Below are 57671 nucleotides of genomic sequence, written 5' to 3' on the forward strand. Positions count from 1 at the left end.
TTTATTTAAATTTTTTTGATTATTAACAAAATCGGCAAAATAATCCACAGCGTTGTGTAAATTCATAATTTGTGGACAAATTATCAACAGCGTTTTTCCGAGATTATCCCCAGATTCACACCTGTTGATAAAGTTATCCACAAGCAGTCTTTTAGGTGTTGATAACTCTCTAGTTTACTGCTGTGTCAATATCATATATCAACACAATTCTGTGGATAACTGGTAACTAAATCTCTTTTTCCCCATTTTTCACAAGAATATTATTAATTTACACACAGTGTTGTGTAAACTTTTTTATTATTATCCACTTGGTTGTGGAAAACTTCTCCATGTAATGATAAAATACCGTTTGTAATTTAATACTTTAGGAGGAAATTATTTTGACTGAGCTCGATTCTCTGTGGGAAGCGATCCAAAATTCATTTCGTCAGGATACCACTCCGGTTACCTTTGACACTTTGATTGCTCCGGCAAAAGCAATTTCTCTCTCTCAAAATCAACTGGAAATCGAGGTGCCCACTCCGGTGCACCGCGATTTTTGGCGCAAAAATTTAAATACGCAGCTTAAAGAATTCGCTCAACGGGAATTGGGACGAAATATTGAGCCGCATTATGTTTTAGAGGGAGAATTTACCTATACAAATAAAAAAACAGAAGATGATCCAACTCCTTCTTTTGAGATGGATACTCCTCTAAATCCTCATTACAATTTTGGAACATTCGTTGTTGGCGAGGGAAACAAGATGGCACACGCTGCAGCATTTGCCGTTGCCGAAAGCCCCGGCAGCCTTTACAACCCACTATTTATTTATGGGGGGGTTGGTTTAGGAAAGACCCACTTAATGGAAGCGATCGGTAACCATATGCTTCAAGTTAATCCAAATTCGCGTGTCAAATATGTGACGAGTGAGGATTTTACCAATGATTATATCAATGCTATTCGTAATAACACGACTGAACAACTAAGAGAAGAATACCGTAACCTCGATCTCCTATTAATTGATGATATTCAATTTTTAGCTAACAAAGAGGGGACGCAACTAGAATTTTTCAATACTTTTAATGCCCTTCATGATCGCAAAAAACAAATCGTTATGACCTCTGATCGAATTCCAAATGAGATTCCTGAACTGCAAGATCGGCTTGTATCACGTTTCAGGTGGGGACTTACTGTCGAAATTACTCCGCCTGACTTAGAAACGCGAATTGCAATTTTACGGAGCAAAGTTGAGGAAGATCATATTGATATTGGAAACGACACCCTTAACTATATTGCCGGGCAAATTGATACAAACATTCGTGAGCTAGAAGGAGCCTTAACAAAGGTTCAAGCATTTGCTAATTTAAGCGGTGAGCGAATTACGCCAAGCTTAGCATCCCAAGCATTAAAAGGGCTTCACCGCGTAGCCAAAAACGAAATATCAATCGCTACAATTCAAAAACAAGTTGCTGATTTTTATAATATAACTCAAGGAGATATCCTTGGTAAAAAGCGAGTTAAACAAATTGTTATGCCTCGCCAAATAGCTATGTATCTTTCTCGAGAACTCACCGATTCCTCTTTGCCAAAAATCGGCAACGAATTCGGCGGCAAAGACCATACCACCGTTTTACATGCTATCGATAAAATCGAGACAGAACTAAAAAAGGATACTGACTTACAAAACGATATTACAAAATTAAAAGCTAAACTACGATCATAACTTGTGGATAAGTATAATAATTATCCTCAAACTTATCCACAAGTTATCAACAGGTGGATAACTCGCAATAACAGGTGTTTAAATAGTTTTCCACAGTATTAACAGGCTCTACTACTACGACTATATTTTAAACTATTAAATATATTTATATACTTACACAAAAGGACTGAAACATATGAATTTTACAATTAACCGATCTGCATTCATTAGTCAATTAAATAATGTCTTACGTGCTATTTCATCTAAAACCACGATTCCAATTCTTACTGGATTAAAAATGGTAGTAAACGAAGACAATATTGTGTTAACTGGTAGTAATTCTGACATCACCATCGAAAGTGTTATTAATGCTAATGACGCTGATAACGATTTAACAATTGAAGAAACTGGCGCTATTGTATTACCAGCCCGCTTCTTCAGTGACATTGTTAAAAAGCTACCAGATAAGAAAGTAACTATTGAAGTTACAAGTGGTTTTCAAGCAGATATTACATCTGGTTCAGCTAAATTCCAAATTAATGGTCAAGATGCTGAAAACTTTCCCCATTTACCAGAAATTGAAACTAATAAATCAGTAACTCTTCCTAACGACATCCTTAAAGAAGTGATTCGTCAAACCGTTATTGCGGTATCTAAGCAAGAAAGTCGCCCAATCCTTGCCGGGGTGCATATGATGTTAAAAGATGGCGTTCTAACAGCTGTTGCAACAGATAGTCATCGACTTGCACAACGGAAAGTGGTCCTCGAAAATATTGATAACGGCATAGATTTTGATGTGATTATTCCCGGAAAGAGCATGGAAGAGCTTTCTGGAATGATTAGCGATGTCCATGAAGATGTACAAATGCAAGTAACCGAAAATCAAGTATTGTTTATCTTTGGTAATACTCATTTCTATTCTCGATTACTAGAAGGAAATTACCCTGAAACTAGTCAGTTAATTCCACAAACTGCTGATACAACAGTTGAACTAGAAGCTGGGACATTTTTATCATCAATTGAGCGTGCTTCGCTTTTATCTCATGAAAGCCGTAACGATGTGGTTAAGTTAAGTCTAAAGCCATCAGAAAATCTTGTCCGAATTAGTGGTGATTCTCCAGATATCGGTACGGTTGAAGAAGAGGTAGTAACGTCTGCTCTTGATGGTAATGATCTTGAAATCTCATTTAATCCTAACTACATGAAAGATGCTTTACGTTCTTTTGGTCAGGCAACGATCAAGATTTCATTTACTTCACCATTGCGACCATTTACCTTGGTGCCAACAGAAGATCAAGAAAATTTTGTCCACTTAATTACGCCAGTACGGACATTTTAGAAAGGATCTTAATAAGTTTTATAAAAAGAGGCTACAGAATGTTTTGTTTTGTAACCTCTTTTCTATTTGGCATAGATTAAATTTAATAAGTATTGCTAGTTTATATTCAGATTTTTGACCATAGAGCAAATTTAACCGAATTTTGATAAAAAAGGCTAAATTAAGTTAATGCGCTCAGAAAGGCTAATAACGCAAAATTAGGCCGAATAATGTGGTATAATAGAATTACAAAAGTAGGTGAAAAAAATGGAAGAAAAGTCAGTGTTGATTGATAGTCCATTTATTACGCTCGGTCAGTTACTCAAAGAAGAGGGGATTATTCCTACTGGCGGAGCAGCTAAATGGTTTCTAAAAGAAAATACTGTATTAGTAAATGATGAGCCAGATGATCGGCGGGGACGCAAATTGTATCCCGAAGATAAGATTCAAATTCCTGACCACCAATTACTTGTTATTAAGAGTAAGTAGGGATAAGCATGATTCTGACGGAATTGCATTTACATCACTTTCGAAATTATCAGGATCTAACCGTTCACTTCAACCCTGGAGTGAACGTTTTAATTGGTCATAATGCACAGGGTAAAACGAATATGCTAGAGGCAATCTATGTTCTTTCCCTGACCAAGAGTCATCGAACAAGTAATGACCATGAACTTATTAATTGGCAAGAAAAATCAGCTCTAATAAGTGGCACGGTAGAAAAAAGTATTGGCAAGATTCCACTTGAATTACAATTCTCAAGTAAAGGAAAAAAGGCAAAGGTAAATCATTTAGAACAGGCGCGATTATCACAGTATGTTGGTCAACTAAATGCAATATTATTTGCCCCTGAGGACTTGTCGTTGGTAAAAGGGTCCCCAGCTTTACGCCGCCACTTTATGGATCGAGAGTTTAGCCAGATGAGTAGCAAATACCTCTACAATGCAGGCCAATATCGCACACTCTTACGACAAAAAAACAAATATTTAAAGCAACTAAAATATAGGCAACAAACTGATCGCGTCCTTTTAGGAGTCCTATCTGATCAGCTTGCTGCTTTTGGTGCGGAAGTAATTATTGCCCGTCAACATTTTTTAAAGCACCTTGAAGGATGGGCAGCTGATTTGCATCAAGAAATTTCACTAAATAAGGAATCATTACGGCTTGAGTACGTTAATCAATTAAAGGTTAGTGATGATACTACTGTTGAAGAGGCTTATCAGGCACTATTTAAGTTATATCAGGATAATGAACAGCGTGAAATCGAGCAGGGAACAACAATTTATGGTCCTCATCGGGATGATATCCGTTTTCTGGTAAATGATAAAAATGTGCAGGCTTTTGGATCGCAAGGACAACAGCGAACAACAGCACTATCAGTAAAACTAGCAGAGATTGATTTGATGAAAGAGCAAACAGGCGAGTATCCATTATTATTATTAGACGATGTGTTATCGGAACTAGATACGATTCGACAAACACACCTGTTAACAGCCATTCAGAATAAAGTTCAAACATTTTTGACGACCACTAGTCTGAGTGATGTTGCTCGCCAGTTAATTAATGAACCCACGATTTTTGAAATTGAGCACGGCACTTTGAATAAGGAGGAAGTAAAGTGAGCAACGAACAACAAAAAGAAACCAAGATGGAATTGGCTAGCGAGTATGATGCTAGTCAAATTCAGGTTTTAAAGGGATTGGATGCAGTTCGAAAGCGTCCCGGAATGTACATTGGTTCCACTTCAGCCCAGGGACTTCATCACCTTGTTTGGGAAATTGTCGATAACGGAATTGACGAAGCCTTAGCAGGATTCTGTGATGAAATTAATGTTGTAGTTAATCCAGATAACAGTATTACTGTTAAGGATAATGGTCGGGGAATTCCAGTTGATACACAAAAAGAAACCGGAAAGTCAGCCTTAGAAACGGTCTTTACTGTTCTGCACGCCGGAGGAAAATTTGGTGGCGGCGGATATAAGGTTTCTGGAGGTCTTCACGGGGTAGGAGCTTCTGTTGTAAATGCCTTATCCACTGAATTGGATGTTAAAGTTGCTCGTCAAGGTAAACGTTACTACATGGATTTTGATCATGGTCATGTTAAGTCTGCAATGAAGGTAATTGAAGAGGGACTTCCAGAAACTGAGCATGGTACAACCGTTCACTTTAAGCCGGATCCAGAAATTTTCCGTGAAACGACAACTTATAATATTAAAACTTTAACTGATCGTTTAAGAGAATTAGCCTTCTTAAATAAGGGACTTAAAATTACGATCGAAGACTTACGACAAGCAGACCATGAACGGAAAGAATTCCATTATGAAGGTGGGATTCGTCATTATGTTGAATACCTTAATGAAGATCAAAATGTTTTATTTGACCCACCGATTTACGTGGAAGGTAAAGAAAACGATATTACTGTTGAAGTTTCCTTACAATATACAGATTCATACCGCAGTAACTTGCTAACTTTCACTAACAATATTCATACTTACGAAGGTGGGACCCATGAGACCGGATTTAAGATGGCCCTTACACGTGTTATCAATGATTACGGCCACAAAGCAGGTATCTTAAAGTCAAATGAGACCTTATCAGGGGATGACGTACGGGAAGGTTTAACTGCGGTTGTCTCCATTAAGCACCCTGATCCGCAATTCGAGGGACAGACTAAGACTAAGTTAGGAAACTCAGATGCACGAACAGCGACTGACCATGTCTTTGCGGCAACATTTAACCGGTTCTTATTAGAACACCCAGACGAAGCGCGGCAAATTATTGAAAAAGGTCAACTCGCTTCCAAAGCCCGGGTGGCTGCTAAACGTGCCCGGGAAGTTACCCGTAAAAAGAGTGGTCTTGAAATTAGTAATTTACCAGGTAAATTAGCAGATAACACAAGTAAGGATCCGGAAATTTCAGAATTATTTATTGTCGAGGGTGATTCTGCCGGTGGTTCAGCAAAGCAAGGACGTTCGCGGCTCACCCAGGCAATTCTTCCAATTCGCGGAAAGATCTTGAATGTTGAAAAAGCAACTCTTGATCGAGTTCTAGCTAATGACGAAATTCGTTCTTTATTTACCGCTCTTGGAACAGGATTTGGTGATGACTTTGATATTACAAAGGCTAATTACCATAAATTAATTATCATGACTGATGCGGATGTCGATGGTGCTCATATTCGGACATTACTGTTAACCTTGTTCTACCGCTTTATGAAACCAATGATTACGCATGGGTATGTTTATATTGCTCAGCCGCCGCTATATCAAGTTCGGCAAGGTAAATTTGTAAAATACATTGACTCTGATGAAGAACTAGAACAGGTTGTAAGCTCACTACAACCAAGTCCTAAGCCAGTTATTCAGCGTTACAAAGGGTTAGGTGAAATGGATGCTGAGCAATTATGGGAAACAACAATGGATCCAGAGAATCGGCACCTATTACGAGTAAAACTAGACGACGCAGAACAGGCTGATAAGATTTTCCCAATGCTAATGGGAACCAAGGTCGGACCACGGCGCGACTTTATTGAACAAAATGCTAAGTTCGTTGAGAATCTTGACCTGTAATTAACTGTTGTTTACTGCTAACGCAAAAAAGGAGGAACGACATTGGCTGAACAAGATATGCCTAATCGAATCACGGATGTAAATCTTACGAGTCAGATGAAAAACTCATTCTTGGATTATGCAATGAGTGTTATTGTTTCACGTGCGCTTCCAGACGTCCGTGATGGGTTAAAACCGGTACAACGCCGGATTCTATATGGAATGAATGAATTAGGGGTTACTCCTGATAAGCCTTACAAGAAGTCAGCCCGGATTGTCGGGGATGTAATGGGTAAATTCCACCCTCATGGTGACTCTTCAATTTATGAAGGACTTGTGCGAATGGCTCAAGACTTTAGTTATCGTTACATGCTTGTTGATGGTCACGGTAACTTCGGGTCGGTTGATGGTGATGGAGCGGCCGCCATGCGTTATACCGAAGCAAAGATGAGTAAAATTGCGGTTGAAATGCTTCGGGATATCAATAAAGATACCGTTGATTTCCATGATAACTATGATGGTACTGAAAAAGAACCGGATGTATTACCAGCTCGTTTTCCTAACTTATTAGTTAACGGTGCCTCAGGGATTGCCGTGGGGATGGCTACTAATATTCCAACTCATAATTTAGGTGAGGTTATTAATGGCCTTCATATGTTAATGAATGACCCTGATATTACAACTGAAGGCCTAATGAAGGCTATTCCTGGCCCTGACTTTCCAACTGGTGGAGTAGTAATGGGAAAGTCTGGTATTCGTAAAGCATATGAAACTGGCCGAGGAACTATTATTGTTCGAGCAAAAGTTGATATTGAAGAACAAAAAAATGGTAAGCAACGGATCATTGTTCACGAAATTCCATACATGGTTAATAAGGCAAAGTTAATTGAACGAATTGCTGAATTAGCTCGAAATAAAGATATCGATGGAATTACTGATGTTAATGACGAAACTGACCGTGACGGAATGCGAATCGTAATTGATGTTCGTCGTGATGCGAGTGCGGAAGTTATCTTGAATAACCTTTACAAGATGACTTTGATGCAAACAACTTTTAACTTCAATATGCTAGCAATTGTTAATGGTGCTCCAAAGATTTTAAGCTTAAAACAAATTTTGCAATATTATCTGGAACACCAAGAATCAGTTGTACGGCGACGGACAGAATTTGAATTAAAGAAAGCACAAAATCGTGCGCACATTGTTGCCGGATTGCGGATCGCTTTAGACCATATTGATGAGATAATTAATATTATTCGTAATTCACAAACAAGTGAAGTAGCGAAAAATGAGTTGATGAATAATTATGGTTTATCAGATCGGCAGGCACAAGCTATTCTTGATATGCGGTTAGTTCGGTTGACTGGCCTAGAACGGGAAAAGATAGAGGATGAATACCAAAAATTAATGGCAGCAATTGCCGATTACAAGGATATTCTTGCTCATCGCGAACGGATTAATCAAATCATTTATGACGAATTGATGGAAATTCAAAAACGTTTTGGGGATGAACGCCGGACTGAACTTCAAGTTGGTGATATTACCAATATTGAAGATGAAGACCTAATTGAAGAAGAAGATATTATCGTTGCCTTGACTCACAATGGATACATTAAACGTCTTCCAGTTGATGAATTTAAGTCTCAGCATCGTGGCGGTCGTGGTGTTAAGGGAATGGGAGTTCATAAAGATGATTTTATTGAACAACTAATTTCTAGCTCAACTCATGATATGTTGCTCTTCTTCACTAATTCAGGAAAAGTATACTCAATGAAGGGGTATGAAGTTCCTGAATATGGTCGGGCTGCTCAAGGAATTCCAATTATTAATCTTCTTGGAATTAATAATAAAGAAAAGATTAGTGCTGTTATCAATGTTTCACATGAAACTAATGATGATGATAAATACCTTTTCTTTACTACCAAGCTAGGAACTGTTAAACGAACAGCAGTAACAGAATTTAAGAATATTCGAAGCAATGGATTGAAGGCGCTCAACCTCCATGAAAACGATGAATTGATCGATGTAGAAGTTATTAGTGAAGATCAGCCAATGATTATTGGTACTCATAATGGATATGCTCTTAGCTTTAAATCATCAGTTGTTCGGTCAATGGGACGAAGCGCGGCTGGAGTTCGTGGGATTCGCTTACGGGATGAAGACTACGTAATTGGCGCTGCCCCTCTTAATTCTGATAGCAAGGTTCTTGTAATTAGTGAAAATGGTTTTGGAAAGCAAACTTCTGCTTCTGAATATCCAATCAAAGGACGGGGTGGACTAGGAGTTAAGACAGTTAATGTTACTGCAAAGAATGGTCCGTTGGTTGGTTTAACGACCGTCAATGGTGATGAAGATATCATGTTAGTTACTGACCAGGGAGTAATTATTCGTTTTGGTATTGAAAGTGTATCGCAAACTGGACGATCTGCTGTTGGTGTTCACTTAATTAAGATGGATAATGGTGCCCGTGTTGCTACGATTGCAAAGGTGGATAAAGAAGTCGATGAGGAGACTGAAGAAGCTACTAACAATTCCTCACAAGAAGAAAGTCAACCAACAGAAAATTAAAAAAATAAAGTGAGAAAGTAGATATTTTACGTATATATAGTTATAGTGACCGCAACATTTAGGATTTCTTGTTAGATGTTCCTTGTTTTAAATAGAATTTTATGCTATATTTTATGTCTGTGAGTATACGTAATGACGTCTACTTTCCTTGTTCTTCTCAAATAGCGAGAAGAGCCAGAGTCCATAAGGAGGTGTAACATTCATGGAAACACGCAAATATGAAATTACTTACATCATTCGTCCTGATATCGAAGAATCTGCAAAGAGCGAATTGGTAGACCGATTCGACAAGATCTTGGCGGACAATGGTGCAACTATCGCTGATTCAAAGGATTGGTCAACTCGTCGTTTTGCTTACCCAATCGCTAAGTACACTGAAGGTACTTACCACGTGGTAAACTTAACTACTGATTCCGATCAAGCTTTAAACGAATTTGATCGTTTAGCTAAGTTCAGTGATGATATCCTACGTCACATGATTGTTAAGCTTGATGCTTAATTAATTTGTCAGTAAAGTAAAGAGAGGAGAAAGATCTATGCTTAATCGTGCAGTCTTAACTGGGCGTTTAACAAGAGATCCCGAGTTGCGGTACACAACCAGCGGGACAGCAGTTGTTTCATTTACGTTAGCTGTTGATCGGCAATTCCGAAACCAAAATGGTGATCGTGATGCTGATTTTATCAATTGCGTTATTTGGCGTAAATCCGCTGAAAACTTTAGTAACTTTACGCATAAGGGTTCACTTGTTGGAATTGAAGGGCGTATTCAAACCCGGAATTATGAAAACCAACAGGGTAACCGTGTGTATGTTACCGAAGTTGTTGTAGATAATTTTGCATTGTTAGAACCTCGTCAAAATGGTGGCATGAACCAATCAGGGGTTCAACAACCATTTAACAGCAACCAACAATCATTTGGTGCTCAGGCTCCACAATATGGTAGTCAACCACAACCTGGAAATAATGCTCCTCAAAGTAATCCGTCACCAAGTATGGATAATGGTTTCGATCCCAATCAAAATGCTGGCAACCAGTTCCCTGGAAGCAGTGATGATGGTGGTCAATCCATTGATTTAGCTGATGACGAATTACCATTCTAAATAAATTTTTACTCAGAATAGGAGGGTAATTTCATGGCACAACAACGTCGGGGCGGACGTCGTCGTCGTAAGGTCGACTTCATCGCCGCAAACCACATCGAATACATCGATTACAAAGACACTGATTTATTACGTCGGTTCATTTCTGAACGTGGTAAGATCTTACCACGTCGGGTTACTGGTACTAGTGCTAAGAACCAACGTAAGTTAACTATCGCTATCAAGCGTGCACGGATCATGGGTCTTTTGCCATTCGTTGCAGAAGACTAGTTTCCGCAAGAATAAAAAATAATAAAGAGGCCGAGGTTTACTCAGCCTCTTTATTATTTTAAATTACTGTTATCTTTTCTAGAATTTTTCGACTGCTATATTAATATTCTTATGTATTAATAATCATTAGATGATATAATCTATTGACTAAGTACTTGATGTGATATGATAGATTTATCCAATTAATAATTTAAAGCTATTTTTAGGAGGACTAGCATGCGAAAAATTTTCAGTCGTGAGAACTGGGAGTTTTATTTTGAACACCCAGCCGTCCGCTGGAATGTCTGCTATATAGTGCTTTTAACAATCATTGGGCTTATTTTAGGGTTTATGGATAACTGGATTATTGGACTAATTGTTTTAGTAATCGCAGTTATTGGTGGAGCTATTAGTATTCGGCGGTTAAGAAAATTAGTAGTCGATGCTCATGAATATTTAAATGAATTAACGTATAAAGTCCAACGTGGGCAACAAGAAGCATTGCTGGAAATGCCCATGGGAATGATTATGTTAAATAAGCGTCATGAGGTTGAATGGATTAATCCATATATGGCGCGTTATTTTAATCTTGAAATTGTTGTAGGGAAGCCGATTGCAGATGTTGATGCAAAATTAGCGGAATTAATAAAAGATCATGCAGATGATAAGCAAACACAAGTAGTGACTTGGCGTGACCATCAATTTGAATTTTTAGTTCAGCATCACGGACAGGTAGTTTATTTATTAGATATTACAAAATATGAACAGATTAGTGCACAATATAAGGATGAACAAATCTTCATTGGGAATATTTACCTAGATAATTATGATGAGCTGATTCAAGGGATGAGTGATTCTGATGTCTCTAATCTTCATAATTACGTAACTTCACAAATAAGCGATTGGGCAGTTGCTAATCACTTATTGATGAAGATCATTGATGATGATAACTACTTGATTATTGGACATCAAGCTTCATTAAAAGAACTTGAAAAACAAAAATTCAAGATCCTTGATGTTATCCGTGAAAATACATCCAAGCAAAATTCGCCAGTTACTCTTAGCGTAGGAATTGCTTATGGCGAAAATAATTTGATAAAACTTGCTGATACAGCACAAAATAACCTTGACCTCGCGTTAGGTCGTGGTGGAGACCAAGTTGTTGTTCGTGCTCAAGATCAGGAAGCACGTTTCTATGGTGGAAAGACCAACCCGATGGAGAAACGAACCCGGGTACGAGCACGGATGATTAGTCAAGCATTACAAGAATTAATGGCCCAATCAGACCAATTATTTGTGATGGGCCACACCAATCCAGATATGGATTCAATCGGTGCTTGTTTAGGGATTCGACGGATTGCGGAAATGAACGGTAAAGAATGTTGGATTGTGATTGATGACGAACATCCACACTCTGATATTCAACGTTTGATGCATGAGATCGATAATTACCAGACGATTAAGGACCATATTATTTCACCAGTCGAAGCGTTAGAAAAAGCAACAAATAACAGTTTATTAGTGATGGTTGACCATGCTAAGCGGGGAATTACCATTGCTCCTGAATTATATGATAAAATGCAAAACAGACTTGTTATCATTGACCACCACCGTCGCGGCGAGGACTTTCCTGAAAATCCATTGCTTGTTTATATTGAACCATATGCTTCATCAACTTGTGAGTTAATTACGGAAATGTTTGAGTACCAACCACGTGAAGGAAAAGGACTTAACAAGCTTGAAGCAACGGCAATGCTAACAGGAATTCAAGTTGATACAAAATCATTCACCAAGAGTGCTGGTACGCGAACTTTTGACGCAGCTAGTTACTTGCGTTCTGCTGGTGCCGATGGTTTAATGATTCAATCATTTATGAAAGAAAATCCAGAAACATTTATGATGCGTAATCATTTGATTTCAAGAGCGGAAATAAATGATAAAATAGCATTATGTACGGGTGAAGAAGGACAGGTTTATGATCCTGTCACGGCTGCCCAGGCTGCTGATATGTTGCTCCAAATGAGTGGAATTGAAGCTTCATTTGTAATTTTTGAACGTGCTGATAACAAGATCGGAATTTCAGCACGCTCAATGGGAAACGTCAACGTCCAAGTAATCATGGAAAAAATGGGTGGTGGCGGTCACCTTGCAAATGCTGCTACACAAATCAGTGATAAAGATATTACGCAGGTCAAGCAAGAGTTAGTCGATATTCTAACTAAACCTGATAAAGAGCAAGACGATACAGAGGAGTGATCAGAATGAAAGTTATTTTTACACAAGATGTACGAGGCCGTGGTCAACGTGGTCAAATTAAGGAAGTTCCAGATGGCTATGCTCAAAACTACTTAATTAAGCGTGGATTAGCAAAACAAGCTACTAAGGCGGCGATGAGCCAACTAAAGGGTCAACAGCGTGCTGAAGAAAAACATGCTGCTGAAGAATTAGCTGATGCCAAGCGGATGAAGAAGATTCTTGAAGATGATAATACAGTTGTTGAATTAAGCGGAAAAGCCGGTACAGATGGCCGGATGTTTGGTTCAATTTCAACAAAACAAATTGCAACTGCTTTACAAAAACAATTTGACCTTAAAATTGATAAGCGAAAGATTGAGCTGGCAGCCCCAATTAAGGCGCTTGGTTACGTTAATGTGCCAATCAAGCTTCACCCGGAAGTAGAAGCTCAAATTCGTGTTCACATTGCTGAAAAGTAATGAGGGTTAATAGATTTAAGGAGCGGTATCGTTATGGATAATGCACCAGTGCAAGAAGAGCCACGCGATATTGAAGCAGAAAAAGCAGTTCTTGGAGCTGCTTTTTTAAGTAAAAATGCGTTGGCTGATGCGATGGAATATCTTGAGCCGCAAGATTTTTACCGGAAGGCTCATCAAATCATTTTTGAAAAGATGGTCCAACTAAATGATGCGGACCAGCCAATCGATCCGTTAACGATGAAAAATGTCCTTGATCAGGATAATCAAACGGAAAATGTTGGTGGAGTTGCTTATATTGCTGAACTTGCAACAGCGGTTCCGACGGCTGCTAATGTTGTCTATTACTCAAAGATTGTTCATGATAAGGCAATTTCACGACGGTTGATCAATACAGCAACCAAGATTATCAATGATAGCTATGCCGGAAATGACAAAATTGAAGATCAACTTGACCGGGCTGAGCAAGAAATTATGTCCGTTTCGGAAAATAGTCGTCAAACTGGTTTTAAAAGTATTAGTGACGTTTTACAAGAGTCGATTAACCATGTTAGTGAGCTCTCTAGTCAAGATTCAGAGATTACTGGACTTTCAACTGGGTATGCTCAATTAGATGAGATGACGACTGGTCTTCATAAAGACGAGTTGGTAATTATCGCGGCACGGCCTGCTGTTGGGAAGACTGCCTTTGTTTTGAATATTGCCCAAAACGTTGCAACTAGAACCGATAATACGGTCGCAATTTTCAGTCTTGAAATGGGTGCGGAGTCCTTAGCAAACCGGATGCTCTGTGCTGAAGGAAACATTAACGCTAACCACTTACGAACTGGACAGCTTACGCAGGATGAATGGCAAAGTTTATTTATTGCCACTGGTGCCTTAAGTAATGCAAGTATCTATATTGACGATACACCAGGAATCAAGGTAGCAGAAATTCGGGCACGTTGTCGGCGCTTAGCAAAGGAAAAAGGCAATTTAGGCTTGATCGTAATTGATTACCTTCAGTTGATTGAAGGGAGTAATCCTGATAACCGACAACAAGAAGTTTCAGAAATTTCTCGACAACTAAAGAAACTGGCAAAGGAATTAGAAGTTCCAGTTATTGCCCTATCACAGTTGTCGCGGGGAGTTGAACAGCGACAAGACAAGCGCCCGGTTTTATCTGATATTCGTGAATCTGGATCGATTGAACAGGATGCAGATATTGTTAGTTTCCTTTATCGTGATGACTATTATGAGCACGATGAAGATTCGGAAGATAATAATAACCCGGGAAATAATCAGGATGACGATGGATCAAACGCTAGTGAAGTTGAAGTCATCATCGAAAAGAATCGTAGTGGTCCGCGGGGGACAGTTAAATTATTATTTGCAAAGTCTTATAATAAGTTCACTTCGATTTCCTATATTCCTGAAGATAATAATTAAAAACTAAATTTCTAAGAGGGCATTTCAGTAAAAACTGAGGTAGCCCTTTTAGTGCGCTTAAGACATTAAAAATGTTTTTAAAAAAATAAACGGTATGATAGTAATTGAGGAGGCGTAAACAATGAACCATCAAGGCGTAGAATTAAAATGGCTTTTATTCGGAATGTTCCTTGGAAGTATTGGGAATAGTTTTGTCTGGCCATTAACAACAATTTATATTCACGATCAGTTGCATGAGTCATTAACTGTATCGGGAATCGTTTTACTCTTTTATTCGGGAGCAAACGTTGTCGGAAGTTATATTAGCGGAATGTTATTTGACCGAGCTAACCCGCGGAAATTAATGATTGGCGGGACACTGCTAGCGACAATCGTAATGACTATTATGATTTTCTTCAATGGCTGGCCGATATATGGAATTCTTTTAACAGTTATTGGATTCTTCAATGGTTGGATTATCACAATGGTTAATTCTTTTGCGACTCGTTCAGGGCGAGATGGTCGTTATGTCTTTAATATGTTGTATTTTGCCAATAACTTGGGAATGGTGATTGGAACTACTATTGTCGGTCCGCTTTACCAGTATGCAGATGGTAATGTTTCACCGATGTTTTTGATTACCACAATTCTCTATACAATGTTCTCGCTTGTTGTTATCTTTTTCTTTAAGGATAGTCAACAGACAGTTGCAAAGACCGAAGATGTGGAAGATGAAGAAGAGAACAAGACAGTTAATATTAAGATGCCTCAAGCTAACTTATGGATTAACTGGATCTTCTTCATTGCCTTAGTTGTAATCTGGACAATGTATGAACAATGGGCAAGTAACTTATCAGTTTTCATGACTGATCAAGGAATCTCAATGACGAAATATAGTCTTTTGTGGACATTAAATGGGATTTTAATCGTTGTTTTCCAACTAGGAATTACTTGGCTTAATCGTTGGGTTAATCGACCATATGCGCAAGTATTTATTGGGATGTTTACAATTGGTTTCTCATTTGTCCTCCTACTTTACGCCCACTCATATAGCTGGTTTGTGGCGGCAATGGTCGTTCTGACAATCGGTGAAGCCACTGCTCTGCCAACAATGCCTGCTATTGTAAACAGCCTTTCACCGGTTGCTGTTAAGGGAAAGTATCAGGGAATTCTGAATGCATTTTCTTCTTTAGGAAAGGCAATTGGTCCGCTATTTGGTGGATTGATGATTGAAGCGACCTCTTATCATATCCTCTTTATTATTTGTGCGATTTCAATTTTTGTAATGGAAATAATAGTAGTCTTTGTTATTAAGATAAAACGTGCAAAAGCAGTTGAATATTAAAGAAGTGATCAGATGTTTTACAATAATTTTGATAATGTCCATGGTGAAGACCGTTATGGAATGGTAGGAAAAACAGGAGATCCTTTTAGAGAAGAATGTAAACTAGGAATTTCTTGTTATCAGTGCCATGAACAGCCGTTAGTAATTGCGGAAAGAAATTGGATGGATACGAATAATGATGACTCGCAACGGTATCAAATTGTGGTAGTTTGTGAGCATTGTGGTGCTGTTGATGAATTCATTGTTAATAATGGTCGCGAGCATCAAATTAGTAAATTAAAACGTAGTAAGTATCAGCCAACAGAAAAGAATATTATAAATAATGGAACTGTGAACTAGAATTGTTCATGGTTCTTTTTTAAATCCGTTTTTATTAACCAAAACTTGAGAGATTTGCTATGATGGTAGTTGAAATCAAATTAAAAGCAATGAGGTGAATGTTGATGAAAACCAAGAAATATCGTTACACTGGAAAAGACTTTGATATTAAGACGGCACCAACTAAGGTAAAAGATTCTGCTGATGATCTTAAGAAGATTAAAAAGAAGATCCGAAAAAATGTAAAGTCAATCAAGAATGCGCAAAAGATGATGTATGCGCGGCGTCATTATGGTGTTTTAGTAGTATTTCAAGCAATGGATGCGGCAGGAAAAGATAGTATGATTTCGCATATCTTTGCGGGCGTAAATCCAGTTGGGTTTAAGGTGGCTAATTTTAAACAACCAACAGGCCGCGAATTACGTCATGATTATCTCTGGCGAATCAATCGTGAATTGCCAATGCGTGGTGATATTGGTGTTTTCAATCGATCTTATTATGAGGACGTTCTTGTTTCACGCGTTCATCCTGCTTTAATTTTGCAATCTAATATTCCAGGGATTGAGTCTGTTCATGATGTTAATAACAAATTCTTTGATAGTCGCTATGAAGACATTCGCCAGTACGAAAGTTATCTAACACGGAACGGTTACTTAATTGTAAAATTCTTCCTCCACGTATCAAAGGAAGAACAGAAGAAGCGTTTCTTAGCACGGATTGATACGCCAGAAAAGAATTGGAAGTTTTCTGCAGCTGATATTCGCGAACGTCAATATTGGGACGATTACCAAAAGGCATATGAAAAGGCGATTAATGCTACCGCTACAAAGGAAAATCCATGGTATGTTATTCCGGCTGATGATAAGTGGTACTCGCGTTTAATTGTATCTGATATTTTAACAAAGAAGATTAATAGTTTGCCATTAGCTTATCCTGAGGTTTCGCCAGAACAAGAAATGAGCTTACGCCAAGCACGAAAAGAACTAATAGCAGAAGATAAGTAAATAAAAAGGACGTTTGAATGACGTCCTTTTTATTTACGTGGTTTGTATATGTATTGGTGGAAAAAGGAATATATTGCTAATATAAAACAATAGAGTAACATATTAAGGTGCTTATTAATGAGACCATAGATTACAATTATGATCATTAATGCTGTCCATATATACCCTAAAAGAGTATAGTGACTTTGCTTATACCAGTATTTTCCCAAGAAAAAACATTCTTTATAGTATAAATATTCTAGCAGAATACAAAATAAAATAGGAATTAAAATATTTGACCAATAATTAGAAGGACTCCAAAAATAAAATCCTATAAGCAACCAAAACAATCCACGAATGATATTAAATGCTTGTGAGGCTTTATCGCGGTTTAGGAAACTAGTTAGGTCTTTATTCTCTCTAAGTAATGAATCAACAGAGACATGATATATCTCACTGAGAGCAAGAAGTAATTTTAAATCAGGGTAACTTTTGTTGTTTTCCCATTTGGAAAGGGTTTGTCGTGTGATGTGTAATTCATCTGCAACGTTTTGCTGAGTTAGTCCTAACTCTTTACATCGACTAAGAATTTGTTCGCCAAATGACATATTAATTTGCTCCTTATATTTTGATATAAGAATACGAAAATAGTAGGAAAAAGTCTAGCAATGGTTTATTGCAATGCCTATATAATAAGGGGTATGCTAAAGTAACTAAAAAACACATTATTAATTAGATTATTCATTCAAAAAAGTAGTTTTTAGCATTTATATATGAATTTCTAATGATAAGATGAATGACCCGGCAGCAATCGAAAGTGAATAAAAGAGTAATCGCCGTTATCCAATGACAAAGACTAAGGCAGCCATTGAAGAATTAGAAGCACTTGGCGCAATTGAAATTGTTTCGAAACGTCCTAAACAACATGTAATTACAATTTTATAACAAAAAAAGACCACCGATTACTCGGTGATCTTTTTTATATGATGGGCAGTCAGGGGATCGAACCCTGGACCCACGGATTAAGAGTCCGTTGCTCTGCCAGCTGAGCTAACTGCCCATGTCTTTGACAACATAAATAATAATATCAACTTCCGATCATTTTCGCAAGTGTTTTTCTAAATTTATTTAAGAAATTTTCAAATCCATATTTTAATTAGGTGTCTAACTGTTATAATTAACAATAAAATTAAAATTGGGAGTAATTTCATGGCATTAAAAAAAGATAAATTTGAGCAAATGAACCGTTTATTGCGGAACTATATGATTAACATGAAGCATTTTTATACTGAACTTGCCCCTGAATTAGATGTAACTCCACAGCAAGCTCATACACTTTTTTATATAGAAAAACATGCTGGGCTTATTCAACGAGAACTAGGTGACCATTTCCATTTACGGAATGCTAGTGTTACTAGTATGGTGAAAAATCTTGAACGCGACGGGTATATTATCCGGAAGGCGGATCAAGAGTCAGCACGAATTAAGCGGATTTTTCTTACCAAAAAAGGTGAAGAAAAGACTAATGAGGTTAAAGAAATATTTGATCAAGCTTATTTGCAGATTATTGCCCGTCTCGATGAAAGAGATATTGATGCAATAGTTAAAGGGATGACTAATATTAATAACAATCTAAAAAAGTAAGTTAGACTCTTGACAGTTAGGCATCTATGTGTTTAAATATTCATCATCATTAAAAGTTAGATATTTAACTGTTAGGAGGCTTATGCTTTGAACAGAAATAAATTTAGTTTTCGGAGTTTCTTTAGTTTAATAAATCAATTACATCCGCGGTATATTAAGCTTTTTGTGGGAATCTTACTAGGTTTTATCTCCACGGGTGCTAACCTATTTGTTCCTCAACTAGCGCAAAAGCTAATTAATAATTTTAAGAGTATTAGTCCAACGTTGGCGATTTTAACAGTTGTAATTTTTATAGCAGGATTAATTACGAGTGCGTTATCAGAGTTATTATTAGGAATTTTTGGTGAAAATGTTGTTTCTAAATTACGGAAACAATTATGGCAAAAACTACTTAAAATGCCTGTAAAATATTTTGATGATGTTAAAACAGGTGAAATCAGTTCACGATTAGTTAATGATACATCACAGGTGAAGGATTTACTTGCTTCAACATTACCAAATGCAATGACATCGCTTTTACAATTCGTTGGTGCACTGGTTATTATGTTAGCAATGGATTGGCGGATGACATTGTTGATGTTTGTGGCAGTTCCTTTAGTGATTTTAGTCATGCTACCAGTGATGAATCAGTCGCGTAAGATTGGTCGGGTTCGGCAAGATGAATTAGCAAAATTTGCTAGTGATTCCACCGATGTATTAGGTGAGGTCCGATTAGTTAAGTCTTCAAACGGTGAAGAACATGAACTGGCAAAGGGAAATCGCCGCATCGACAATTTATATCATGTCGGAAGAAAAGAAGCGTTGATTAACTCAGTAACGCAACCAATTACAAACATGCTCATGATGATAATGTTTCTTGGGATTCTTGGTTACGGAGCAATTCGTGTTATGAATGGTGCAATGACAATGGGCGCCTTAGTTTCGTTTTTAATGTATCTTTTCCAGATTATTAGTCCCGTTGTTGTAATTAGTCAGCTCTTTAATAATATGGCAAAGACTAGCGGAGCCACGGAACGTATCCAACAAATCTTAACTGAACCAGAAGAATTTGCTGCTGATAAAGCAGAAAAAGATATTGCGAGCGCACCATTGAAATTTGAGAATGTTGATTTTGCATATGAGGAAGGCAAGCCAGTCTTACGAGATGTTAGTTTTGAAACCAAACCCAATGCAGTGGTAGCTTTTGCCGGCCCATCTGGTGGAGGAAAGTCAACTATTTTCTCATTGATTGAACGATTCTATCAGCCAACAGGTGGAAAAATTTTGATCGGTGAAGAGAATATCGAAAATGTAGACTTAGCCAAGTGGCGTGAACAAATTGGTCTCGTAAGTCAAGATGCCGCGGTAATGCCAGGAACTATTCGTGATAATTTAACTTATGGGTTACGAAGAGAAGTCTCGGATGAGGAACTTTGGGACGCGTTAAGAATGGCTTATGCAGATGGTTTTGTCAGTGAAATGGAAGATCAGTTAGAAACTGAAATTGGTGAACGAGGGATCAAACTTTCTGGAGGACAACGGCAACGAATAGCGATTGCGCGGGCTTTTCTCCGCGATCCAAAAATCTTAATGCTTGATGAAGCCACTGCTAGCTTGGATGCTGAATCGGAGGCGATGGTTCAAAAAGCATTGGGAGACTTAATGCAAGGAAGAACGACACTAGTAATTGCGCATCGCTTGAGTACGATTGTCGATGCCGATAAAATCTACTTTATCGAAAATGGAACAGTATCCGGTGCAGGAACCCATCAAGAATTATTAAAGACAACACCACTATATGCACAGTATGTTAAGGATCAGTTTAAATAAAAATAAAGACTGCGAAAGGACAAGATTTTCGCAGTCTTTATTTTAAGTATGAAAAAAGCGACTGAGATCAAATCTCAATCGCTGTAAACCTCTGATGGGCAGTCAGGGGATCGAACCCTGGACCCACGGATTAAGAGTCCGTTGCTCTGCCAGCTGAGCTAACTGCCCATATCCTTTAACAGAATACTTAAACAGTTTAACCTGTTATTGATCAAATGTCAAATATTTTTCATAAGTTTTTGGAAAATATTTATGGAACTTTTCCCTGTGCTATAATAGAGACACTGATATATAGCAGATTTAAAGTAATTAATCAATTAACCCAATGGAGGGAATCATTGATATGGCAAAGAAAATTTTAGTTGTTGATGATGAAAAACCAATTTCTGATATCATCAAATTTAATCTTGAAAAAGAAGGATATGAAGTTGTCGTAGCCTATGATGGCGAAGCAGCTTTAGAACAAGTAGAAGCAGAAAATCCTGATTTAATTATTCTTGACCTAATGCTGCCGAAGATCGATGGACTTGAAGTGGCCAAGCGGGTTCGAGCTAAGCATACCATGCCGATTATTATGGTAACCGCTAAAGATTCGGAACTAGATAAAGTGCTAGGGCTTGAACTTGGGGCCGATGATTATGTTACTAAGCCATTCTCCAACCGCGAACTAGTAGCACGAGTAAAGGCTAATTTACGGCGTCAAGCAACTCTGAAGGCACCAGCAGAGGAAGAAAATAATACCGATATTCAAATTGGCGACCTTACGATTCATCCTGAAGCTTACACCGTAACTAAGCGAGGCGAAAATATCAATTTAACGCATCGTGAATTTGAGCTTCTCCATTATCTAGCTCAACATATTGGACAAGTTATTAACCGTGAACACCTTCTTCAGACTGTATGGGGTTATGACTATTTTGGGGATGTTCGGACAGTTGATGTGACCGTTCGTCGGCTTCGTGAAAAGATTGAAGATAACCCAAGTCACCCCCAATGGTTAATTACCCGGCGTGGTGTTGGCTATTACCTAGCAAATCCTGATCAGAATTAGAGGCTGAACCATTGTGAACAGCAAGTTAAAATTTTATCAATCGATTCGTTTTAAAATCGCTCTCGTATTCGTGTTAATTTTGATGTTAACACTTGAATGTGTTGGGGCGGTTTTTGTGCGTCAATTAGAGCATCAAAACCTTAATACGTTTAAGCAAACCATTGAATTACCGTCTTACGTTGATAATTCTTTAGCAGAGCAGTTATCACGATCAAATACTAAAAAAGCTAACAAACAAATTAATCAAATTCTTTCAGAAGTTAATAATAATAACATTTCTGAAATCCGGGTAGTTGATAGTAAGAGTATTGTGCGGGGAACAAGCAACGCTGATAATCGGAGTGCAATCGGTCAGAAAACAACGGACCAAGCAATCAAAGCAACCTTATTAAATAATAGGTCGCATACCGAAAACCTGTACGATAATTCAAATCACACGCGTTACTATGTCAATGTGATTCCCCTCGTGGATAACAGTAATAATAACGTTGTGGGAGCTGTTTACCTGCGAGCTAGTCTGGAAAGTGTCTACTCTAATATTAATAATATTACGTTGGTATACTTATCCGCGGCAATGATTACTATTGTCTTGAGTTTAATCTTGGCAATTATTATTTCCCAGGAAATTACCCGCCCAATTGAAGAAATGAGGAAACAAACATTACGAATTGCCCGGGGAGACTATTCTGGTCAAGTAAAAGTATTGGGAAATGACGAGTTAGGACAATTGGCAGGAGCAGTTAATAATCTTTCTGTCCGGGTTGAAGAGGCACAGGAGTCGAGCGATTCTGAGCGACGGCGGCTTGATAGTATTTTATCCCATATGTCAGATGGGGTTTTAGCCACTGATCGTCGCGGAAATGTGACAATTGTAAATAATATGGCGTTACAGTTACTGGGTGTCGAAAATGAAGACGATTTAATTGGTAAATCAATTATTGATGTGTTAGATATTCGTCATGACTATACCGTTCGGCAACTAGTAAATGGTGAACAGCGCGAGATGATTATTGATATGTCAAACTCTGGCAATAATTTGATCTTAAACGCTTACTTCTCACCAATTCAACGTGAATCTGGCTTTGTCAGTGGGCTTGTGTGTGTCCTTCATGATGTAACGAGCCAGCAAAAAGAAGAACGCGAACGGAAGCAATTCGTTTCAAACGTCTCGCATGAGTTGCGGACTCCATTAACAAGTGTTAGAAGTTATGTCGAAGCATTAAGTGATGGTGCTTGGCAGGATAAAGAAATTGCCCCTCAGTTCTTAAAGGTTGTCCAGGATGAGACGGACCGGATGATTCGAATGATCAATGACCTGTTGAGTCTATCACGGATGGATGCAGGGACAACGAAGCTCAATCTGGAATACGTAAATATCAATGAGTTATTTAACTATATCTTGGATCGTTTCGATATGATTATTAAAAAAGAAGAAGATCCAAAAAAGAAAAAATATACCATTGAACGATACTTTACTAAGAAAGATTTATGGGTTGAAATTGATACTGATAAGTTTACCCAGGTAATTGATAATATTATGAATAACGCGATTAAGTATTCTCCAGATGGTGGTGTAATTACAACACGATTACTGGAGACACATAATCATGTTATTTTAAGTATTTCTGACCAAGGCCTAGGGATTCCACGAAAAGATCTTGGACGTATCTTTGATCGATTCTTCCGCGTTGATAAGGCAAGAAGCCGGAAGCAAGGAGGAACAGGTCTGGGACTAGCTATTTCCAAGGAAGTTATCAATATGCTTGGTGGACAAATTTGGGTTGATAGTGTAGAAGGCAAGGGTTCAACATTCTATATTTCCTTGCCATATGTACCTTATGAGGAGGAAGACTGGGATGATGAAGAAGCTGAAAAGTAATTGGCAAGCAATCGCCTTAACGGTTGTTGTGCTTCTTAGTTTATTCATTTCATGGATTGTCTGGACCAACCCATTTCCTTTTGAGGGAGCACGACACGAAAATTTCAATAATAACCAATCACAACAATATACACCGCAATCAATGGGCGATGTTTATCTCCCAACTAAAGCAGTTGAGACAAATGAAAAAGGAACTCAGAATCAACTTTATAGCCCTAAAGCTAATTTAATTCTGAGCGTAAAAAAAGAGTTAGAGGATTGGAAATTAGGCCGGACAAATGTTGTCAAACAAAATAACAGTGATGTTTATTTGAGTTATTTGCGACGGCGGAACTCGTTAATGCTGACATATCCGGATGAGGTACCGAGCTCAGTCTTCAACGAAACATTTTCCCAGTCAATTGATACTGACCGGGTTAATCAGATTAACCATATTGTTATCCCATTAAACGGGCAACATGAGATTTACTTACTTGGTGACCACCATTATAGTGTGTATCGAGTACGGGTAGAGAAAGGAAAATTTAATCGCATTCGGCAACTTTTAAAGTCAATGGATCGGATCCCGGTTGACCATAAAATTATTAACGGGATAGCGGTAATGATGTATCCGCGACCCTTTGAATTACCAGCATTAGGATATCAAATCACTGCGCAAAACATTGATACCCTTAGTGCTAGTCTGATGAGTACTAACCAACACACAACAATCACGGCAAATCGGAATGGTAACGAGACTACCTATACGGATGGAACCAATCGTCGGCTGATATTTAATCGCCAAAATGGAACGCTTAAATACGAAAATTACCTTAGTAAGGACGATCGGGAATCAACAAGCCAGATTTTCCCACACTTCTATAATAAGTTGACGACAATTGGAATTCCGCTTGATAATTTGCGCTATGATGAGGTGAGTGAGCATGGTCGTCGGTTAAACTATCGGGCTTATGTTAATAGCTTTCCAATTTTCAATAGTGATGGTTATGGGGAAGTAACGCTTGAATCCACAAGTGGCGGGAATGAACGCTTCTGGCTAAGTCTTTATAGTCTTCAAGTGCCATTGCCAATTGATCACCAGATGGTCAAGCTTCCATCAAGTGCAGATGTGATTAATCAATTACATGCAACCAACCGGATGCGTGACATCAAGGACTTACGTGTCGGGTATATTTGGAAAACTGATAAAGATAGTCATGTTGTAAAGTTAGTGCCAACATATTTCATTAAGTATCGCGGCCACTGGGTTGAATATACCGAGTTAGAAAAGTAGGAGGGTTAAAGAATGAATTTTAAACGTATTCAATGGATCTTTATCCTTGCCTTTTTGCTTTTTGATATTTTTGTTGGAAGTTCATTAATCTTAGAAACTAGATTTACCGTTTCTAATGGTCAGCAAAATCGCCAATCAACAGTGTTAAAAGAAATGCGTAATGACTCGATTAGTTATGGCGAGCTTTCTAATAAGCAGCAAACCGGATATTATATTGCTGGAAAGAAATCTTCTGATGGCGGAGACCTAGAGCAGGAAACCGGAAAATTACGTAATCAAAACTTTCGCCTTTCTTCAGGAACATTGACTAGTGAGTTTGATAAGCCAATTAAAATCACTGAAAGTAATAATATTCGGCGTGTCGACCGTCTATTAAAAAATAAAAAGATGGTAAGCTTAGGAAATCATTATCGCTATAACAAGGAATTATCGGACAAAAATACCCTTGTTTATACGCAAATGCTAGAAGGAAAGCCGCTATTTTCAAATGATGGGCAAATTCGTTTTCGGCTAAACTCTGACCATGAGATAACAGGTTATACGCAGACTTACTTGCAAGATGTTGAAATTCTCCGGCAACGGTCAAATACGATTAGCCAGCGCCGAGCAATTACCTGGTTGTATAAACATAATCAGATTCCTAATAACTCCCGCATTAGGTGGTCGGTGCTCAGTTATTCTAAGCTCCTTAACACTACTACTGATGATAAAGCAGTCTATGTGCCAACGTGGACTGTTGAAATCAAAACTAAAAACTCAGGAGCAATTCAACAATTACAAGTTAACGCATTTAATAGTACAGTTATGAAGGAAACGCCAGATAGTGTGAATACGAACTCGTTAAATAATAAGTAATTGAGGAGGAACTTTAAGTGACAGAAACGGATCCATTACGTTATAGTGTACTTGCGAGCGGGAGTACTGGGAATGTAACTTATTTGGAAACGCGCAACCACCGGATCTTAATTGATGCCGGTTTAAGTGGGAAGCGGATTGAAAATTTAATGAAGAAGATTGATCGATCATTAAAGGATGTCGATGCAATTTTTGTAACGCATGAACACAGTGATCATACGCATGGTGTTGGTGTATTGGCACGCCGTTATGGAATGGATGTATATGCCAATGAGGGTACCTGGCAGGCAATGGCTGATAAAGTTGGTAAAATCCCATTAGCACAAAAGCATATTATTGCACCAAATACTGTTAAGGACTTGGGAGACATGGATATTGAAAGTTTTGCGGTATCCCATGATGCTGCGCAACCGCAATTTTACCAAGTTCACCACAATAATAAGACCTTCTGTATTATTACGGATACTGGTTATGTTTCTGATCGAGTTACGGGAACCATCCGAAATGCAGATGCCTACGTAATGGAATGCAATCATGATACAGAAATGTTGCGGATGGGTCCTTATTCATGGCCATTAAAACAGCGAATATTAGGGGATGAGGGTCACCTTTCCAATGAAGAAGGTGCTGATGCATTGATGAGTGTTGTTGGCCGGCGAACCAAAGAGATTTTTCTTGGCCACCGTAGTCAACATAACAACATGCGTTCGCTCGCCCACTTAACAGTTGCAAGTTTGATGGAGCAGCATGACTTTGGCGTTGACCATGATTTTAAATTGCAAGATGCTGAACCAGAAGAACCAAGCAAGTTAATGACGTTATAATAAAAGAGATCACGGTTTTTATCGACTTTATTCAATGATTTTTCATATTTAAATTGTAACTTGAAGATAGTGATTCTTTAACTTAGTGGAGGGTTTAATTGATGAATAGGATAAAACAAGCTTTTAAAGATCGGTTGTGGTTAGGCGTAATTATTGTCGGCTTATTTGCTGGTCTTATTGGTGGTGGAATCGCCTTAGGAATTAATAACCTGGTACAACATCATGAAGAAGTAACAAGTACACGAGTCCCAGCTGGCTCTAATAAGTCTGGTGGTACGAAGGTTAATAAGAATAAGGCGGACTTAAACGGGGAAGCGTCCCAAGCTTATAAGTCCGTCCAAGGAGCCGTTGTTAGTGTTATTAATAAACAAAAGGTTCAGCAATCAAGTGGGACGCTAGGAATTTTTGGTTATGGCAACAGTAGTAACAGCAGCAGTGATTCTTCTAGCGATAATAAATTAGAAACCGCTAGTGAAGGGTCAGGAGTTATTTATAAGAAGAGTGGCAATTCGGCTTATGTTGTAACTAATAACCACGTTGTCAAAGGTTCAAACGCGCTCCAAGTAATTTTAAGCAATGGTAAAAAAGTTAATGCTGATTTAGTTGGTGCTGATTCTGCAACCGACTTAGCTGTATTGAAGATTAACGCTACAAATGTTAAGACAGTTGCATCTTTTGGTAACTCTAATTCGATTGTTCCTGGTCAGGATGTGCTAGCAATCGGTTCACCAATGGGAAGTGAATATGCTAATACAGTAACGAAAGGAATTATTTCTGCCAAAGATCGGACATTAAAAGCCGGTACTGATGGAACTTTGACATCGGTTATCCAAACAGATGCCGCTATTAACTCTGGTAATTCAGGTGGTCCATTAATTAATATGGCAGGTCAAGTTATCGGAATTAATTCAATGAAACTTGCTTCTGATACACAAGGCTCTTCAGTTGAAGGTATTGGTTTTGCCATTCCAAGTAATGAAGTTGTGACAATTATTAACCAGTTAATTAAGAATGGTAAAATAACTCGTCCATCACTCGGAATTAGTATGGTGGATCTTAGTAATGTTACTTCTGATCAACAGCAATCAGTCTTAAAACTACCAACAAGCGTAAGCAAAGGGGTAGTGATTATAGATGTGAATAGTGGTTCAGTTGCTGATACTGCTGGATTGAAAAAATATGATGTCATTACAAAACTTGGTGACACTCAAGTTACAGATGCGGGTTCATTAAAGGCAGCCTTATATAAATACAAGGTTGGACAAAACGCTAAAGTCACTTATTACCGTGATGGTCAACGGCACACCGCAACTTTGCATTTAACAAAGAGTGCTGATACAACATCAACTGATGACTCACAACAAGATAATAATTAATGAATTGGGACTGTGACATAAGCCAAATTACTTTCATAAAAGACAAATGGCGCAGTACACCAATGGCCTCCAATGCCCGGTAAAACCGAACGTTGGAGGCCTATTGTTGCTTGCGGGGGCTCGAAAAACGAAGTCACGAGTGACTTCTGTCTCGCTCCCTTTTCATTAAAAGCCTCTTAATTAAAAGGGGTATAATATTAGTTATCAATATAAAGGATGGTGGGTAAAATGAATAATCCACGGTTTAAATACCCAGATACAAAGGCATATGAATTTGTAGTACATCGTTTAGAAGAACGCGGAGTAAACTTAGAAGAGCTTGCGAAGATTGTGTATGAGACACAAAAGGGCTTTGAGCCAGATTTGACGTTGGAAATATGTCAAAAATTTTTAATTGATACGATGCATAAGCGTGAATTATTAAATAGTGCAATGGTAGCACTTGAACTTGATCGGTTAACCGAAGAAGGAAAAGTAGATGAACCTTTAGCAGGTATTATAAGAAATGATGCTGGGGTGTTTGGGGTAGATGAAACCCTAGCTTTACAAATTGCTAATATTTATGGAACAATTGGGACGACAAACTTTGGTTACTTTGACCGGGTTAAGAGTGGGATTATTGCCAAATTTGACCATGATAAGGTTCATGTAAATACATTTATTGACGATATTCTCGCGGCGATTGTGGCGGCTGTTTGCGGAAAGATTGCCCACCAGTACGCTTAATTAAAAAAATATCATTGACTTTTAAATGATTTATCATTAAAATGAACGTAATTCGTTTAGAGGAGTAAAGCAAATGAGTTATCAAACTTTACAATTAAATCATAGTTGGCAAAGCCGGTAACTCAGGGATAGCTGTAGTACAGATATGACCTGGGTTTATTCGCAGATTATATCTGTACCGGCTACTTTATCATGTACAAATAAGGGCTTGTACGGATTCCACGTACGGGCTTTTTCTATTTCACTGGATAAATAGTGGGAGTTCCGAAACGTGGAGCTCCTTTTTATTTTGAAAGGTGGAGATAGGGATGAAACGAATTATGGGCTATATTATTATTGGAATTGTTGTGATTGGCGGTTATTTTGGACTTTTAAGGCTTCATCAACAGACTACAAAGCCAGTGGTAGGAATTTTAACAATGATGCATCATCCAGCATTAGATCAGATTCAACAGGGGGTCGTTGCTGGATTAGCAGAAGAAGGATACCGAAACGGCAAGAATATCAAAATTGAATACCAGAATGCGAATGGTGATCAGGGAAACTTAAATACTATGGCGAATAAATTAGTGAATGATCATGCGAAAGTAATCGTTGGTATTACCACCCCAGCTTGCCAAGCACTTGCTAATGCGACCAAGGATATTCCAATTGTGATGGGCGGAATTGGTGATCCGGTTGGTGCCGGCTTAGTAAAGAATGAAAAACACCCAGAAGGAAACGTTACAGGGGTTCATGATGTAAATCCGAGTGAACAGCAGATTGCCTTAGTAAAGAAATTTATACCAAACATAAAGACTCTGGGAGCAATCTACACATCGAGCAATACCTCTTCTGAAAGTCAGTATCGAACAATGGTAAAAGCAGCGCATAAATTACATGTAAACTTAAAAACTTATACAATTGCGAATGCTAATGAACTTAATCAGACTTCACAAACAATGTTGAGTAAAGTAGACGCGGTCATTGTTCCTAGTGACAATACAATTGCCGGATCAATGGGAGTATTGGTGAAAAATGCGGATGCGGTCAATAAGCCTGTTTTCCCTAGTGCTGATACAATGGTAAAAGATGGTGGAGTAGCTTATATTAGTCTTAGCCAATACGGGCAAGGAAAAGCAGCCGGAAAAATAACAGCACGTATTTTAAAAGGTGAAAAGCCAGGACAGATGGCAGTTAATAATTACCATCATGGAGAACCGGTTCTTAATTTAAAGCAAGCACGTAAGTTAGGAATAAAAGTTCCAGCAGATTTTCAACGAGAAGCAGAACAACATGGAACAGTCTTTAAGTAAGATAGTGGGAAAATTCCGAATAATAAGAAAAATTGAAGAAGATAACATTCGCTAGGTAACATTCTGTTGTATACTTACCACAGATTGTGTTGTAAATCGTTAGAAATACGTTAAAATAATAATGTGAAATTGCTTGTGGATAAGTCAGTGGATAACTAACAGTAAATTTAAAGTAATTTTATAAATGTTGGTATATCAATAAAATTTATTGTTCAAAACTTATCCACAAGTTGAATGTGTATTTGTGGATAAGTGGAATTCTTTGTATAATCCCTGTAACAACGCTTACGGGCCCAAGGTATTACGGAATCATTACTGAACAATTGTTCCTGTAGATAACTGTGGATAAGTAATTTTTAAGAAAACGCTTTTTCAACAAAAAATTAACCGAACATTCGGGAAAAGTAAAAAAATCTACACTGGTCTGTGGATAACTTTGTGGATAAACTGTGGAAGGTAGTGGATATCTTGAATATAAAAATTATTGGTGTGGGTAAGTTAAAAGAAAAGTATTTTAAAGCGGGAATTGCTGAATATGCTAAACGACTTGGACGTTATTGTAAATTTGAAATTGTTGAGGTTCCTGATGAAAAAGCACCTGAATCTTTAAGCCAAGCAGAAATGGATGAAGTAATGGCAAAGGAAGGGGAACGGATTCTTGATAAAATCAAAGATCGCGAATATGTATATGCTTTAGCGATTAAAGGTAAAGAACGTTCTTCTGAAGAGTTTGCAAAAGAAATCAATAAATTAACAACTTATGGTCACAGTGATATTACTTTTGTGATCGGCGGTTCATTAGGGTTAAGTCCAGCAGTATTAAAACGGGCAGATGCCCAAATTTCGTTTGGACGTTTTACCTTACCTCATCAATTAATGCGTTTAGTTTTAAGCGAACAAATTTATCGAGCTTTTACCATCATCAATGGTCTCCCATATCATAAATAAAGAATTTCCTGAGTTTTGGTTAGATTATTATTTATCGTTGTTAGCGATGGTATAGTGTAAATATGAAGTGTAATGGCATAAGAATTAAAGGATTTGATTTAAAATAGGCATACGAGGTTACCAAGTAATTCTTTTAGGGGTAATGGCAGGAATATGCATTTTAGTGATGCAAGGAAAAGCAAGTGCAATGATAGTAAATGAAGCACGGCTGACATTGCCTAATGAAAAAAGAATTGAGTATGATGAATTTGAACGGTACCAGTTTCGGGCAAAACAGTTACGAACTTGGTGGCAAGTCAAGCGACCAAAATATAAAATTGATTGGTCATTTTATCATAAGAAACGAGGATACTGGGATTAGCTCAGGTCCTCGTTTTTCTTTTAACTTTTCAAAAAAGCTATTAAAATGAAGATATTAAAAGGAGGCAATGATAATGAAAAAAGTTGGGATTATAGTCGGCAGCGTTCGTCCAAATCGGCGGAGCATGCAAGTAGCAAACTGGTTAAAAGTTCAATTAAAGAAAAGTACAAAGGTTCAATTTGACATCATCGACCTAAAAGAAGTTAATTTACCGATGATGGATGAACCTAAAATTCCTTATTTGGGTTTATATGTTCACGAAAAAACGCGTAAATGGAGTGAGTTAGTACAAAGCTATGATGGTTTTGTGTTAGTTTTTCCGCAATACAATTGGGGCTATCCAGCAGTTTTGAAAAATGCGATTGATTACTTAGGAAAAGAATGGCAAGGAAAGCCGGTTAGTTTAGTAACATTCGGTGGACATGGCGGCTCGCAAGCACAAATTGCAATGAAATTGGTCGTAACCGGCTTAAAGATGGCGGCGCTTCCTGTTGATCTACAAGTTAACTTGCTGCCAGATGATTCAACTTCAACCGCTGATCGGAAGTTGAATACTTATAATACGCAAGCAGCGTTATTAAAGACTGCCTTTGAAAATGAATTAAGCTAATTTGTGATTAAAGTAGCAAATTATTGTGGGACATTAATATAAAATTGATTCAATTTGTGAATATTATGACAAACATCGTGATATTGTAGCAGATTAGGCAAGATTATTATTACAAATTGGGCGATAATGAATAAAAAATCAAAATGTTTCTATTGCAAAACTAAAACGCTTGCATGATAATGGAATCGTATTCAAATGCCATGAGGAGGGTATTTTTAATGAATAGACAATTTGATTTCTTAATGCCAAGTGTGAACTTCTTTGGTCCTGGTGTTATTGCTAAAATTGGTGATCGTGCAAAGATGCTCAATATGCACAAACCATTGATTGTTACTACTGAAGGTTTATCCAAGATTGACAATGGTCCTGTAAAGCAAACCGTTGCTTCATTGGAAAAGGCTGGCGTTGACTATGCCGTATTTACTGGCGCTGAACCTAACCCTAAGATCCGGAATGTTCAAGCTGGTAAAAAGATGTACCAAGATGAAAACTGTGACTCAATTATTACTGTTGGTGGGGGTTCTGCTCACGACTGTGGTAAGGGTATCGGTATTGTTTTAACTAACGGTGATGACATTTCCAAGCTTGCCGGAATTGAAACATTGAAGAATCCACTTCCACCATTGATGGCTGTTAACACTACTGCCGGAACTGGTTCTGAATTAACTCGTCACGCTGTTATTACTAACGAAAAGACTCATTTGAAGTTTGTTGTTGTTTCATGGCGTAACATTCCATTGGTATCATTCAACGATCCAATGTTGATGCTTGATATTCCAAAAGACATTACCGCTGCTACTGGTTGTGATGCTTTTGTTCAGGCTATTGAACCATACGTTTCTGTTGACCATAACCCAATTACTGATAGTCAATGTAAAGAAGCTATTCAATTAATTCAAACTGCTTTACCAGAAGTAGTTGCTAATGGTCACAATATTGAAGCACGGACTAAGATGGTTGAAGCTGAAATGCTTGCCGGAATGGCCTTCAATAATGCCAACTTAGGCTATGTTCACGCAATGGCTCACCAACTCGGTGGTCAATATGATGCTCCTCATGGTGTTTGCTGTGCCTTGCTCTTGACCACTGTTGAAGAATATAACTTAATCGCATGTCCAGAGCGGTTTGCTGAATTGGCTAAGGTAATGGGCTTTGACACTACTGGTCTTACCCTTTACGAAGCAGCACAAAAGTCAATTGACGGTATGCGTGAAATGTGCCGGCTTGTTGGTATTCCATCATCAATCAAGGAAATTGGTGCTAAGCCAGAAGACTTTGAAATGATGGCCAAGAATGCCCTCAAGGATGGTAATGCCTTCTCTAACCCACGTAAGGGTACTGTTGAAGATATTGTAAAGCTTTATCAAAAGGCTTACGATGGCATCTACTAATAATTAAATAAACACAAAGAGGCTGGAAATCAGCTCAGTCTCTTTACTGTTTTACGTATTAAACTGCCAGCCAACCTTACGGAGGTGGGACTATGAACTAGCCAAGCTAATTCTGTCCCCCTCTTTTTTTGTCTACTTTTAATTCTTAATATTTTGAATTTTTTTCACAAAGTTACTTGCAAGCGTATTCTTTTGAAACTATAATAAAAATTATTCTAAGAGAGAATAAGAGGAAAAGAGAAAATGATATATTTACTTGCTTTAATTCCAGCAATTGGTTGGGGTGCGATGCCATTAATTACTGGTAAAATTGGTGGTTCACCAGTTAATCAAATGTTTGGAATCGGTGCTGGAGCTTCAATTGTGGGAATTATTGCATATTTGATAACAAAACCAACCGTCAGTGTAACTGCTTTTTGGTTCTCGCTAGCGATCGGTTGTTTATGGACAATTGGACAGGTTGGTCAGTTCATCTCGTTTAAACATATGGGAGTTTCAAATACGATGCCCCTTTCTTCAGCATTTGTGTTAGTTATGACGTCGTTTGTCGGCATCTTTTTCTTTGATGAATGGCAAGGAGCCAGAGCATTAAGTATTGGGTTGACAGCGTGTGTAGTTGTAATTATTGGGGCTGTTTTAACCTCGATTTCGGACGGAACATCGGATAAAAAGGTTTCGACTAAGTGGGTATTATTTTTATTAGTAACAACAATTGGTTACTGTGCTTATTCGATTTTTCCTAAAATGCCACAGGTTGCTCATGAAAGTAGTCAGGGTATTTTCCTACCAGAAGTATTAGGAATTTTACTTGGTTCAGTAATTTATACTATTTGTTCGGGTAACGCTAAAGCATTTAAGCAAAAAGAACAATACTTAAATATTTTAGGAGGACTTTCATGGGGGATTGGTAACTTTGCCTATGTTTTTGTTGGTAAAGCTCTTGGAGTAGTGACTGCTTCAATTTTTGGTCAAATGAATGTTATTATTTCAACATTTGGTGGTATCCTACTTTTGCATGAAACCAAGACCAAGCGAGAAATGATATATACAGTAGTTGGAATTATCCTAATTGTAATTGGTAGTATTTTAACAGTAATTGCTAATTAATTATTGAAGATTTTAGGTAATATCAATAAATGAGAGAGGAAACGCGCAAAATCAGCTTTTTAACCGATTTTACGCGTTTTTTTAGTCTTATATTATTTCCCAGGTTATATTGTGCTATTTCTTATCAAGTAGATCAAACCTAATTTGTCCAAGTTGTAATTTTTCAGGTTGTTTAGCCCCGTGGAAAATCAGTTTAAATAATCGATTTTCAACGCCAGCCTTGAAAACAAGTTGTTTATCGCCAATATTAATTGTATAGGTGTCACCTTCACTTACTACTTCTGCCTGCAAGAGGGCTGACCATTGTTTAGCAGCCTCTTCTGGATCACTAACATTAAAGATTGCTTGCTTAACAAAAAGGTCACCTGCCGGATGGAATTTAATTAAGCCCTGTTTCTTGAGGTCTTCCCGGCGTTGATCATCGTTGTTGCCCCATTGAATAAAGAATGGTGCAGGTAAATGGTTAACAAGTTCATCATTGACATAGAAAATCTTCCATTGAATAAGTTTACCGGCAGGATCCACGCGCTTTCCATCAGTAATATCACCAACATTAAGCCCCAGACCCTCTAATCGCTGGTGAGTTTCTTCAATATTGTCAGTCTGAATGGCAATTGTTGTGATGCGCTGAATACCAGCAAAATAATCTTCAACGGCATCATGAATTGCTGAGTTATTTTCATATGGGAATGCCTTAGCTTTTTCCTTATTAGCGATGGTTAAGAGCTCAATGTAATTAAGGCCAAAATAATCTAGTGCATTTTTTGTTCCCCAATATTCGTGATGTCCACCAGGGGTAAAGGCTAAACCTTTAGAGTTGAAGTAATCAATTGCATCTTGAAGGTTAGTTACATCAACCATTGTATGATCCCAATTTAACGTTTCTGTCATTTTAATCACCCTTGTTCTGTTTGCCTAATTCCTTTGTTCGTTTAACAGCAGCAAGGACAGCATTTTCAATTCCCGCTGAAAAAGTGCTTTTATCTAGTTCATGCTGGGCGGTGATACCCACTCCGCCAGCAGAATTATTAATATCAAGTAATTCGGCAGGGTGTTTACCACTTTGTTCTACAAATGCAGCGGCTGCGCGTAGATTCTCAAGAGCAAGTTTGTTTGCTTGTTGGCGAGGCATTCCGGCAAGCACACCTGCGTTTGTAAAACTAATTAGAAAGTTATAGATATAGTTTGGTCCAGCCACGCCATATCCAGTAAATACATCTAGCAAGGATTCATCAATGTAATCGACTTTTCCAAAACTATTTAGAAAGTCTTCAATGACAGTTTGATTAGCTCGATTGTTTTTAACGACGCCGCTATAACCCATGGCAACATCAGTCAAGGTATTGGGGATGATCCGTGTAATTGCAAAAAGATCTTCCTGAGATGAAAGTTGTGCAACTGTTACGCCGGCAATAATTGAAAGCACGTCCTTTTGGTAGTGGTGGGCGACAAGTTCTTTCATGATCTCTTGCCAGTTATCTTGTGGACGCACTCCCAGAATAACAAGATCAGCATTCTCAACAGCCGTCCAATCAGGTTGTTGACTTGCTTGAATATGATAAGTATCAGTCAAATAATTAACTCGATCGCTCGAAATATCTGTTATCCCAGTTGTTTCAGGAGTAATTACTTTTTTCTTCAGTGCAGCCCGCAGCATTGCTTCCACCATTTGACCACCACCAAATGAGTAAATCTTAAGTGTCATTGAAACATCATCCTTTCTATATGTACCTAACCTAATCGTAGCGTATTTCAAACTAAGACGCTAATTTAAACACTTCTTTCAAAAAAATAAATTCACAAATTGGTCTACTTGAAATTAAATTAACAAGAAAGCGTTTGCTGTATAATAAAATTGTTAGTTAGAAATATAATAAAAGGGCTTTTATTTGTTAAAAAACAAACTTTTCAATATGAGATAATTGGATTTTTACGGAGTAATATTAGTTGAATTGGTCTATTAAATAGTTGTAAAATGTAAGCGTTTATTTAAGGGGGAACCATTATGGCATATCAAAGTATCAATCCATTTACGAACCAAGTAGAAAAAACGTTTGAAAATACAACTGATGAAGAATTAGAACAAACATTAACTACGGCGCATCAATTATATTTAGATTGGCGGAAGTATAATGACCTTGAAGAACGGAAACGGCAAATTTTAAAGTTAGGTCAAATATTACGTGAACGGCGTGTTGAATATGCGACAGTTATGAGTAAGGAAATGGGAAAATTAATTAGCGAAGCAGAAGGCGAGGTTGACCTTTGTGCTTCTTTCTGTGATTATTATGCAGCCCATGCAGATGAATTTCTGCAACCAAAAATTATTGCGACAACGAGTGGACGCGCCAAAGTTTTGAAGCAATCATTAGGAATTTTAGTTGCAGTTGAACCTTGGAATTTCCCATTCTATCAAATTGCCCGGGTATTTATTCCCAACTTTATTGCAGGAAACCCCATGATCTTGAAGGATGCGTCGAATTGTCCAGCATCCGCCCAAGCATTTAACGATGCCGTTAAGGAAGCTGGTGCGCCAGCCGGCAGTTTAACTAATTTATTCCTTTCATATGACCAAGTAAATAAGGCAATTGCTGATAAGCGGGTAGCCGGCGTTTGTCTTACTGGTTCTGAACGTGGTGGTGCAACCGTTGCTAAAGAGGCTGGTGCTAATTTGAAGAAGAGCACTTTGGAACTTGGTGGTAATGATGCCTTTATTATCTTAGACGATGCAGATTGGGATCTTGTCGAAAAAGTTGCCCCGGCAGCCCGTCTGTATAATGCTGGACAAGTATGTACATCATCAAAACGTTTTATTGTCCTTGAAAAGGATTATGATCGTTTCTTAAAGATGATGAAAGATGCGTTCTCGAAAGTTAAAATGGGTGATCCCCTTGATCCATTAACAACTCTGGCACCATTATCATCTAAGAAAGCAAAAGAAAAGCTCCAACAGCAAGTCGCAACAGCAGTAGAAAATGGGGCCAAAGTTTACTATGGTAATAAGCCGGTTGACATGGAAGGTCAATTCTTTATGCCAACGATCTTAACTGATATCACTCCAGATAACCCAATATTTGATACGGAAATGTTTGGGCCAGTGGCTTCGGTTTATAAGGTTAGTTCCGAAGAGGAAGCAATCGAACTGGCTAATAATTCAAGCTATGGGTTAGGAAACACTATCTTTAGCAATGATTCCGAACATGCGGAACGAGTAGCAGCGAAGATCGAAACTGGAATGAGTTGGATTAATGCCGGCTGGGCTTCATTACCAGAATTACCATTTGGTGGTGTTAAGAATTCAGGTTACGGTCGTGAACTCAGCAGTTACGGAATTGATGAATTTACTAACAAACATCTAATTTACGAAGCACGACAATAAAAATTAATCAAACAACGCAAATAAAGGGATCGCAAGTTTGGATTGCGGTCCCTTTATTATTACCTGGGAAATTATTGAATTCTTTTCAATACAATCTTGCAATATTATCTCACTGCTTATATACTCAGTTGCATAAGTAATCAACCACAAAATTGCTATTTGGAGGAACATTCATATGACTGCGAAAAGAAACAGCCATCATAAATCTCGATTACGACAATTATTTGCAACACGTCGACGTCGGTGGATTGGCATCGGTGGCCTAATTGTAATTATAATTCTTGTATTAGTTTCAATTCGACATGCAAGTGAGGAAAAAGCAACAGAAAAAAATGAATATAATATCCTACGGGTTACTGAGCAATCAGATTTTAATCTGACAGGAAAGATCGAACCAGTCCAGACGCAAACACTAACCCTGCCATCTGGTACCCTGCAAAATCTTAATGTGAAAAATGGGGATCACGTTGCGCAAGGAGAAGCACTTTTGACCATGCATAATGATAGTACACAAGATAGTGTTACTGAACTGCAGGGGGACCTTAGTAAAAGTCAACGAACAATGAATGCTCAACAACAGACAATCAATAATTTACGCCAACAGTTGAATGGGATGGGGCAAGGTGATGAAGGATACAATGATCTGCGCAATCAGCTTACCGAGGCACAAAATGCATATGCAGACGCACAAGCAAGTGTTGCTGCTACTCAACAACGGCTTAACACCGCTTCAAGCAAGGTTAATCAAACATTAACAGCACCTTTTGCTGGTTATGTTACGGTTGATCAATCAAAGCAAAATGCTCCTGTAATTACCCTTTACTCGGATACGCTTCAATTTGTCGGTCAAATCTCGGAATATGATTATAGTAAACTTCATCAAAGTGCTGATCTAAAGGTAAAGGCCTTAGCAACAAATCGAACTGCTAATACTCAGGTAAGTTATCTTTCAACAATTCCAACTAAAAATAGTGGAAATAATACCAAATATGAAGTAACTGCTAATGTTAGTGCTAATAAATTTATGGCGGGGCAGACGGCAAAAGCTTCTATTAAACAAGATGGGGTCCAGATTTCCAAATCAGCTGTTCGTCATGGGAAGGTATTTGTTGTTGATTCAGACAACCGAGTTCGCGAGACAGATGTTAGTGGCCGGGCAGTCAACAGCTCTTATATTGTGACTGATGGCGTTGATGCTGGTGATCGGATTGTGACTAACCCTAACAGTAAGTTGAAAAATAATGCAAAGGTTGATTAATATGATCAAGCTAAAGAACATTAATAAATATTACCGTCAAGGTAGCCAACGTTTTCATGTTCTCCATGATATTAATGTTGACATTGAGCAAGGCGAATTAGTAGCAATTATCGGTGAATCTGGGTCAGGGAAATCAACTTTGATTAATATTGTGGGCTTTCTTGATGATGATTTTGAGGGAACATACTTCTACCAAAATCACCCAATCCATGATTATTCGCGAAAGCAGTTTTCAAATTTACGAAATCAAAATGTCGGTTTTGTTTTTCAAAATTTCAAACTGCTACGTGGGTCAACCGTTGCAGATAATGTTGGATTACCCTTGCTATATGCAGGAAAACGACGCCGTGAAATTGGCGAACGGGTTTCTGAAGTCTTAGAGCAAGTTGGTTTAGCCGGATATGAAGATCAATTCCCTAAAAACATGTCTGGTGGTCAACAACAAAGAGTATCTATTGCCCGGGCAATATCAACGAACCCGAAATTTTTAATTGCTGACGAACCAACGGGAGCGCTTGATACGGAAACAAGCCAAGAAGTTATGAATCTTTTTAAGCGATTGAATCACGAAGAAGGAACAACGATTATTATGGTTACCCATGATCCTCATGTCGCTGAACAATGTGACCGAATAATTAAAATTATTGATGGTCGAATTGTGAGTGACAGTAAAGGCGGTGAATATCATGCAGACAATTGAGTTGATCAAATCAGCTATCCAGTCATTAAAAGCGAATAAAAAGCGGAGTTTCCTAACGATTATTGGAATTATGATTGGTATTGCTGCAGTTATTGCTATCCTTGGAATTGGGGACGGGATTACGAAAACGATGTATGATAAGTTCGGTAATAATGCTAAGCAAGGCCAGCAAACGATTGAAATCGTCTATAATCCTGATAATGTTAATTCGACCGTCAATGGATTCACTCAGGAACAAGTTGCTGATATTAATACTCAATTTGGTGGTGAAATTAAAAAAGCTGAGATTGAGCAGGAATCAGATAATCTGTCAACACATGCAGATATTGGTGATGCGACTAAATCAGTGACATTAAGCTTATTAAAGAAGCCAACCCGTGACGTGAAATTCATTGCAGGGCATAACTTTAGTAAACGGACTTTTGAACTCGGGGATACGAATGCCTTGATGAGTGAAAAAGTAGCTAGACGGCAATATGGTTCAGCACAAAATGCGCTTGGCACAACTGTAACAGTAAATAATGTCACCTATAAAGTTACGGGAGTATATAAGTCACAGGCACAGTTCACGGATGATGGAAATCAAAACTCATATGGTGTTGATTTATTATTACCGAAAAAAGTTTACTATCAAGGAGATAGTGCAAAAGAAGGGAATACACTTAAATTAACCTTTAGCCAAGGTGTAAATGCCAGTGCTATTTCCCGCAGAGTCGCAAAATACTTAAAAAATAATAGTTCGGCAGCGACCCAAGGATCCTATCAATACCTAGACATGGAAAAAGCCCTTAAGCAATTCTCTTCTCAAATGAGTATCATTACTACTTTCATTAGTTTTATTGCGGCGATTTCTCTTTTCATTGCCGGAATTGGGGTAATGAACATGATGTATATTTCAGTTTCTGAGCGGACACAAGAAATCGGAATTCGCTTAGCTGTGGGGGCCACACCATTTAACATCATGATGCAATTTTTAGTGGAAGCAGTAATTCTTACCATGACAGGTGGATTATTAGGCTTTTTAGGTGGTGCAGGATTGGCGCACTTACTAGCACCGCTTTTATCAAGTGCGATTGGTGGTGGTGGCATTCATATTCACGCTCATATTTCACTTAATGCTTTCTTATTGGCATTTGGAACATCGGCAGCTGTTGGGTTGATTTTTGGGATCTTACCGGCACGCCAAGCAGCTAATAAGAATTTGATCGATATCTTGAGATAAAAAAATCCTCAGTTTTTTGCTGAGGATTTTTTTACGAATTCTGTAGAAAACACTACGAATCCTGCAAAACGTAAAAACTATTAAATTATCGAGTATAATAAAAAGATAAATTAAAGTTAAATATTAGGAGATAGGAAAAGATGAGTAAAAATAGGGGTAAATTAACGGTTATTTCATTGCTAGTTGTAATTATTGTGGTATGTGGGGTATATATATTATTACACCCATCTTCATCAAAGAAGGTTGCTAGTGAAAGGGCTACTAAGACAGAGACGATTACAAGTAGCTCATCTAAAAAAACATAAAGCAGCCAAAGAAGATAGTTCAGATAAAGTTAAAGATGATGACTCTGATGATTCGTCTTCAGTGGCTGATACTAATGATAGCGAGGCAACTTCTGCATCTACCGCAGCAACCAGTGGTAATCAAACAGCCCAACCTGCACAAAGTCAAAATACAACCCAAGCAACGGCGGTAAGTAATTCTGGTCAAACTGCTAGTCCTAAAGCTACTACTAATAACTATAAAGGAAACCGCAGTGTCGCCAACACAAATAACCGGCGGACAGTAAGCCGAAAGACAACCCAAACTGTATCAACTCAACAACCTGTAACAGTGGAAGATGGGATGAACTTTAGCTACCGGGCTGCGTAAAAAGCGGGCGTGATTGATAATAATACATCTGTTGAAGAGTTTTACAAAAATGCCAAGGAAGGTAATGGTTCTGTAACCTACAAGGGCCAAACTATTTACTACAAAGCTAAGGGTAATAATCAATATCAAGTTACAACTGCTAAATAGTTTAGTTACTAAAAAGTGTCCGGTGTTTTTGCCAGACGCTTTTTTAGTAAAAATACTATGAAAAATGTAAAATATACTAATTGTTTACGCTTTAGTATATAATGAATGAGCGTAATGAATATGTTTACTAAGTGATCATTCAGTATAGAAATTATACTTAAAGATTTGGATGTTATGGGAGTACTTTTATGCAAAAACTATCTATTAAACAACTAATAATAATTACATTGTGCTTATTAGTGCTGGTGGTTGGCTGCATGACTATTCACCAGCGTCGTCATTTTAATAAGAACGTTAAGATTGATAATGTGTCGGTTGGTGGATTGACTGCTAAACAAGCATTAAAGAAGTTACAAGATAATCCACAATCGCCAAAAATTTATGTTAACAATGAGTTAGTATTTACGGATAAGCAATCAGTAGCAAAGTTTAGTAGTGCTGACGAACAAAAAATTAAAAATGCATTACATAGTCAGTATACTTTCTTCCCATCATCTAAGGCAAAGAACATTGCGATTAAGCCTCAAAATGTTAATCAAGATGAAGTATCAAAGATTGATCAAGCAGTCAGTCAAAAGGTAACAGAATTAAATAATGGTCGAAAAGCTCCTGTTGATGCTTACGCTGTATACGAAAATGGCCGAGTACAAGTAAAACCAGCAGTTGGTGGTACTCAATACAGTTTAGATGGTTTGCATAATAAAGTTGAGAATGAGATTGCTGGCGGAACTATTTACTTGAGGCCAGTATACAAAGCTCCGCTTTCTGCAAATAGTAAAACTGTTCAGAATGAAAAAGCAAAGCTCGAAGAATTATCAAAACGATCTGTAACATACCAAGTACAAAACAAAAAGTACCAATTAAATTGTGGTGAGATTATTACCAGAGCAACATATCAAAATGGAAAATATCACTTTAACACTGGAGCAGCTAATTCAAAGATTGATGAAATTAATAATACCCAAGCAACTCTTGGCAAATCATTTGAATTCAAAACACATGATGGATCAGTGATCAAAACAACAGATGCTGGCTCGTATGGTTGGAAGATCAGTAAAAAACAAGCTGGAAAGACTCTTACGAATGCATTGGTTGCAAATAAGCAAACAGTAAACGCCAAAAATGATATCTATGGTAAAGGTTATAATCAACAAGGAACTGGGTATAATACTACAAGCAACAATGGTATAGGGGACACTTACGCCGAAGTTTCACTAGCCGACCAACATGCCTGGTTTTATAAAGATGGTAAGTGTGTTCTTAGTACTGATATTGTTAGTGGGACGAATGATAAAGGAAATGAGACGCCAAAAGGTGTCTGGTATATTATGTACCAGCAAACACCGTCTATCCTTCGAGGCCTTAACGATGATGGTTCGAAATATGCAAGTAAGGTCCAATATTGGTCACCATTTACTGATAGTGGATGTGGATTTCATGATGCAAGCTGGCGTCATGACTGGTCAAAACAAGCCTATCTCGCTAAAGGTGGCGGATCGCATGGATGTATCAATATGCATCCAGATGTTGCTGGTCAAGCCTTTCATGACTTACAGAAAAATGAGCCTGTAATTATCTACTAAAGGAGAATTTATTATGCGCCCAAGTGCTGAACGTTCAATAATGATTGCGGTTGTTTGTTTTATATTAACAATTATTATTTCATTCGCCTTGTCTGAGGGATGGATAAAGTAGGGATTTAACGATGGACTTAGAAAAGAAGAAAAATTTGGTAATTATTAATCTATTTTATATTGGATTGATTTTGATTTACTGCATTTTACATGCAGGACCGCTGAATTTAATGGTGTTTTTGGGTATGTTAGTGGTTGCAAATTTAATGGGGATGTTAATTAAATAATGGGTTAGAAAGTGATTGATTTAACTTTACCACAAGCATTCGTTTCGGACTTTTTAAATGTTTTTGAACTAATTATTATTTATAGATTAGTGACGGGTTATTTGAACAGGAAAATTATTTTAGTTGATTTCCTTGCAAGCTTAGTTATTATTTGCGTTCCTTTTCTAGAAGGTTCATTAGAGTTTCCATTAATAATGATACATTTGTGGCTATTTGATAGGAAACATGATCGTCCGCAAATTATACATAATAATATTATTGCTATGTGTACAATAATTGTAATGATTTCACTTACTGATTTAGGTGATCATTATATGTATGAAATCTTTTTGGAAGGTAGAAAGAATATTTCGTTATTAGGATGGATATTACCAATTACAGATCTTATCCTCACTGTTATAGTAGGAATATTGGTAATACTTTTTATTGCTCCCAAAGTTCGTGAAGTTAGTATACAAATTTTGAATCCCGTTCCACTTTGGAAATAAGTAGGGGTATTCTTGTATTTTACAAACGACGTTTAAAAAGTAAATGGCTGGGAAGAATTTTTTCTCCTCAGCCATTTTTCAACTAATCAACTTTTACAAATCCATCTTGAACAAATTTCGTTCCGTAGGTCAGAGTGTTTTCCACGGGACACTTTGCGGCAACGTCAGCGAGAAACTTCTTAATGTCTTCATCAGACTCGCTGCTGCGTAGGTGTGGTTGGTAACGGATCTCAGTAAACTTACGAACATTCTTGCCATCAGCAACGTCTTCACGACCAAGATCACCCTCGATTGTTACCCAAAAAGCTCGTAAGTCAAAGTTACGCTTTTTAGCTAATGCTTGGGCAGTGATTGCCTGACAGGCACCAAATGACGCAAGAAGAATTTCTACTGGATTCATCCCCGTATTAGTACTTTCTGGCTCATCAAAGGTAATTTCAAAACCACGGGTACCTGCTGAAACTTGCATCCCCGTTGTTGTCTTAGTTGCTGTTACTTTATATTTACTCATAACCGTTCCCTCCTTTAATACCCATAGTGTAATCGAGACGATACTTTTGGTCAATGAGGGTGCTCAATTATAAGGTGATTTCATGTGGTGATTTTTCGCTATTAAGGATTGTCATCACATCATCAAGTGAAATATCCACCATGTTTTTGACTGCTAAATTAGTAAAGAAGGCAATATGGGGAGTAAGAATGACATTATCCATTTCGTGTAATTCTTTAACAAGGGGCTGATCATCAAGCCCTTTTTCTCGGCGATCCGCAGCTGCAACTGTTTCTTCACCTTCAAAGGTATCGAGGGTGGCCGCGGCGATTTCACCAGATTTTAATGCTGTGACGAGGTCAGCTGTATTAACGACTGGACCACGACTAGCATTGACCAAACCAGCAGTTGGTTTCATCATTACAAAGTCGTTAGCGGTCAGCAAACCTTTAGAAGTTGGGTTTAGATCAACGTGGAGACTAACAACATCGGCTTGCTTTAGTAATTCTTCTTTAGAAACGAACTGGACAATTCCATCGAGGTCAGTGCGCGGATTCGTGTCATAACCAAGAACAGTGGCACCGAGGGCATTAAGAAGTTTAGCAAGTGTTCCGCCGATACGCCCGACCCCAATAATTCCAATCCTTGCCGTGTGAATTTCGGTTGACTGTTCATCGCTAAACCAGCGGAAGTCATTTTCGGCGACTTGGTGGTCAAAGCGGTAAGTTTTCCGAAGCAACCGGAAAATCTGCATTAATGCAAACTCGGCGACACTCCGCGGTGAATATGCTGGTACATTGGTGACGACTAAGTCATTTTCGTTAGCCTTTTTGATGTCGACCATGTCAAATCCCGCGGTCCGAGTAGCAATTTGTTTCAGACCATTGGCATGTAGCTTTTCATAAATATCAGCCGGAACTTTACTACGTTGCTGAATCACGAGTCCATCAACATCGGCCGTTAATTCAACAGCATCGTCAATCAATTTCGGCGTTGTGATGATTTCGATATTATGTTCTTTCGCATATTCGTTAATGGCGGTTTGTTCATCGTCCCGCATACTAGTCATCAAGATTTTCGTCATGTTAATCCTCCTTATTAATGAAGGCCGCAATGTTATCAAGAGCTCCGGTTAGATTTTCCATACTGGTGGCGTAACTAATTCGAACATATCCTTGGCCGCCAGCTCCAAAGAAGGAACCGGGAATCACAGCAACTTTTCCTTCATTAGCAAGATCTGTCGCAAATTTAAGGTCATCATTACCATATTGTTCAGGAATCTTAGCAAAAACGTAGAAGGCTCCTTGAGGATTAATCAACTCGAATCCTAATTTTTGGAGGCTATTAACAACAAAGTCTCGTCGTTGCTCATAGGCATCTTTCATTTCTTGAGTAGCTGCTTTTCCTTCGTCAGTACCAAATGCGGCTACTGCAGCGGCCATTGCTGGATTAGAAGCAGCGGTTACTAACATTGCGTGAATGGCACTGACCGATTTCATCAATTCTTGCGGCCCAGCGATAAAACCAATTCGGTAACCAGTCATTGCGTGTGATTTTGAGGCACCATTTAAAATTAGCGTTTGTTCGGGGATGTAATTAGCGATTGAAGTATGAGTAGCTCCGTAAACAAGTTCAGAGTAAATTTCATCTGCAATTACAATCAGGTTAGTTGATTTAACCGTATCGGCTAGTGCTTTAATTTGATCTTGGGTGTAAGTAACACCAGTTGGGTTGGAGGGGTAGTTAAGAACTAGTCCCTTTGCATTAGGATGTTCTTCTAGTACGCTTTGGAGTCTTGCGGGTGTGAGAACAAAATCATCGCCGCTTGTATCAACTTCAATCGGAATCCCACCAAGAATCTTTGTAACAGCCATGTAGAAGGGGAAAGTTGGGGTTGGAATGATAATTTCGTCACCGGGATTAATAATAGTAGAAAGAGAAGCGAAAATTCCTTCTGTTGCGCCAACTGTAACAGCAATTTCGTTTTTTGGATCGTATTCCAGTTTGTAACGATCTTGCATGAAGTGAGCGATTGCTTGACGAAGTGCGAAAGTCCCATTTCCCGGAGCATAGTGTGAATCATTGGCATTGATGCTTTCGATTGCGGCCTGCTTCATTGCGGCTGGCACATTAAAGTCTGGTTCACCTAATGTTAGTTTAATGATGCCAGGGATTGTGCTGACTTGATAGTCAAATTCGCGGATCCCACCAGGAGTGAGTTTAGCGAAATTATTGTTAAGACGACTAAGGATTTCTTTTTTAGTAGCTGGCATGATAAATTCCTCCTATATAAATATGTAGATTTAGAAATAAAAGAAGCCCTGAATGCTATAGAAATAACATCCAGGGCTTCTTGATCAGATTGGAATGAGTATAAAAGAGGCTCTCGGATGTTTGGGGGTCATCCGGGAACATCACAATGATAAAATCACTGCTGGTTAGCGGACGGTAATCGCGCTAAACCAGAAGACATACGCTTGATTCAAGTGAATTGTCGCGGTGATCATCATTGTGTCCTCCTTTTGATTAACTGATTATTAATAATTCTAATTGTTCTTTAATTTTTGTCAAGCGTTGATTGAGAAAAACTATTAATTACAAAATTATTTATTGATTACAATTGTAAATATAATAAAGCTCGAAAATATTTGTGATTATTAGTTCGCATTTAATTTAATATTTAATTTATATTCTACAATTTTTTTTATTTTTTCGCGCCTTTTTTGTTGTGTTACTCCACAAGTGTGATATAATATTAATCGTAAAGGAAGTGGGTAGCAATGCGGATCGACATCAAACATTATTTGGAAGTTAACCACTTGACCATTTATCAAGTTTCCAAGCGTTCCGGTTACGGCTACACGACTTTACACAAATCGTTTAACAAACCACAGTCTAGTTCGACCTCGCTTAACCTGCGTGACCTTGATGCCTTGGCTCGCGCTCAAGACAAGAGCATGTGGGAGGTCCTTAAAGAACTAGAAGAGCATTACCTCGAATGAGATTGTGGCATTGCTGTAGCCACAGGAGGTCAAATGCATTAATTTTTGACTTCTAGAATACTTAGACTACGAAACTTAGAAAATAAAATATTATATTTAATTGAGGAGGGATTGCATATGGCTCAAAACCCAATGAATCCATTTGACAACGACATGAATGACATCTTTAATCAATTAATGGGTGGCATGAATGGTTTCAATTCTGATAATCGGCGTTACCTAATCAATGGTCGTGAAGTAACACCAGAAGAATTTGCTGAATATCGTAGAACTGGTCAATTGCCAGGCGGTGCAAATCCTCAACAAGGTGGGCAACCTGGCCCTCAACCTAACGCAGGTAAGGACAGTATCTTACACAAGTTAGGTCGAAACTTAACTCAAGAAGCTCGTGAACATGAACTTGACCCTGTTATTGGTCGGAACAAGGAAATCCAAGAAACAGCTGAAATTTTAAGCCGGCGGACAAAGAACAACCCTGTATTAGTTGGGGATGCTGGTGTTGGTAAGACTGCTGTTGTTGAAGGTTTAGCACAAGCAATTGTTTCCGGCGATGTACCAGCTGCTATCAAGGACAAGGAAATTATCAGTATCGATATTTCTGGCCTTGAAGCAGGTACTCAATATCGTGGTAGTTTTGAAGAAAACATGCAAAAGTTGGTTGATGAAGTCAAGAAGGCTGGAAATATCATCCTCTTCTTCGATGAAATTCACCAAATTATTGGTGCCGGTTCAACTGGTGATTCTAGTGGTTCCAAGGGTATGTCTGACATTATTAAGCCAGCATTATCCCGTGGTGAACTAACAGTTATCGGTGCAACTACTCAAGATGAATACCGGAACACTATTATGAAGGATGCTGCATTAGCACGGCGGTTCAATTCTGTTACTGTTAATGCTCCAAGCAAGGCTGATACAGTGGCCATCCTTAAAGGTATCCGTGACTTGTACGAACGTCACCACAATGTAAAGTTACCAGATGACGTTCTCCAAGCTGCTGTTGATTACTCTGTTCAATACATGCCACAACGCGCATTACCTGACAAGGCTATCGACTTAATCGATATGACCGCTGCTCACTTAGCAGCAAAGCACCCAGCACGTGATGCTAAGGCAATTGAAAAAGATATCGAAGCAGAAGAAAAGAAGCAAAAAGCGGCTGCTAAGAAAGAAGATTACAAGGCTGCCCAAGATGCCAAGGAAAAGATTGCTGACTTGAAGAAGCAATTGAGTGAAAACTCTGAATCTGAAAAGGTTACTGCTACTCCAGAAGACGTTGCTAAGGCTGTAGAACAAATGACTGGTATTCCTGTTTCTAAGATTGGTGCTAGTGACGTTGAACGCTTAAAGGACATGGACAAGCGGCTTGAAGGTAAGGTTATTGGCCAAGACAAAGCTGTTGAAGCAGTTGCTCGTGCTATTCGTCGTAACCGTGCTGGATTTGACGAAGGCGATTCACCAATTGGTAGTTTCCTCTTCGTTGGACCTACTGGTGTTGGTAAGACTGAACTTGCTAAGCAACTAGCCCTTGATATGTTTGGTAGCAAGGATGACATTATTCGGTTAGATATGTCTGAATACTCTGACCGGACAGCCGTATCTAAGATGATCGGTGCTACTGCTGGTTATGTTGGTTACGAAGACAACGGTAATACCTTGACTGAAAAGGTTCGTCGTCACCCTTATTCAATTATTCTTCTTGATGAAATTGAAAAGGCTAATCCACAAGTTATCACCCTCTTGCTTCAAGTACTTGATGATGGTCGGTTAACTGATGGACAAGGTAACACTATTGACTTTAAGAATACTGTTATCATTGCTACATCAAATGCCGGCTACTCCAACGATGCTCCAGTTAAGATGGGCCGGAACGAAGATGAAGAAGACTTAATTAAGAAGTTGACTACTTACTTCCGTCCTGAATTCTTGAACCGGTTCAACGCTATTGTTGAATTCCACAGCTTGACTAAGGAAGACTTGAAGCAAATCGTTGACTTAATGCTTGCTGAAGTTAACCGGACATTGGCTAAGAAGGGCATGGATGTTAAGGTTACTGATACTGCAAAGCAATACCTTATTGATGAAGGTTACGATGAAGCCATGGGTGCTCGTCCTCTTCGTCGGGTTATCGAACGTGAAATCCGTGATAAGGTAACTGATTACTACCTTGACCACCTCGATGCAAAGAATCTTGTTGCTGAAATGAAGGATGGCCAACTTGTAATTGTTGACGCTAAGGACGCCTCAAAAGACGATAGTAAAGAATATACTTCACCATCTGAAAAGAAGGATGAAGAAAAAGACGATAAGAAGGAAGAAGACAAGAAGTCTGACGAAGATAAGAAAGACGAAAAGTAATTTTCCTTTAATGTAGAAAAAGACATAGGATGACTCTGAAATGAGTTAACCTATGTCTTTTTTTGCTTTAAATAATAAACATTATTAATGATCTAGGCAATCACTATGGAGGCTAAAAACTAATTAGGAAAGTTGAAAATTGATGGTAAGATCTGATTTTATGCATAAAATTATTGGGATTAAGGTTAAAGTGAATTGCCTAAAAATGTCGAAAAAATAGACAAAAATAAGTGAAAAAATAGTCTGTTTTGGTGATTGGCTTATCAATCCATTTATTCAGACAACAAATATATTAGCAATTTATGATTAGTTAAATAATCAATAGACCACAAGTGCTATTATATCAACGTTTGTTCGAATTACCAGCTGTTAAATAAGGGCTGAATAGTGATTGTTTATTACCCCACTTTATCTGTATCATTCTTTCGCGGTTGTCTCTAAATGAGACATTTGGACAAAAATGAAACAGGGATAATTTACTGATTTTAGTGTAAAGATAAATTCGTTTAGTAACTTATAATTATCGTGGGAACAGGTTTGAAAAAATTTAAATTTTTTGAGGGGTTTTTAAAATAGTTTTAAACAATAAAAATGAAATATTGATACATACTATTTGCTAATTGATTAGTAATTAAACTTTGATATAAAGGCATTTTAACCATGGTTATAAAAATATTCGTCTGATTAATGAATGGCTATTTCGCTAATAAGGAAAGCAACTTAACAGGTGAATAGTTAAAACGCCAAAAGGATCTTTTCAAAAATTGTCTCTCTTGTAATCCCTAAAAACCTTGATATAGTAGGAACTGTTAAGTCATTAAGCAATAAACCTTGCATGAATAATTTATTTTCTTTTGAATATTTTTTCATAAACGGGGGTTTATTAAAATGAGAAATTCGAATACAAATAATTGGCGTTCAACTGCTTTGATTGCGGGGGCAATCTTGACAGCAGGTGTCGTTACCACCACTTCAACGACAGATGTACACGCTGATAATAGTCAAAATAATGCACAAGTAAGTAATGACCAAGTTACTTACGACCAAGTTCGGGCAACTGCTGATCAGCAACTTGCACAATTGCAATCAGCTAATGATAGTAAAGAAGCTCAACAAGCTACGGCCAACGAGCAATCAAATGCTGCGGATCTTGCACAAATCAACGCACAAATTGATCAATTAAAAGCTAGTCATGCTGCTCTAGAACAAGAACAAGCCGGTGCTATTGCACAAGCACAAGCTTCTACTGCTGCTTCTATTGAAGCACAAACTTCAGCTGCTAATGCTGAATACCAACAACAAATTAACGCACAACAACAAAACGAAGCCACTCAACGTGCAGCAAATGATCAACAGTACGCACAAGCTGTTAGTCAAGCTGCTGAAAATCAACAAGCTATTGCTGATATCAATGCACAATATCAACAAGCTTTAAGTGATGCAGCTAATACGCAGACAAGCCAAGCACAGGCTGCTGTCAATAATTACAACTCAGCTGTTGCTAAGGAAAATGATGCTTACCAAGGTAAGCTATCTGCTCAACAAGCAACTAATGCAGAAAATGTTAAAAATGCTGAAGCATCTCTTGCAACCGCAACTGCTAATGCTAACAAGCCTTATGAAGTTGCAACTACTAACGATGTTGCTGTTACTGGCCGAGTTGCTAAACCACAAACAGATGTTAAGGTTCCTGACTATGTAGCAAAATACGGAATTCATCTAGAAGTTCGTGGCTATAATGGTGCTATTCCTGTATCTGATTATACTTATCCTGAATTTGCTAATACTTACTATGGTGAATATCCTGATAGTGCAGTAATTACAAATAAGGCTGCTGACTCAACTCCACATGATATTTCAGAGATGCCATTAGATTTCCAACCAGGTCTATTAAGTTACGATACTAAAAATGATCATTCAGAAAAAGTTTCTGCTGATGGATTAACAGCTGCCCAAGTTCAAGTATTACGGGCATTAGCTCTTTCATGGGAAAATGGATTCCGTAACAATGTTTTCCAAAACTACCGTGAATTTTACAATGCGGTTAATAAGAATGATGGCTTTGTGAACGTTGCTCCAGTTGATTTAGTAAGCACTGACTTTGCTGATAACATTGCTAACCAAGTTGTTGCTAACCGGACAAAGTACAATGTTGATAATAATAGTCATACTGTTATCAGCAGTGGAATGCCTACTGAAGCAACTTATAGTAGCATTATTAATAATGCCACCCAAAACTTGCAAAAGAGTTTAACAAGTGAATTTAATGGTAAGACAGTTTACACTGACGTTAATGAAAACTTAACTACTATGCAAGCTGGGACGCCAACTCTTCTAAATTACGCTATTAATCTCTACAACTCAATGCAGGGTATGTACTATGGTGAATTGGTAAACCCAACACACATCGGTGGACATGCAGTTAATCTTCTTCGTGCTGGTGTTCGCACTGTGGGAATTGGCTTCCAAAAGCTAACTGATGAAATGACTGCTAAGAATGGTTCAGGTGTTTCTGATCGCAAGAACCCATCATATGCTGTAACATTTGATCATGTCGGATTTAACATTGATCACGATGTTAACTTAACTAAAGAAGTTCAAAATCGTAATGTATGGGGAACTTCAACTGTAGATGCACAATTAAATGCTATTAAGACTGCTCAATATCATGTTAATAAAGTACCGGGGACAAAGACAGTTACGCCAACTGCTACTGATGTGCAAAAAGCTACTGCTAGCGAACAACAAAAATTAGCTAATGTTAAGGCACAAGCACAACAATCTCTTGATGCATTAGCTAGTGCCCACCAAGCTAACTTAAATAAGCTTGAACAACAATATAATGATGCGAAGGCTCAAGTAAAAGCTAACTATGATACTGCAGTTACTAAGGCAGCTAGTGTTCGTGATGCTGCTCTTAAGGCTACTGGAGCTGTTGACCTTCAAGCTTACAAGGCTCAATTAGACAGTGCCTACCAAAACTTAGTAAAGGCTGATCAAGTAGCCGCACAAAAGCTTGCTGCTGATCGTGACGCTAAGATCGCTAATATTAAGAAAACTGAAAATGCAAAGCTTGATGCTAAGATTAATGAACTTGTTCCAAGCATTGACCCACAAATCAAGCAATTGCAAGATCAACACCAAGCAGTTATTACCCATGGTGATGCTGTTCTTGCTGAATTAAAGGCTGAAAATAAGGCTGCTTATAACAAACTTGCTGAACAATTCAACGTTCAATTAGCAGCTATTCAACAACGTGAAGATGCTAAGAGAGCTAATGAAGTTCGGTTAGCAAATAATACTGTTGTTCTTCCTACAGCAGTGAAAGCAGCTAATGATGGCAATGTTGATACTGTTGCTTTCCCAACGGTTACAAACCGTCTACAAGCTGAAACTACTGGACGCGTTCAACCAGTTTCAGCACCATCGATTGTAAAGACAGCTACGCAAACGCCAATTGCAGTTGCACCAGTTGTAACACAAACAGCTGCAGTTGCTGCTACTACAAATAATGGTACACAAACACGGGTTGCTTCTACTGCTGATAATAAAGCCACTAAAGCAGACAACAATGAAAAATCAGTTGTAAAAGCTGACACTGTTGCTAAGAAGCAAACTCCTGCTAAGAAGAGTGAATCATCACAAAAGGTTGATCAATCTTCTATGTCAATTGTTGCTTTAGCTGCCACTGCATTACTTGGTACACTCGGTATCACTTACAGCTCAAAGAAGCGCCACAACTAATCCAAAACGGTTAATAAATACAAAGAGGCTGGGAACTTCCCAACCTCTTTGTTGTTTAAAAATGTCATTTCTTTGTGCGTCCTATAGCTTATCAATCAATGGTTGCATAAAATTATTATTGATTCGAGTAAGCTTATGATGGCTTCCTAAGTTTAGTTCATAGGCTAATCGCTCGGGATCATTTTGGTCATTAACTTTAATGATTCCTCGTCTTTTAAAGTTGAAATTTTCGACAATGTGTTGCATCGCTTTATTGTTGCGGTGAGTGTCGATCCGGAAATTCTTAATTCCTTGCATTTGGCCAACTGTTAGCAAGTTAGAAAAGAGCAATTTACTAAGTCCTTGTCCGCGATAATTACTGCTGATGGCAACCCGGTGAATGGTAGCGTAAGGTTCATCTGGTTGTTGCCACTGTCCCTGTGTAATGTTACGATAAGTCGGTTCTGGGGTGAGCTGAAGGGTCGCAGTTGCCGCTACTTTATTACCATTAATTAATACCCAGTTTGTTTGCGTTGCAATATCTTGAGCAAAAGTTTCTCGATTTGGATAACCGTTTTGCCATTGCGGACTGCCATTTTTCTTTAGAAGGTTCTTTGCATCATCAATTATCTTCATGATTGCCGCTAAGTCTTGGGCCTGGGCGCGGCGCAAATATATTTCTGCCATTAGTATCCTCCCTTGATTAATAATATTTCTATTGTACGACATTTAGCCTTATTCAGCGGAGAAAATAGGCGAGATTATATTTCAGAAAGAAGTGGTTTGCGTTAGAATGAAAAGCAATGAGATGAATGGAGGATAAGCGATGGCATTAACATGGACAATTATTTGGTGGTGTTTGCTACTGGTTATTCTCGTCAATGAAATTGCAGCCATTTATACTGTTTTCCGTGAAAAACGAGATATTGCCGCAACTTGGGCATGGCTGTTAGTGTTAATGCTGATTCCTGGGATTGGTTTTATTCTATATGCTTTCTTTGGGCGAAAATTACCGCATAAACAATTAGCCCGAATAAAATCACAAACGCAGCTAAAATTAAAACAAGCACTAGAAAAGCAGAAGCAGCAATTCATCAATATGCCGAAGCCCAAAGACCAAACCGTCCAGATTTATCGACGGACCATCATGCTTTTTCAAAGTATTGATGACTCGTTTTTGACGCGGCACAATACTGTTAATATTTTTACAAATGGTAATGTGCTTTTTAAGCAAATGTTTGATGATATTGCAGCTGCGAAAAAGAGTATCCATATTGAGTTTTATACAATTTATAATGATCAAATTGGTAATGAATTACGAACTCTGCTTGAACAAAAGGCGGCTGAGGGAGTAGAGGTGCGAGTTCTTTACGATTCATGGGGATCAATGGGAGTCTGGCCAAGTTTCTATGATCATTTACGGGAAGTCGGTGGTTATGCAGCCCCGTTTCTGATGTCCCGAAGTAATTTCTTTGATTTTCGGATAAACTACCGGGACCACCGGAAAATTGTTGTTCTTGATGGTGAAATTGGGTATGTTGGTGGTTTTAATGTTGGGGACCAATACCTAGGACGCGTTCCTAAATTTGGTCCATGGCGTGATACCCATCTTCGAATTGTCGGCGGTGGCGTTTATGGTCTTCAGCGACGGTTTATTGGCGACTGGAATGCATCAATGAAGAAGGATAAAGATAAGATTGTGCATTACCATCCTTACTTTCAACCAATTAGAGTTCATGGGGATGTTGCATTGCAGACTGTCTCTAGCGGTCCTGAAGCGCCATTGGAAAAAATTAAAATGGGGTATTTACGGCTAATTAATGCAGCGCAAGATCATATTTGGATTCAAACTCCTTACCTGATCCCCGACGATAGTATTTTGGATGCATTAAAAGTAGCGGCTCATTCAGGAATCGATGTACGGATAATGATTCCGTCAATGCCTGACCATGCCTTTGTATATCGAGCAACGCAGTATTATGCTCGTGAGCTTGCTAATCATGGTGTAACAATTTATTACTATCAAAAGGGTTTCCTTCACGCCAAAACAATGATGATTGATGGTCGGATGGCTTCTGTTGGATCTGCTAACCTTGACTTTCGGAGTTTTAAATTAAACTTCGAAATTAATGCCTTTATTTATAATCAAAATACAGTAGACGATCTTGAGCAGATTTTTGTTAATGATATTCGTGAATGCCGGGTAATTACACCTGCAATGTTTGCTGAGCAACCGCGCTGGTTAAGAGTTAAGCAAACGGTGTCACGTCTGCTGTCTCCAATTTTATAATGATAGAGGGAGCGAGCCAGAAGTCACGAGTGGCTTCTGGCTCGTTCCCGTTTTTTAGCTAAAGAATATATGTTCGTTTTATGATAAAATTAGAGGAGCAATTTAAGCGATAGAAAGGATTAAAGATTATGGGAACACTGGGATTTGTTTTAGGAACAGCAGCGATGGATCATCAGCAAGTATTGATTGATCAATTAGTTGACCAGGTAAAGAATACACCTGCTGATGACACCTTTTATTATTTGGTGCCCAACCATATTAAGTTTGAAACTGAAATTAATGTTCTTGCTGGTCTTCGTGATCGCCAAGGACTTAGTGGGAGTGATCGGTTCGCCTCTTCACGCGTACAGGTACTTTCATTTAGCCGGCTTGCTTGGTACCTTTTACGAGATACTCCAGCTTTTCAAAAACAACACCTTTCTAAAATTGGGATGGCGATGCTAACTTCTCAAGTTGTTCAAGAACAGGCAAGTGATCTCCGTTTATATGCGAGCGAAGTAAAACAACCTGGCTTTATTCAAAAGATGACAGCTCAGCTTGAAGAATTAAAAAATGCCAACATAACCGCCGATGACTTAACTGATATTATTTACCGGGTGAAGTCCGCGAATGATCCAGCAGCTAATCAGGCGTGGCTCGCTAAAATGTATGATGTTGAAACTATATATCATGCTTATGAAGCCCGGTTGCGTGACCGGTACATTGGTAATAGTGAGTTATACCGGCAATTAGTGTCTTACCTTCAAAAATCACCAGAAGTCGCTAAGATGCACTTCTTTATTGACCGTTTTGCTCAGTTTACTGCAAATGAACAACAAGTAGTTGATGCATTAATTACTAATGCCGCATCGACAACTATTTCTTTAACCCTTGATCGTGGATACCCAGACCAGAATCATCCAAATCCCCAGGAACTTCCTCCTAAAAATAATTTATTCTATTCCTCCGCGATGCAATTTCACCGTTTGTGGAAATTTGGTCAAATGCATCAAAAAGAAGTGAAGGTTTTGCAAAATGTAGCGTTTGCGACAACTCCTCGTGTTGATGCGGAATTACAACAAGTTGATTCGTATTTTAAGCGTTATGCAAGTGAACCAATTGGCCCCGGCGAGCGAGAAGAGCTTCTTGATCCCCAAAACATTCAATTTATGACAACCACTAATCGGATGACTGAATTAAATAATGTGGCTACCCAGATTCGCCAATTAGTTGCTAGTGGTAAATATCGTTATCGTGACTTCCTTATCCTTAGTCGCCACCTTGACGGCTATCAAACAATGATTGAACCGGTTTTTGCGGCACATAATATTCCAGTTTTTAATGATCATGAACGCTTGATGGATAATCATCCGCTAGTAACGCTCCTCACAACATTATTAGAATTACCGCAGCGAGGCTATCGAACAGCAGATATCATCCAATTGCTGAAGACATGGTTACTTGTTCCACGGACAGGCACTGGTGATCTGATGGGGCTAAGTGATTTCCAAGCAGCAGTTTTTACTACTGAGAATTGGTGCCTTAAGCAGGCAATTGAGGGAAAAAATGCTTGGACAACTAATGATCCAGAAAAGATTAAGCAATTATGGCAGGCGCCCGGAACGAACCTGACAGATCCAAAGTATGAACAGTCACGTTTAGAAAAATTAAATGACCAGTTAGCCCTTGTAAAAGATTTTGTTGCAAACCACTTACTGCCAGTTTTCGACCAGTTTAAACAAGCAC

51 protein-coding genes and 2 tRNA genes (1 of these 53 running past the window's edge) are annotated in these 57671 nt (G+C 38.3%); 44 read left to right on the top strand and 9 right to left on the bottom strand.

What is annotated here, in order from left to right:
• The first annotated feature begins 380 nt into the window (after nucleotides 1-380).
• The 15 genes from dnaA (at nucleotide 381) to LREU_RS00075 (ending at nucleotide 17249) form a co-directional block, all read left to right on the top strand.
• Nucleotides 381-1703 (top strand): chromosomal replication initiator protein DnaA, encoded by a 1323-nt coding sequence (gene dnaA, locus LREU_RS00005; protein WP_003669485.1) that lies wholly within the window; start codon nucleotides 381-383, stop codon nucleotides 1701-1703.
• Between the two features lie 175 nt (nucleotides 1704-1878).
• Nucleotides 1879-3021, top strand: coding sequence for a DNA polymerase III subunit beta (dnaN, locus tag LREU_RS00010; protein ID WP_003669487.1), 1143 nt, complete (start codon nucleotides 1879-1881; stop codon nucleotides 3019-3021).
• Nucleotides 3022-3267: 246 nt separating this feature from the next.
• Nucleotides 3268-3489, top strand: coding sequence for a S4 domain-containing protein YaaA (gene yaaA / locus LREU_RS00015; protein ID WP_003665230.1), 222 nt, complete (start codon nucleotides 3268-3270; stop codon nucleotides 3487-3489).
• 8 nt (nucleotides 3490-3497) lie between these two features.
• Nucleotides 3498-4622, top strand: coding sequence for a DNA replication/repair protein RecF (gene recF / locus LREU_RS00020; RefSeq protein ID WP_003669488.1), 1125 nt, complete (start codon nucleotides 3498-3500; stop codon nucleotides 4620-4622).
• Nucleotides 4623-4648: 26 nt separating this feature from the next.
• Nucleotides 4649-6568 carry a DNA topoisomerase (ATP-hydrolyzing) subunit B gene (gyrB, locus tag LREU_RS00025; protein WP_035152443.1) on the top strand — a complete coding sequence of 640 codons (1920 nt, stop codon included), beginning with the start codon at nucleotides 4649-4651 and terminating at the stop codon, nucleotides 6566-6568.
• A 42-nt stretch (nucleotides 6569-6610) separates the two neighbouring features.
• The gene (gene gyrA, locus LREU_RS00030) at nucleotides 6611-9115 is read left to right on the top strand and encodes a DNA gyrase subunit A (RefSeq protein WP_003669490.1); all 2505 of its coding nucleotides are present in this window, start codon (nucleotides 6611-6613) and stop codon (nucleotides 9113-9115) included.
• A gap of 202 nt (nucleotides 9116-9317) precedes the next feature.
• Nucleotides 9318-9614, top strand: a complete 297-nt coding sequence (gene rpsF, locus LREU_RS00035; RefSeq protein ID WP_003665235.1) for a 30S ribosomal protein S6 — start codon at nucleotides 9318-9320, stop codon at nucleotides 9612-9614.
• A 37-nt stretch (nucleotides 9615-9651) separates the two neighbouring features.
• Complete coding sequence (ssb, locus tag LREU_RS00040) at nucleotides 9652-10215, top strand: single-stranded DNA-binding protein (protein ID WP_003669492.1); 564 nt, start codon at nucleotides 9652-9654, stop codon at nucleotides 10213-10215.
• A gap of 33 nt (nucleotides 10216-10248) precedes the next feature.
• Nucleotides 10249-10485: a 30S ribosomal protein S18 gene (rpsR, locus tag LREU_RS00045; protein ID WP_003665240.1), complete on the top strand. Its 237-nt coding sequence runs from the start codon at nucleotides 10249-10251 to the stop codon at nucleotides 10483-10485.
• Between the two features lie 216 nt (nucleotides 10486-10701).
• On the top strand, nucleotides 10702-12720 hold the full coding sequence (locus LREU_RS00050) for a DHH family phosphoesterase (RefSeq protein ID WP_003669494.1): 2019 nt from the start codon (nucleotides 10702-10704) through the stop codon (nucleotides 12718-12720).
• A 5-nt stretch (nucleotides 12721-12725) separates the two neighbouring features.
• Complete coding sequence (gene rplI, locus LREU_RS00055) at nucleotides 12726-13178, top strand: 50S ribosomal protein L9 (RefSeq protein ID WP_003665243.1); 453 nt, start codon at nucleotides 12726-12728, stop codon at nucleotides 13176-13178.
• A gap of 33 nt (nucleotides 13179-13211) precedes the next feature.
• Nucleotides 13212-14603: a replicative DNA helicase gene (dnaB, locus tag LREU_RS00060; RefSeq protein WP_003669497.1), complete on the top strand. Its 1392-nt coding sequence runs from the start codon at nucleotides 13212-13214 to the stop codon at nucleotides 14601-14603.
• 121 nt (nucleotides 14604-14724) lie between these two features.
• Nucleotides 14725-15927: an MDR family MFS transporter gene (locus tag LREU_RS00065; protein WP_003669499.1), complete on the top strand. Its 1203-nt coding sequence runs from the start codon at nucleotides 14725-14727 to the stop codon at nucleotides 15925-15927.
• A 12-nt stretch (nucleotides 15928-15939) separates the two neighbouring features.
• Nucleotides 15940-16266: a hypothetical protein gene (locus LREU_RS00070; protein WP_003669501.1), complete on the top strand. Its 327-nt coding sequence runs from the start codon at nucleotides 15940-15942 to the stop codon at nucleotides 16264-16266.
• Nucleotides 16267-16364: 98 nt separating this feature from the next.
• The gene (locus tag LREU_RS00075) at nucleotides 16365-17249 is read left to right on the top strand and encodes a PPK2 family polyphosphate kinase (protein WP_003669503.1); all 885 of its coding nucleotides are present in this window, start codon (nucleotides 16365-16367) and stop codon (nucleotides 17247-17249) included.
• Between the two features lie 29 nt (nucleotides 17250-17278).
• Here LREU_RS00075 and LREU_RS00080 read toward each other — a convergent pair whose 3' ends face one another.
• Entirely contained in the window at nucleotides 17279-17836 is a 558-nt protein-coding gene (locus LREU_RS00080) for a helix-turn-helix domain-containing protein (RefSeq protein WP_003669505.1), read from the bottom strand.
• A gap of 379 nt (nucleotides 17837-18215) precedes the next feature.
• Nucleotides 18216-18288, bottom strand: a tRNA-Lys gene (locus tag LREU_RS00085).
• A gap of 149 nt (nucleotides 18289-18437) precedes the next feature.
• Between LREU_RS00085 and LREU_RS00090 the strand changes: the two genes are divergently transcribed.
• The gene (locus LREU_RS00090; protein WP_003669506.1) at nucleotides 18438-18872 is read left to right on the top strand and encodes a MarR family winged helix-turn-helix transcriptional regulator; all 435 of its coding nucleotides are present in this window, start codon (nucleotides 18438-18440) and stop codon (nucleotides 18870-18872) included.
• Nucleotides 18873-18959: 87 nt separating this feature from the next.
• A complete protein-coding gene (locus LREU_RS00095; protein ID WP_003669507.1) occupies nucleotides 18960-20681 on the top strand; it encodes an ABC transporter ATP-binding protein in 1722 nt (573 codons plus the stop codon).
• Nucleotides 20682-20776: 95 nt separating this feature from the next.
• On the opposite strand, the gene LREU_RS00100 is transcribed toward LREU_RS00095, so the two are convergent.
• Nucleotides 20777-20849: transfer RNA gene (locus LREU_RS00100), tRNA-Lys, on the bottom strand.
• Nucleotides 20850-21024: 175 nt separating this feature from the next.
• Between LREU_RS00100 and yycF the strand changes: the two genes are divergently transcribed.
• The 13 genes from yycF (at nucleotide 21025) to LREU_RS00165 (ending at nucleotide 34377) form a co-directional block, all read left to right on the top strand.
• Nucleotides 21025-21732: a response regulator YycF gene (gene yycF, locus LREU_RS00105; protein ID WP_011953351.1), complete on the top strand. Its 708-nt coding sequence runs from the start codon at nucleotides 21025-21027 to the stop codon at nucleotides 21730-21732.
• 13 nt (nucleotides 21733-21745) lie between these two features.
• On the top strand, nucleotides 21746-23611 hold the full coding sequence (gene walK, locus LREU_RS00110; RefSeq protein WP_003665258.1) for a cell wall metabolism sensor histidine kinase WalK: 1866 nt from the start codon (nucleotides 21746-21748) through the stop codon (nucleotides 23609-23611).
• Nucleotides 23589-24884, top strand: coding sequence for a YycH family regulatory protein (locus LREU_RS00115; protein ID WP_003669512.1), 1296 nt, complete (start codon nucleotides 23589-23591; stop codon nucleotides 24882-24884). Before walK ends, LREU_RS00115 begins: the two co-directional genes overlap by 23 nt.
• A gap of 12 nt (nucleotides 24885-24896) precedes the next feature.
• Entirely contained in the window at nucleotides 24897-25739 is an 843-nt protein-coding gene (locus LREU_RS00120; protein WP_003669514.1) for a two-component system regulatory protein YycI, read from the top strand.
• Between the two features lie 17 nt (nucleotides 25740-25756).
• Complete coding sequence (locus LREU_RS00125; protein WP_003669515.1) at nucleotides 25757-26563, top strand: MBL fold metallo-hydrolase; 807 nt, start codon at nucleotides 25757-25759, stop codon at nucleotides 26561-26563.
• Nucleotides 26564-26664: 101 nt separating this feature from the next.
• Entirely contained in the window at nucleotides 26665-27939 is a 1275-nt protein-coding gene (locus tag LREU_RS00130) for a S1C family serine protease (RefSeq protein ID WP_003669517.1), read from the top strand.
• A gap of 228 nt (nucleotides 27940-28167) precedes the next feature.
• Nucleotides 28168-28665: a phosphatidylglycerophosphatase A family protein gene (locus LREU_RS00135; protein ID WP_011953352.1), complete on the top strand. Its 498-nt coding sequence runs from the start codon at nucleotides 28168-28170 to the stop codon at nucleotides 28663-28665.
• 308 nt (nucleotides 28666-28973) lie between these two features.
• Entirely contained in the window at nucleotides 28974-29960 is a 987-nt protein-coding gene (gene trpX, locus LREU_RS00140; RefSeq protein ID WP_011953353.1) for a tryptophan ABC transporter substrate-binding protein, read from the top strand.
• A gap of 468 nt (nucleotides 29961-30428) precedes the next feature.
• Nucleotides 30429-30908, top strand: coding sequence for a 23S rRNA (pseudouridine(1915)-N(3))-methyltransferase RlmH (gene rlmH / locus LREU_RS00145; RefSeq protein ID WP_011953354.1), 480 nt, complete (start codon nucleotides 30429-30431; stop codon nucleotides 30906-30908).
• 142 nt (nucleotides 30909-31050) lie between these two features.
• Nucleotides 31051-31269: a hypothetical protein gene (locus LREU_RS00150; protein ID WP_003669523.1), complete on the top strand. Its 219-nt coding sequence runs from the start codon at nucleotides 31051-31053 to the stop codon at nucleotides 31267-31269.
• A 67-nt stretch (nucleotides 31270-31336) separates the two neighbouring features.
• Nucleotides 31337-31879, top strand: coding sequence for an NADPH-dependent FMN reductase (locus tag LREU_RS00155; protein ID WP_003669525.1), 543 nt, complete (start codon nucleotides 31337-31339; stop codon nucleotides 31877-31879).
• 218 nt (nucleotides 31880-32097) lie between these two features.
• Nucleotides 32098-33270, top strand: a complete 1173-nt coding sequence (locus tag LREU_RS00160; protein ID WP_011953356.1) for an iron-containing alcohol dehydrogenase — start codon at nucleotides 32098-32100, stop codon at nucleotides 33268-33270.
• Between the two features lie 243 nt (nucleotides 33271-33513).
• Nucleotides 33514-34377, top strand: a complete 864-nt coding sequence (locus LREU_RS00165) for a GRP family sugar transporter (RefSeq protein WP_003665279.1) — start codon at nucleotides 33514-33516, stop codon at nucleotides 34375-34377.
• Between the two features lie 114 nt (nucleotides 34378-34491).
• Here LREU_RS00165 and LREU_RS00170 read toward each other — a convergent pair whose 3' ends face one another.
• Nucleotides 34492-35268 (bottom strand): VOC family protein, encoded by a 777-nt coding sequence (locus LREU_RS00170; protein WP_011953357.1) that lies wholly within the window; start codon nucleotides 35266-35268, stop codon nucleotides 34492-34494.
• 1 nt (nucleotide 35269) lies between these two features.
• Nucleotides 35270-36082: a pyrroline-5-carboxylate reductase family protein gene (locus tag LREU_RS00175; protein ID WP_003669531.1), complete on the bottom strand. Its 813-nt coding sequence runs from the start codon at nucleotides 36080-36082 to the stop codon at nucleotides 35270-35272.
• A 300-nt stretch (nucleotides 36083-36382) separates the two neighbouring features.
• Here LREU_RS00175 and LREU_RS00180 point away from each other — a divergent pair, with 300 nt between their 5' ends.
• From LREU_RS00180 to LREU_RS00210, 9 genes are all read left to right on the top strand, one after another.
• Complete coding sequence (locus LREU_RS00180; RefSeq protein ID WP_003669532.1) at nucleotides 36383-37756, top strand: NAD-dependent succinate-semialdehyde dehydrogenase; 1374 nt, start codon at nucleotides 36383-36385, stop codon at nucleotides 37754-37756.
• A gap of 175 nt (nucleotides 37757-37931) precedes the next feature.
• A complete protein-coding gene (locus tag LREU_RS00185; RefSeq protein ID WP_003669536.1) occupies nucleotides 37932-39014 on the top strand; it encodes an efflux RND transporter periplasmic adaptor subunit in 1083 nt (360 codons plus the stop codon).
• Between the two features lies 1 nt (nucleotide 39015).
• Nucleotides 39016-39714: an ABC transporter ATP-binding protein gene (locus tag LREU_RS00190; RefSeq protein WP_011953358.1), complete on the top strand. Its 699-nt coding sequence runs from the start codon at nucleotides 39016-39018 to the stop codon at nucleotides 39712-39714.
• Nucleotides 39701-40936 (top strand): ABC transporter permease, encoded by a 1236-nt coding sequence (locus LREU_RS00195; RefSeq protein WP_003669538.1) that lies wholly within the window; start codon nucleotides 39701-39703, stop codon nucleotides 40934-40936. Before LREU_RS00190 ends, LREU_RS00195 begins: the two co-directional genes overlap by 14 nt.
• Before the next feature lie 140 nt (nucleotides 40937-41076).
• Entirely contained in the window at nucleotides 41077-41241 is a 165-nt protein-coding gene (locus LREU_RS10375; RefSeq protein ID WP_155105113.1) for a hypothetical protein, read from the top strand.
• A complete protein-coding gene (locus tag LREU_RS00200; protein ID WP_003669539.1) occupies nucleotides 41186-41590 on the top strand; it encodes a hypothetical protein in 405 nt (134 codons plus the stop codon). Before LREU_RS10375 ends, LREU_RS00200 begins: the two co-directional genes overlap by 56 nt.
• Before the next feature lie 9 nt (nucleotides 41591-41599).
• Nucleotides 41600-41737 carry a hypothetical protein gene (locus LREU_RS10420; protein WP_003669542.1) on the top strand — a complete coding sequence of 46 codons (138 nt, stop codon included), beginning with the start codon at nucleotides 41600-41602 and terminating at the stop codon, nucleotides 41735-41737.
• Between the two features lie 188 nt (nucleotides 41738-41925).
• Complete coding sequence (locus LREU_RS00205) at nucleotides 41926-43320, top strand: L,D-transpeptidase family protein (protein WP_003669543.1); 1395 nt, start codon at nucleotides 41926-41928, stop codon at nucleotides 43318-43320.
• Nucleotides 43321-43609: 289 nt separating this feature from the next.
• Nucleotides 43610-44086, top strand: coding sequence for a hypothetical protein (locus tag LREU_RS00210; RefSeq protein WP_003669546.1), 477 nt, complete (start codon nucleotides 43610-43612; stop codon nucleotides 44084-44086).
• A gap of 82 nt (nucleotides 44087-44168) precedes the next feature.
• On the opposite strand, the gene LREU_RS00215 is transcribed toward LREU_RS00210, so the two are convergent.
• The 3 genes from LREU_RS00215 to LREU_RS00225 all read right to left on the bottom strand — a co-directional run bounded on the left by LREU_RS00215 (nucleotide 44169) and on the right by LREU_RS00225 (nucleotide 46849).
• Nucleotides 44169-44597, bottom strand: coding sequence for an OsmC family protein (locus tag LREU_RS00215; RefSeq protein WP_003669548.1), 429 nt, complete (start codon nucleotides 44595-44597; stop codon nucleotides 44169-44171).
• 67 nt (nucleotides 44598-44664) lie between these two features.
• Complete coding sequence (locus tag LREU_RS00220; RefSeq protein ID WP_003669550.1) at nucleotides 44665-45660, bottom strand: NAD(P)-dependent oxidoreductase; 996 nt, start codon at nucleotides 45658-45660, stop codon at nucleotides 44665-44667.
• 1 nt (nucleotide 45661) lies between these two features.
• On the bottom strand, nucleotides 45662-46849 hold the full coding sequence (locus LREU_RS00225) for an aminotransferase class I/II-fold pyridoxal phosphate-dependent enzyme (protein ID WP_003669551.1): 1188 nt from the start codon (nucleotides 46847-46849) through the stop codon (nucleotides 45662-45664).
• 507 nt (nucleotides 46850-47356) lie between these two features.
• Between LREU_RS00225 and LREU_RS00230 the strand changes: the two genes are divergently transcribed.
• The 3 genes from LREU_RS00230 (at nucleotide 47357) to LREU_RS00240 (ending at nucleotide 53677) form a co-directional block, all read left to right on the top strand.
• Nucleotides 47357-47578, top strand: coding sequence for a hypothetical protein (locus tag LREU_RS00230; protein WP_003669553.1), 222 nt, complete (start codon nucleotides 47357-47359; stop codon nucleotides 47576-47578).
• Between the two features lie 117 nt (nucleotides 47579-47695).
• The gene (locus tag LREU_RS00235) at nucleotides 47696-49933 is read left to right on the top strand and encodes an ATP-dependent Clp protease ATP-binding subunit (RefSeq protein ID WP_003669555.1); all 2238 of its coding nucleotides are present in this window, start codon (nucleotides 47696-47698) and stop codon (nucleotides 49931-49933) included.
• Nucleotides 49934-50821: 888 nt separating this feature from the next.
• Nucleotides 50822-53677, top strand: a complete 2856-nt coding sequence (locus LREU_RS00240) for a hypothetical protein (protein WP_003669559.1) — start codon at nucleotides 50822-50824, stop codon at nucleotides 53675-53677.
• Nucleotides 53678-53758: 81 nt separating this feature from the next.
• On the opposite strand, the gene LREU_RS00245 is transcribed toward LREU_RS00240, so the two are convergent.
• Nucleotides 53759-54343 (bottom strand): GNAT family N-acetyltransferase, encoded by a 585-nt coding sequence (locus LREU_RS00245; RefSeq protein WP_011953359.1) that lies wholly within the window; start codon nucleotides 54341-54343, stop codon nucleotides 53759-53761.
• Nucleotides 54344-54482: 139 nt separating this feature from the next.
• On the opposite strand from LREU_RS00245, the gene cls reads away from it, so the two are divergent.
• Both cls and LREU_RS00255 read left to right on the top strand, forming a co-directional pair.
• The gene (gene cls, locus LREU_RS00250; protein WP_003669563.1) at nucleotides 54483-55946 is read left to right on the top strand and encodes a cardiolipin synthase; all 1464 of its coding nucleotides are present in this window, start codon (nucleotides 54483-54485) and stop codon (nucleotides 55944-55946) included.
• Between the two features lie 128 nt (nucleotides 55947-56074).
• On the top strand, nucleotides 56075-57671 hold the start of the coding sequence (locus LREU_RS00255) for a PD-(D/E)XK nuclease family protein (RefSeq protein ID WP_003669564.1). 2186 nt of this gene lie beyond the right edge of the window; only the first 1597 of its 3783 coding nucleotides appear in the window; its start codon is at nucleotides 56075-56077; the stop codon falls past the right edge of the window.

Origin of the sequence: Limosilactobacillus reuteri subsp. reuteri (assembly GCF_000016825.1) — a bacterium.
Taxonomy (GTDB): Bacteria; Bacillota; Bacilli; order Lactobacillales; family Lactobacillaceae; genus Limosilactobacillus; species Limosilactobacillus reuteri.

Excerpts from the sequence above, each read along its gene's own strand:
- dnaN (WP_003669487.1), top strand. The coding sequence starts at position 1,879 with ATGAATTTTACAATTAACCGATCTGCATTCATTAGTCAATTAAATAAT.
- yaaA (WP_003665230.1), top strand. The coding sequence starts at position 3,268 with ATGGAAGAAAAGTCAGTGTTGATTGATAGTCCATTTATTACGCTCGGT.
- recF (WP_003669488.1), top strand. The coding sequence starts at position 3,498 with ATGATTCTGACGGAATTGCATTTACATCACTTTCGAAATTATCAGGAT.
- gyrB (WP_035152443.1), top strand. The coding sequence starts at position 4,649 with ATGGAATTGGCTAGCGAGTATGATGCTAGTCAAATTCAGGTTTTAAAG.
- rpsF (WP_003665235.1), top strand. The coding sequence starts at position 9,318 with ATGGAAACACGCAAATATGAAATTACTTACATCATTCGTCCTGATATC.
- ssb (WP_003669492.1), top strand. The coding sequence starts at position 9,652 with ATGCTTAATCGTGCAGTCTTAACTGGGCGTTTAACAAGAGATCCCGAG.
- rpsR (WP_003665240.1), top strand. The coding sequence starts at position 10,249 with ATGGCACAACAACGTCGGGGCGGACGTCGTCGTCGTAAGGTCGACTTC.
- LREU_RS00050 (WP_003669494.1), top strand. The coding sequence starts at position 10,702 with ATGCGAAAAATTTTCAGTCGTGAGAACTGGGAGTTTTATTTTGAACAC.
- rplI (WP_003665243.1), top strand. The coding sequence starts at position 12,726 with ATGAAAGTTATTTTTACACAAGATGTACGAGGCCGTGGTCAACGTGGT.
- dnaB (WP_003669497.1), top strand. The coding sequence starts at position 13,212 with ATGGATAATGCACCAGTGCAAGAAGAGCCACGCGATATTGAAGCAGAA.
- LREU_RS00065 (WP_003669499.1), top strand. The coding sequence starts at position 14,725 with ATGAACCATCAAGGCGTAGAATTAAAATGGCTTTTATTCGGAATGTTC.
- LREU_RS00070 (WP_003669501.1), top strand. The coding sequence starts at position 15,940 with ATGTTTTACAATAATTTTGATAATGTCCATGGTGAAGACCGTTATGGA.
- LREU_RS00075 (WP_003669503.1), top strand. The coding sequence starts at position 16,365 with ATGTTGATGAAAACCAAGAAATATCGTTACACTGGAAAAGACTTTGAT.
- LREU_RS00080 (WP_003669505.1), bottom strand. The coding sequence starts at position 17,836 with ATGTCATTTGGCGAACAAATTCTTAGTCGATGTAAAGAGTTAGGACTA.
- LREU_RS00090 (WP_003669506.1), top strand. The coding sequence starts at position 18,438 with ATGGCATTAAAAAAAGATAAATTTGAGCAAATGAACCGTTTATTGCGG.
- yycF (WP_011953351.1), top strand. The coding sequence starts at position 21,025 with ATGGCAAAGAAAATTTTAGTTGTTGATGATGAAAAACCAATTTCTGAT.
- LREU_RS00115 (WP_003669512.1), top strand. The coding sequence starts at position 23,589 with ATGATGAAGAAGCTGAAAAGTAATTGGCAAGCAATCGCCTTAACGGTT.
- LREU_RS00120 (WP_003669514.1), top strand. The coding sequence starts at position 24,897 with ATGAATTTTAAACGTATTCAATGGATCTTTATCCTTGCCTTTTTGCTT.
- LREU_RS00130 (WP_003669517.1), top strand. The coding sequence starts at position 26,665 with ATGAATAGGATAAAACAAGCTTTTAAAGATCGGTTGTGGTTAGGCGTA.
- LREU_RS00135 (WP_011953352.1), top strand. The coding sequence starts at position 28,168 with ATGAATAATCCACGGTTTAAATACCCAGATACAAAGGCATATGAATTT.
- trpX (WP_011953353.1), top strand. The coding sequence starts at position 28,974 with ATGAAACGAATTATGGGCTATATTATTATTGGAATTGTTGTGATTGGC.
- LREU_RS00150 (WP_003669523.1), top strand. The coding sequence starts at position 31,051 with ATGGCAGGAATATGCATTTTAGTGATGCAAGGAAAAGCAAGTGCAATG.
- LREU_RS00155 (WP_003669525.1), top strand. The coding sequence starts at position 31,337 with ATGATAATGAAAAAAGTTGGGATTATAGTCGGCAGCGTTCGTCCAAAT.
- LREU_RS00160 (WP_011953356.1), top strand. The coding sequence starts at position 32,098 with ATGAATAGACAATTTGATTTCTTAATGCCAAGTGTGAACTTCTTTGGT.
- LREU_RS00165 (WP_003665279.1), top strand. The coding sequence starts at position 33,514 with ATGATATATTTACTTGCTTTAATTCCAGCAATTGGTTGGGGTGCGATG.
- LREU_RS00170 (WP_011953357.1), bottom strand. The coding sequence starts at position 35,268 with ATGACAGAAACGTTAAATTGGGATCATACAATGGTTGATGTAACTAAC.
- LREU_RS00175 (WP_003669531.1), bottom strand. The coding sequence starts at position 36,082 with ATGACACTTAAGATTTACTCATTTGGTGGTGGTCAAATGGTGGAAGCA.
- LREU_RS00180 (WP_003669532.1), top strand. The coding sequence starts at position 36,383 with ATGGCATATCAAAGTATCAATCCATTTACGAACCAAGTAGAAAAAACG.
- LREU_RS00185 (WP_003669536.1), top strand. The coding sequence starts at position 37,932 with ATGACTGCGAAAAGAAACAGCCATCATAAATCTCGATTACGACAATTA.
- LREU_RS00190 (WP_011953358.1), top strand. The coding sequence starts at position 39,016 with ATGATCAAGCTAAAGAACATTAATAAATATTACCGTCAAGGTAGCCAA.
- LREU_RS00195 (WP_003669538.1), top strand. The coding sequence starts at position 39,701 with ATGCAGACAATTGAGTTGATCAAATCAGCTATCCAGTCATTAAAAGCG.
- LREU_RS10375 (WP_155105113.1), top strand. The coding sequence starts at position 41,077 with ATGAGTAAAAATAGGGGTAAATTAACGGTTATTTCATTGCTAGTTGTA.
- LREU_RS00205 (WP_003669543.1), top strand. The coding sequence starts at position 41,926 with ATGCAAAAACTATCTATTAAACAACTAATAATAATTACATTGTGCTTA.
- LREU_RS00215 (WP_003669548.1), bottom strand. The coding sequence starts at position 44,597 with ATGAGTAAATATAAAGTAACAGCAACTAAGACAACAACGGGGATGCAA.
- LREU_RS00220 (WP_003669550.1), bottom strand. The coding sequence starts at position 45,660 with ATGACGAAAATCTTGATGACTAGTATGCGGGACGATGAACAAACCGCC.
- LREU_RS00225 (WP_003669551.1), bottom strand. The coding sequence starts at position 46,849 with ATGCCAGCTACTAAAAAAGAAATCCTTAGTCGTCTTAACAATAATTTC.
- LREU_RS00230 (WP_003669553.1), top strand. The coding sequence starts at position 47,357 with ATGCGGATCGACATCAAACATTATTTGGAAGTTAACCACTTGACCATT.
- LREU_RS00235 (WP_003669555.1), top strand. The coding sequence starts at position 47,696 with ATGGCTCAAAACCCAATGAATCCATTTGACAACGACATGAATGACATC.
- LREU_RS00240 (WP_003669559.1), top strand. The coding sequence starts at position 50,822 with ATGAGAAATTCGAATACAAATAATTGGCGTTCAACTGCTTTGATTGCG.
- LREU_RS00245 (WP_011953359.1), bottom strand. The coding sequence starts at position 54,343 with ATGGCAGAAATATATTTGCGCCGCGCCCAGGCCCAAGACTTAGCGGCA.
- cls (WP_003669563.1), top strand. The coding sequence starts at position 54,483 with ATGGCATTAACATGGACAATTATTTGGTGGTGTTTGCTACTGGTTATT.